At 74.1% G+C, this 46,452-nt stretch carries 37 protein-coding genes and 1 tRNA gene; 10 read left to right on the top strand and 28 right to left on the bottom strand.

Annotated features, from left to right (window positions below):
* A tRNA-Met gene (locus tag IE245_RS11060) sits at positions 1-72 on the bottom strand.
* A 43-nt stretch (positions 73-115) separates the two neighbouring features.
* Positions 116-3,043, bottom strand: coding sequence for a UPF0182 family membrane protein (locus tag IE245_RS11055; protein ID WP_189946613.1), 2,928 nt, complete (start codon positions 3,041-3,043; stop codon positions 116-118).
* Positions 3,044-3,178: 135 nt separating this feature from the next.
* On the opposite strand from IE245_RS11055, the gene IE245_RS11050 reads away from it, so the two are divergent.
* Positions 3,179-3,718, top strand: a complete 540-nt coding sequence (locus tag IE245_RS11050) for a PPA1309 family protein (RefSeq protein WP_189946612.1) — start codon at positions 3,179-3,181, stop codon at positions 3,716-3,718.
* Positions 3,719-3,773: 55 nt separating this feature from the next.
* Here the strand turns inward: IE245_RS11050 and IE245_RS11045 are convergent, their stop codons facing one another.
* The 4 genes from IE245_RS11045 to IE245_RS11035 form a co-directional block, all read right to left on the bottom strand.
* Positions 3,774-4,862 carry a YlbL family protein gene (locus IE245_RS11045; RefSeq protein ID WP_189946611.1) on the bottom strand — a complete coding sequence of 363 codons (1,089 nt, stop codon included), beginning with the start codon at positions 4,860-4,862 and terminating at the stop codon, positions 3,774-3,776.
* Positions 4,863-4,946: 84 nt separating this feature from the next.
* On the bottom strand, positions 4,947-5,159 hold the full coding sequence (locus IE245_RS36855; protein ID WP_229851209.1) for a hypothetical protein: 213 nt from the start codon (positions 5,157-5,159) through the stop codon (positions 4,947-4,949).
* Positions 5,160-5,389: 230 nt separating this feature from the next.
* Positions 5,390-5,851 carry a molybdenum cofactor biosynthesis protein MoaE gene (locus IE245_RS11040; protein WP_189946610.1) on the bottom strand — a complete coding sequence of 154 codons (462 nt, stop codon included), beginning with the start codon at positions 5,849-5,851 and terminating at the stop codon, positions 5,390-5,392.
* 80 nt (positions 5,852-5,931) lie between these two features.
* Positions 5,932-7,041: an SDR family oxidoreductase gene (locus IE245_RS11035; protein WP_189946609.1), complete on the bottom strand. Its 1,110-nt coding sequence runs from the start codon at positions 7,039-7,041 to the stop codon at positions 5,932-5,934.
* A 191-nt stretch (positions 7,042-7,232) separates the two neighbouring features.
* Between IE245_RS11035 and IE245_RS11030 the strand changes: the two genes are divergently transcribed.
* Together IE245_RS11030 and IE245_RS11025 are read left to right on the top strand one after the other, a co-directional pair.
* Positions 7,233-8,696, top strand: coding sequence for a zinc-dependent metalloprotease (locus tag IE245_RS11030; RefSeq protein ID WP_189946608.1), 1,464 nt, complete (start codon positions 7,233-7,235; stop codon positions 8,694-8,696).
* Positions 8,693-9,214, top strand: coding sequence for an NUDIX hydrolase (locus IE245_RS11025; protein WP_189946607.1), 522 nt, complete (start codon positions 8,693-8,695; stop codon positions 9,212-9,214). The genes IE245_RS11030 and IE245_RS11025 overlap by 4 nt, the downstream gene beginning before the upstream one ends.
* A 69-nt stretch (positions 9,215-9,283) precedes the next feature.
* On the opposite strand, the gene IE245_RS11020 is transcribed toward IE245_RS11025, so the two are convergent.
* The 4 genes from IE245_RS11020 to IE245_RS11005 form a co-directional block, all read right to left on the bottom strand.
* Entirely contained in the window at positions 9,284-10,039 is a 756-nt protein-coding gene (locus tag IE245_RS11020; protein WP_189946606.1) for an AIM24 family protein, read from the bottom strand.
* A 16-nt stretch (positions 10,040-10,055) separates the two neighbouring features.
* Positions 10,056-10,736, bottom strand: coding sequence for an AIM24 family protein (locus IE245_RS11015; protein WP_189946605.1), 681 nt, complete (start codon positions 10,734-10,736; stop codon positions 10,056-10,058).
* Between the two features lie 14 nt (positions 10,737-10,750).
* Positions 10,751-12,439, bottom strand: coding sequence for a TerD family protein (locus IE245_RS11010; RefSeq protein WP_189946604.1), 1,689 nt, complete (start codon positions 12,437-12,439; stop codon positions 10,751-10,753).
* Between the two features lie 112 nt (positions 12,440-12,551).
* A complete protein-coding gene (locus IE245_RS11005; protein WP_229851208.1) occupies positions 12,552-13,085 on the bottom strand; it encodes a M48 metallopeptidase family protein in 534 nt (177 codons plus the stop codon).
* A 174-nt stretch (positions 13,086-13,259) separates the two neighbouring features.
* Between IE245_RS11005 and IE245_RS11000 the strand changes: the two genes are divergently transcribed.
* Both IE245_RS11000 and IE245_RS10995 read left to right on the top strand, forming a co-directional pair.
* A complete protein-coding gene (locus tag IE245_RS11000; protein ID WP_189946603.1) occupies positions 13,260-14,468 on the top strand; it encodes a TOMM precursor leader peptide-binding protein in 1,209 nt (402 codons plus the stop codon).
* Positions 14,461-15,807, top strand: a complete 1,347-nt coding sequence (locus IE245_RS10995) for an ABC1 kinase family protein (protein ID WP_189946602.1) — start codon at positions 14,461-14,463, stop codon at positions 15,805-15,807. Before IE245_RS11000 ends, IE245_RS10995 begins: the two co-directional genes overlap by 8 nt.
* A gap of 7 nt (positions 15,808-15,814) precedes the next feature.
* Here the strand turns inward: IE245_RS10995 and IE245_RS10990 are convergent, their stop codons facing one another.
* The 5 genes from IE245_RS10990 to IE245_RS10970 all read right to left on the bottom strand — a co-directional run bounded on the left by IE245_RS10990 (position 15,815) and on the right by IE245_RS10970 (position 19,692).
* On the bottom strand, positions 15,815-15,997 hold the full coding sequence (locus IE245_RS10990) for a hypothetical protein (RefSeq protein ID WP_189946601.1): 183 nt from the start codon (positions 15,995-15,997) through the stop codon (positions 15,815-15,817).
* A 99-nt stretch (positions 15,998-16,096) separates the two neighbouring features.
* Positions 16,097-16,459: a putative WhiB-interacting protein gene (locus tag IE245_RS10985; protein WP_189946600.1), complete on the bottom strand. Its 363-nt coding sequence runs from the start codon at positions 16,457-16,459 to the stop codon at positions 16,097-16,099.
* Positions 16,456-16,824 carry a WhiB family transcriptional regulator gene (locus IE245_RS10980; protein ID WP_031013886.1) on the bottom strand — a complete coding sequence of 123 codons (369 nt, stop codon included), beginning with the start codon at positions 16,822-16,824 and terminating at the stop codon, positions 16,456-16,458. Before IE245_RS10980 ends, IE245_RS10985 begins: the two co-directional genes overlap by 4 nt.
* Before the next feature lie 170 nt (positions 16,825-16,994).
* A complete protein-coding gene (locus IE245_RS10975; protein ID WP_373305306.1) occupies positions 16,995-17,327 on the bottom strand; it encodes a hypothetical protein in 333 nt (110 codons plus the stop codon).
* Between the two features lie 172 nt (positions 17,328-17,499).
* A complete protein-coding gene (locus tag IE245_RS10970) occupies positions 17,500-19,692 on the bottom strand; it encodes an ATP-dependent DNA helicase UvrD2 (protein ID WP_189946599.1) in 2,193 nt (730 codons plus the stop codon).
* Positions 19,693-19,895: 203 nt separating this feature from the next.
* On the opposite strand from IE245_RS10970, the gene IE245_RS10965 reads away from it, so the two are divergent.
* Together IE245_RS10965 and IE245_RS10960 are read left to right on the top strand one after the other, a co-directional pair.
* Positions 19,896-20,153 carry a mycoredoxin gene (locus tag IE245_RS10965; protein ID WP_189946598.1) on the top strand — a complete coding sequence of 86 codons (258 nt, stop codon included), beginning with the start codon at positions 19,896-19,898 and terminating at the stop codon, positions 20,151-20,153.
* Positions 20,154-20,236: 83 nt separating this feature from the next.
* Positions 20,237-20,518, top strand: a complete 282-nt coding sequence (locus IE245_RS10960) for a hypothetical protein (RefSeq protein WP_189946597.1) — start codon at positions 20,237-20,239, stop codon at positions 20,516-20,518.
* Between the two features lie 26 nt (positions 20,519-20,544).
* Here IE245_RS10960 and nudC read toward each other — a convergent pair whose 3' ends face one another.
* From nudC to IE245_RS10925, 7 genes are all read right to left on the bottom strand, one after another.
* On the bottom strand, positions 20,545-21,492 hold the full coding sequence (gene nudC / locus IE245_RS10955; protein WP_189946596.1) for an NAD(+) diphosphatase: 948 nt from the start codon (positions 21,490-21,492) through the stop codon (positions 20,545-20,547).
* 57 nt (positions 21,493-21,549) lie between these two features.
* Positions 21,550-22,968 carry a dipeptidase gene (locus tag IE245_RS10950; RefSeq protein WP_189946595.1) on the bottom strand — a complete coding sequence of 473 codons (1,419 nt, stop codon included), beginning with the start codon at positions 22,966-22,968 and terminating at the stop codon, positions 21,550-21,552.
* Positions 22,969-22,978: 10 nt separating this feature from the next.
* Positions 22,979-26,449 carry an ATP-dependent helicase gene (locus tag IE245_RS10945; RefSeq protein ID WP_189946594.1) on the bottom strand — a complete coding sequence of 1,157 codons (3,471 nt, stop codon included), beginning with the start codon at positions 26,447-26,449 and terminating at the stop codon, positions 22,979-22,981.
* Between the two features lie 60 nt (positions 26,450-26,509).
* Positions 26,510-27,316 (bottom strand): hypothetical protein, encoded by an 807-nt coding sequence (locus IE245_RS10940; protein ID WP_189946593.1) that lies wholly within the window; start codon positions 27,314-27,316, stop codon positions 26,510-26,512.
* Between the two features lie 77 nt (positions 27,317-27,393).
* Positions 27,394-28,170: a hypothetical protein gene (locus IE245_RS10935; protein WP_229851207.1), complete on the bottom strand. Its 777-nt coding sequence runs from the start codon at positions 28,168-28,170 to the stop codon at positions 27,394-27,396.
* Between the two features lie 161 nt (positions 28,171-28,331).
* Positions 28,332-31,817, bottom strand: coding sequence for an ATP-dependent helicase (locus IE245_RS10930; RefSeq protein ID WP_189946592.1), 3,486 nt, complete (start codon positions 31,815-31,817; stop codon positions 28,332-28,334).
* A gap of 365 nt (positions 31,818-32,182) precedes the next feature.
* Complete coding sequence (locus IE245_RS10925) at positions 32,183-32,593, bottom strand: MGMT family protein (protein ID WP_189946591.1); 411 nt, start codon at positions 32,591-32,593, stop codon at positions 32,183-32,185.
* A gap of 159 nt (positions 32,594-32,752) precedes the next feature.
* On the opposite strand from IE245_RS10925, the gene IE245_RS10920 reads away from it, so the two are divergent.
* The 3 genes from IE245_RS10920 to IE245_RS10910 all read left to right on the top strand — a co-directional run bounded on the left by IE245_RS10920 (position 32,753) and on the right by IE245_RS10910 (position 38,753).
* A complete protein-coding gene (locus tag IE245_RS10920) occupies positions 32,753-35,398 on the top strand; it encodes a lysylphosphatidylglycerol synthase domain-containing protein (protein WP_229851206.1) in 2,646 nt (881 codons plus the stop codon).
* A 222-nt stretch (positions 35,399-35,620) separates the two neighbouring features.
* Positions 35,621-37,195 (top strand): alpha/beta hydrolase, encoded by a 1,575-nt coding sequence (locus tag IE245_RS10915; RefSeq protein WP_189946589.1) that lies wholly within the window; start codon positions 35,621-35,623, stop codon positions 37,193-37,195.
* 79 nt (positions 37,196-37,274) lie between these two features.
* The gene (locus tag IE245_RS10910; protein ID WP_189946588.1) at positions 37,275-38,753 is read left to right on the top strand and encodes an alpha/beta hydrolase; all 1,479 of its coding nucleotides are present in this window, start codon (positions 37,275-37,277) and stop codon (positions 38,751-38,753) included.
* A 56-nt stretch (positions 38,754-38,809) separates the two neighbouring features.
* On the opposite strand, the gene moeZ is transcribed toward IE245_RS10910, so the two are convergent.
* From moeZ to IE245_RS10880, 6 genes are all read right to left on the bottom strand, one after another.
* Complete coding sequence (gene moeZ / locus IE245_RS10905; RefSeq protein WP_189946587.1) at positions 38,810-39,988, bottom strand: adenylyltransferase/sulfurtransferase MoeZ; 1,179 nt, start codon at positions 39,986-39,988, stop codon at positions 38,810-38,812.
* Between the two features lie 63 nt (positions 39,989-40,051).
* Entirely contained in the window at positions 40,052-40,852 is an 801-nt protein-coding gene (locus IE245_RS10900) for a spherulation-specific family 4 protein (RefSeq protein WP_189946586.1), read from the bottom strand.
* The gene (locus IE245_RS10895; RefSeq protein ID WP_030747407.1) at positions 40,840-41,811 is read right to left on the bottom strand and encodes an NAD-dependent epimerase/dehydratase family protein; all 972 of its coding nucleotides are present in this window, start codon (positions 41,809-41,811) and stop codon (positions 40,840-40,842) included. Before IE245_RS10895 ends, IE245_RS10900 begins: the two co-directional genes overlap by 13 nt.
* A gap of 121 nt (positions 41,812-41,932) precedes the next feature.
* Positions 41,933-43,423 carry a hypothetical protein gene (locus tag IE245_RS10890; RefSeq protein WP_229851205.1) on the bottom strand — a complete coding sequence of 497 codons (1,491 nt, stop codon included), beginning with the start codon at positions 43,421-43,423 and terminating at the stop codon, positions 41,933-41,935.
* A gap of 13 nt (positions 43,424-43,436) precedes the next feature.
* A complete protein-coding gene (locus tag IE245_RS10885; RefSeq protein WP_189946585.1) occupies positions 43,437-45,077 on the bottom strand; it encodes a glycosyltransferase in 1,641 nt (546 codons plus the stop codon).
* Between the two features lie 306 nt (positions 45,078-45,383).
* On the bottom strand, positions 45,384-46,452 hold a 1,069-nt coding region (locus IE245_RS10880; RefSeq protein ID WP_229851204.1), incomplete at its 5' end, for a DUF3152 domain-containing protein.

The raw sequence follows: 46,452 nt of genomic DNA, 5'->3' as shown, positions 1-46,452 counted from the left end.
GCGGGGACAGGATTTGAACCTGCGACCTCTGGGTTATGAGCCCAGCGAGCTACCGAGCTGCTCCACCCCGCGTCGGTGAAGTAACACTATCACGACGCGGGGTGAATCTCGCAGGTCAGCTGCCCTCGGCCGGCTTCTCGGCGCCACCGGCCCCGGACGGCTGGAGCTTCGCGCCTGCCTCGGCGGCCTTCTCCAGGGCGTCCTGGAGGGCCTCCTGCGCCTTGCCGTAGGCCGCCCAGTCCTGCTTCGCGAGCGCCGCCTCGCCCTCGTCGTACGCCTTCTGGGCGTCGGCGATGGCCTGCTTCAGCGCCGCGTCCGCCGAGGCCGGCGGCTGCGGGGTGGTCGGCGGCTGCTCGGTGCCCGGCGGGGTCGTGGGCGGGGTCGTGCCCTCCACGCCGAAGACCGCGTTGAGCGCCTCCGTGAGGGTGTTCTCGAACACCGTGGTGTCCTTGGTGGTGTCGCCGCCCGGCTGATCGGCGTCCACGTACGACACCGCGACCTTCTTCAGGAGCGGGTAGAGCGCGTTCCGTCCCTGGGCGTAGACCGGCTCCACGTACAGGAACCCGCCGTCGAGCGGCACGGTGAGCAGGTTGCCGTACTGGATGTCCGAGTCGGCGCCCCGCATGTCGCGGACGAAGGTGGCGACGTCGGGGAGGCTGTTGAGCTTGCTCTGGACCTGCGCCGGGCCCGGCACGTCCTCGGTGACCCGCAGCAGCCTCAGCCGGCCGTACTCCTTGCTGGTGGCGTCGGCGTCGACCGCCATGAAGCCGCCCAGGTTGGGCCGCCCGTTGGGGGTGAACGTCGTGGTCAGCGAGAAGCGCTGCTCCGCGTCCCCGGGCATCTTCATGCTCAGGTAGTACGGCGGCACCGCCACGTTGTCCTTGTTGGTCGGGTCGTTCGGCACCTGCCAGGCGTCCGAGCCGCTGTAGAACTGGGCCGGGTCGGTGACGTGGTACCGGGTCAGCAGCTCGCGCTGGACCTTGAACATGTCCTGCGGGTAGCGCAGGTGCTCCAGGAGGTCGCCCTTGACCTCGGACTTGGGCTTCACCGTGCCGGGGAAGGCCTTCATCCAGGTCTTCAGGACCGGGTCCTCGGTGTCCCACTGGTAGAGGGTGACCGTGCCGTCATAGGCGTCGACGGTCGCCTTCACCGAGTTGCGGATGTAGTTGACCTGGTTCTGCTGGGCGACGACCGCGCGCTGCTGGTTGCCGACGGTCAGCGAGTCGGCGGTGGTGTCGCCGAGCGTGGTCCGCGAGGAGTACGGGTAGCCGTTGCTGGTCGTGTACGCGTCGACGATCCACTGGATCTTGCCCTCGACGACCGCCGGGTAGGCGTCGCCGTCGATGGTCAGCCAGGGGGCGACGGCCTCCACGCGCTGCTTGGGCGTGCGGTTGTACAGGACCCGCGATCCGTCGCCGATGGCCCCGGAGTAGAGGATCTGCGGCTCGCTGAAGGCCACCGCGTAGGCCGCGCGGTTGAAGGCGCTCTCCAGGCTGACGCCGCTGTTGCCCTCGTAGCTGGTGGTCTTCTCGCCGTTCTCCTCGTAGTCCAGCTCCTTCTGGGGGCCGCCCACGATCGAGTACTGGTCGGTCTTCTCGCCGTAGTAGATCTTCTGCTGGTACTTCCCGAGCTCACCGGTGGTCGGCAGGCCCGACTCGGTGAAGACCGGGGAGCCGTTGGCGTCGGTCTGGGTGCCGCGGGCCATGATGGCGCCGTAGCCGTGCGTGTAGGTGAAGTGGTCGTTGATCCAGTTCCGCTTCGGGATGCCGCGGATGTTCAGCTCGCGCAGACCGATGACGACGTCCTGGCCCTTGTAGCGGTCCACGTCGAGCGTCGTCGGGAACTGGTAGTACTTCCTCTTCTGCTCCAGCTGCTGGAACGTCGGCGAGACGATGTTCGGGTCGAGGATGCGGTACGCGGCCGCCGTGTCGGCGTCCGTGCGCAGCTTGTCCTTGGCCTTCACCGTCGACTTGCCCGAGTAGTTCTCCAGCTTGGTGTCGTCGATCGCGTACGCCTTGCGGGTCGCGTCGATGTTGTTCTGGATGTACGGGGCTTCCTTGGCCTGCTCGTTCGGCTGGACCTGGAACTTCTGCACGATCGCCGGGTACAGGCCGCCGATGAGGACGGCGGAGAGCACCATCAGGCCGAAGCCGATGACCGGCAGCTGCCAGGTGCGGCGCCACAGGGTGGCGAAGAAGAGCACGGCGCAGATGACGGCGATGCAGAAGAGGATCGTCTTCGCCGGCAGGTAGGCGTTGGCGTCGACGTACCTGAGGCCCGTCCAGTTGCCGGTGGCCTTGAAGTCGCTGGACTTCACCGCCAGGCCGTACCGGTCGAGCCAGTACGCCACGGCCTTCAGCGCGACGAAGACGCCGAGCAGCACCGACAGGTGGCCGGTGGCGGCGGCGGTCGCACGGGCGCCGGGGCTGGTGACCCGCAGCCCGCCGTACAGGTAGTGGGTGATCGCCGCGGCGATCAGCGAGAGCACCACGGCGGCGAAGCCGAAGGCCAGCAGGAAGCGGTACCAGGGCAGGTCGAAGGCGTAGAAGGAGACGTCCTTGCCGAACTGGACGTCCTTCTCGCCGAAGTCCACGCCGTTGACCCACATGAGCCAGGTGCGCCACTGGCCGGAGGCGGAGGCGCCGGCGATCAGCCCCACCAGGGCGGTGACCGCGAGCAGCACCCACTTCTTGAAGGGGGCGACGCCCATCCGGTACCGGTCGAGGCTCTGCTGTTCGAGCGACATCGCGCTCAGCGGCGGGCGGAGCCGGTACGCCAGCCAGATGTTCAGGCCGACGGCGAGGCCCATCAGCAGCCCGAAGACCGCGAACAGGCCGATCTTGGTCCACAGGGTGGTCGTGAAGACGGACGAGTAGTGGACCGAGCGGTACCAGAGCCAGTCCGTCCAGAACCCGGCGAACATCACGAACGCCATGGCCAGGACGGCCAGGACGCCCAGTGTCATCAGCAGGGTGCGGGCCCGCCGGGACGGCCGGCCGACTCTGATCCTTGGCCCGGACGGGCTGCCGCCACGGTCCGGCATCTGGAAAGCCAACGTGCGCCCCTCGGTGTTGATGCGTCGGAAAGCGGGCCCCGCGATCGTAGGGCCCACTGGTGCAACTTACTGACGCTTTACCTAGTTCCCGTTTCCGGGGGAAGAGGAGGCAGGATATTGGTCATGTCCAACCTTTCCCCCTCGGGCCCGCCGATGGCCTCCAGTCCCCTCACCCGTGCGGTGCTCGAGATCGACGAGTACGCCTCGGGCCTCGGCTGGGACCGGCCCGCCCGCCTCTTCGCCCTGGTCGACACCGCCCGGCTGCGCGCCCAGGCGCCCTCGCTGAAGCTCGGCGAGGACGCGACCGCCTACACCCCCATCGAGCAGGAGGAGATCCCCAAGGGCAAGCCGCTCGACGAGTTCCTCGGCACCATCGCGTGGCCGGAGGCGGTGGCCGGCTGCGCCCTCACGGTGGAGCGGCTGATGCTGCCGCCGTCGGCGGAGGCCCAGGTCCCCAAGGACCTGAGCGGCGCCAGGCTGAACAAGTGGGTGGCCGCGCACCCGGACCGCCAGGAGGTCCGGATGACGGTGGCCGTGCTGCGGTCCGGCGCCCGGGAGGCGGCGATCCGGCTGCGCGAGAAGGACTCGCCGACCGAGGTGCTGACCGGCCCGGACCTGGTGCCGGGGCTCGCCGACGCGCTCGCGGCGACCTTCGAGGGCTGAGCGGTGGAGGGCTGAGCGATACGGGTACGGGACCCCGCGCGGGTCCCGTACCGGTTCAGCTCTTCGAGCAGCCGGGGAGGCCCGCCGTGTCGCCCTCGCGGAGCTTCTCCAGCGACTTCGTGGCGTCGTCGATGGTGTCGACCTTGACGAGGGTGAGCCCCTCGGGCGTGTCGTCGGCCGCGGCGGCGCAGTTGTCGGCCGGGGTGAGGAAGTACTCGGCGCCCGCGTTCCGCGCGCCGACCAGCTTCATCTGGATGCCGCCGATCGGGCCGACCTTGCCGTCGTCGTCGATGGTGCCGGTGCCCGCGACGAACTTCCCGCCGGTGATGCTCTCCGGGGTCAGCTTGTCGACGATGCCGAGCGCGAACATCAGGCCCGCGCTGGGGCCGCCGACGTCGGCGAGCTTGATGTCGATGGTGAACGGGAAGACGTGGTCGGTGCCGGCCTGGATGCCGACGATCGCCCGGTCGCCCTCCTCGGACTTCGCGGTGGTGAGGGCCACCTTCCGGGTGACGGTGGCCTCCTTGTGCGCCTTCTCGGCGGCGGCCGCCTCCTTGGCCGGGACGATGGTGAACTCGACCTTCTGGCCCGGCTTCCGCTTGGTCACCTGCGCGGCGACGTCGGCCGGCCCGGTCACCTTCACGCCGTCGACGGCCCTGATCACGTCACCGGCGTGCAGGGTGCCCTCCGCCGGCGAGTCCTTCACCACGGAGGCGACGACGACCCGGGTGGTGAAGGGGATGCCCAGCTCGTCGAGGGCGGCGACCTTGGCGCTCTCCTGCGACTGGGAGAACTCCTCCGCGTTCTCCTGGCTCGACTCCTCCTCCGTCTTCCCGTCCGGGTAGAGGGTGTCGTGCGGCACCACCACGTTGTCGTGCGCCAGCCAGCCGTAGACCGCCTCGACGGCGTTCATCTTGTAGTCCGCGCTGGTGACCCTGACCGTGGTCATGTTGAGGTGGCCGTCGGTCGGGTAGGTCTTGCGACCGGAGATCTGGAGGACCGGCTCGCCGCGCGCCTCGCCGAGCGTGTTGACCGTGGGGCCGGGGCTCATCTCCGAGTACGGCACCGGGATCAGGACGCCGGCGATCAGCAGGCAGATCAGGACCAGGGTGGAGGCGAGCATCGTCGCGGTGCGGCGTGGCATGGAACGACAGTACGGGACTCGCCTGTGCGCGCACCCCTGGGGCGGTCCGTACGGGACGCCGCCGGCCCTCGCTCGGGGGGACGGTCAGGACTCCGCGGAAACCGGCTCGGCCGCGTGCCGGAACGGGGCGGAATCGGGCGCGGTGGGGTGGGAACGCTCCATGGCGTCCCGGAAGCGGGCGTAGCCGGCGAGCTCGGCCACGTCACCTATCGTCTTGTTCCTCTGGACCCAGCTTCCCCATATCGCCGCGCCGACGACTGCGAAAAGCGGAATCAGCAACCAGGCCAGCACTGCCATCCCGACCTCCCATCCCCAGTGAGTTGATCAGCAGATTATTCATCTGTGCCACCAACGCTCGGGCCTGGGGGGCGGTTACGCAAATCGGGCGTTCGACTACCCCGCGTCGGCGCGCCTGCTTGCACGACCTCTCGGGCTCGGCGGGCGCCGACCCTCCGCCCGCTGACGGGACGAGAACCCGGCAGGCCCCCGGACTCCGTCCGGGGGACCCCCATCCTCGGGGCGAGAGCTCAGCAGGCTCCCACCCACTCCTCGGTGCCGTCGGAGAAGGTCTGGTGCTTCCAGATCGGGACCTCGTGCTTGAGGTCGTCGATCAGCTTGCGGCAGGCCTCGAAGGCCTCTCCGCGGTGGGGGCAGGAGACGGCGACGACGACCGCCAGGTCGCCGACCTTCAGGTCGCCCACGCGGTGGACCGCGGCCAGGGCGCGCACCGGGTAGTTCGCGACGACCTTCTCGGCGACCCGGCGCAGCTCGGCCTCGGCGCTCGGGTGGCAGGAGTAGCCCAGCGCGTCCACGTCGGCGCCGCCGTCGTGGTTGCGCACGGTGCCGACGAAGAGGGTCGTGCCGCCCGCCGCTTCGTCGCCGACGGCCCGGAAGACCTCGTCGACCGAGAGCGGGACGTCGCGGATCGCGAGCAGCTTGATCGGGTCGTCCGCGGCCTGCTCACCGGGGTGGTCGTGCGTGGTCGTCATGCCGTCCATGGTGCCGCACGCCTCCGACATCCCGGAATAGCGTTTTCGACCGGTGGACCGGGACCCTCCGTAGGAGGGTCCTACAGGCCGCGCCGCTTCCTCATCTGCCGCACCAGGGCCGCGGTGCCCAGGAGGGCCACCGTGGCGCCCGCCGCGCCCGCCGCCGTGGCGTCCTTGCGGCCGAGGCGGCGGCCCGCGACCGTGTGCCGGCCCTGGACCTCCTCCAGGAGCGCCGCGAGGACCTCCTCGTTGGTCCACCGGGGGCGCCAGCCCGCGTCGTGGAGCCGGCCGACGCTCACCACCCAGGGGTGCATGGTGTAGGCGAGGTCGCCGGCCGGGGACGGGGTGAGGCCGATCCGGTGCAGCCGGGCCGCGGCGCCCAGGGCGACCGCCGAGGGCAGCTCCATGCGGCGGATCCCGGACAGCTCCTCGACCTCCTCCTGTTCCAGCCAGCCCTCGCAGCCGACCGCGAACTCGCCGTCGACCTTCTCCAGGGCCGCGTACTCCAGGGCGCTGACCAGGTCCTCCACGTGGCAGAACTGCCAGGTGGGGCGGGAGCCGGCGACGACGAGCAGCCGGGGCGACTCGAAGTAGCGGGTCAGCGCCGTGTCCGTACCGCCGACGAGGACGGCCGGGCGGACCACGGTCACGTTGAGGCCGGGGTGGGCGCGGGAGCCGCGGCGGCCGAGCCGTTCGATCTCCAGGAGGTCGCCGACGCCGGTGGCCTCGGCGGTGGCCCGCAGCTCGGCGTCCTCGGAGAGCGGGATGTCGTTGTCGGGGAGGGCGCCGTAGACCATGGTCGAGGTGCACAGGACGACCCGGTGGACGCCGGCCGCCGCCGCGGCCGTGAGGACCGTCTGGGTGCCGCGCACGTTGTACGCCGACCGGGCGGCGGGGTCGGTCTCCAGGTCGAGGTCGACGGCGAGGTGCACGACGACGTCGGCGCCGCGGAGCTTCTCCGCGATGGCCGGATCCCGCACGTCGAGGACGTGCCAGGTCGCCTCGGCCACCTCGCCGCGCCGTTCGTCGACGGCGATGACCCGCCGGACCTCCTCCGAATCGGCGAGACGCCTGGTCAGGAGGGCGCCGACGCCGGTGGCGGCGCCGGTGACCGCGACGACGGGACCGCGCGCGGCGGACCGGGTTGAGTGGTTTCGCGCTCCGCGAACCTGCGGATCTGGGGAACTCACCGACCGACTCCAGTGGTTGTCTTCAGTACGTACGGGGATGACGCGTACGTACCAGGTGGCGTCCATCCTGCCGCAGGGCACGGCCCGGCGGAGACTTGAGCCCATATCCGACCCGGATGTCTACGCTGGTGTTGTGCAGCGGGCAGTCGCCGCCGGCGGAGAGCCGGCGGCCCGAGGAGCCGAGGAAACCTGTGAGTGACACCCCATTCGGATTCGGCCTTCCGCCGGAGGAGCCGGAGGACGGCGACGAAGGCAAGAAGAAGGACCCCGCCGGAGGTGGCCAGGGGTCCGGCGGCCAGGGCGGCGGCAATCCGTTCGGGGCGAACCCGTTCGGGGCGAACCCGTTCGGGTTCGGCGGCATCCCCGGCATGGGCGGCGGCCAGGGCGGCGCGGACAACCCGTTCGCCGCGATGTTCGGGTCGATGAACCCGACGGACCTGGGCGCGGCCTTCCAGCAGCTCGGCCAGATGCTGAGCTACGAGGGCGGTCCCGTGAACTGGGACATGGCCAAGCAGATCGCCCGCCAGGCGGTCGCCCAGGGCACCGCCGACGGCGTCAAGGACGCCAGCGTGGGCCCGGCCGAGAAGTCCGCGGTCGAGGAGGCGGTCCGCCTCGCCGACCTGTGGCTGGACCAGGTCACCTCGCTGCCCTCCGGGGCGAACACGGCGGTGGCGTGGAGCCGCGCCGAGTGGGTCGAGGCGACCCTCCCGGCGTGGAAGGCGCTGGTGGATCCGGTCGCCGAGCGGGTCGGCACCGCCATGGGCGACGTGCTGCCGCAGGAGATGCAGGCCATGGCGGGTCCGCTGATCGGCATGATGCGGTCGATGGGTGGCGCCATGTTCGGCCAGCAGATCGGGCAGGCCATCGGCGCGCTCGCGGGCGAGGTCGTCGGCTCGACCGACGTCGGCCTGCCGCTCGGTCCGGCCGGCCGGGCCGCGCTGCTCCCGCTGAACGTGGCGTCGTTCGGCAAGGACCTGAGCGTGCCCTCCGACGAGGTGCGGCTCTACCTGGCCCTGCGCGAGGCCGCCCACCAGCGGCTCTTCGCGCACGTGCCGTGGCTGCGGGCGCACCTCTTCGGCGCGGTCGAGTCGTACGCGCGCGGCATCAAGGTCGACACCTCGAAGCTGGAGGAGGCCGTCTCCCAGCTCGACCCGACCCACCCGGAGCAGCTCCAGGAGGCGCTCCAGTCCGGCATGTTCCAGCCGCAGGACACGCCCGAGCAGAAGGCGGCCCTGGCCCGGCTGGAGACGGCGCTCGCGCTGGTCGAGGGCTGGGTGGACGCGGTGGTCCACGAGGCCGCCAAGACCCGGCTGACCTCGGCCGACGCGCTCCGCGAGACGCTGCGCCGGCGCCGGGCCACGGGCGGTCCGGCCGAGCAGACCTTCGCCACGCTGATCGGTCTGGAGCTGCGGCCGCGGCGGCTGCGGGACGCCTCCCGGCTGTGGGCCTCGCTCACCGACGCGCGCGGTGTCGACGGCCGCGACGGGCTGTGGGAGCACCCCGACATGCTGCCGACGGCGACCGACCTCGACGACCCGGACGGCTTCGTCCACCGCGAGCACCTGGACTTCTCCGAGCTGGACAAGCTGCTCGGAGAGGCCGCCAAGGGCGACGCGCCCGAGGACGGGGACGGGGACGGGGACGGCACGAAGTGACGCTGCACGACGACGCGGTCCTCGTCCTCAAGGGGTACGAGGACCAGCCGGAGCTGCGCGAGCTCTACCTGGAGCACCTGGCCGCGCATCCGGACGGCATGTACAAGCCCTGCTCGGCCGGTCACCTCACCGGCAGCGCGCTGGTGATCGACCCCGCGCGCGGGCGGGTGCTGCTGACCCTGCACAAGAAGCTCGGCCTGTGGCTCCAGATGGGCGGCCACTGCGAGGAGGGCGACCCGACCATGGAGGCGGTGGCGCTGCGGGAGGCCGCCGAGGAGTCGGGGATCCCGGGGCTCACGCTGCTGCCCGGCGGTCCGGTGCGGCTGGACCGGCATCCGATCCCGGCGCCCTGCAACTGGCACCTCGACGTGCAGTACGCGGCGCTGGCCCCGGCCGAGGCGGTGGCCCGGATCAGCGAGGAGTCGCTGGACCTGAAGTGGTTCGCGTACGACGAGGTGGCCGCCGTCGCGGACACCTCGGTGGTGCGGCTGACGGAGGCGACGCTGGCCCGCCTGTGAAGGCGGACGGCGGTACGGCGAAGGGCCCCCGGTCTCCGGGGGCCCTTCGCCGTACCGCCGTCCGCGCGCTCAGTTCCAGGCGTTGTTCTGGTTCTGGCCGTGGGCGCCCTGCTGGCCGACGCCGAACTGGGCGGCGACGCCCTGTCCGATGGCGGCGTTCTGCGGGGGCATGACCTCGCTGGGCTGGACGAGGGCGAAGCCCTGGCCGAGGAAGCTGAGCTCCCAGCCCTCGCCGGTGTTGCCGCGGCGGCTGCGGACGCTGCTGTTGTGCGTCTGCGCCTGCATCTGGACCCGCAGCGAGGTGGACCAGGCGACGATGGCGTCCGCGTCGGCGCTCACGTACTTGTCCGGGGTGACCTGGAGCATCAGCGGCTGGCCGGACGTCATGAGGGCGACCTTGCCGCGACCGGTGATGTTGAGCTGGTACTTGCCGGTGCCGGAGACGCCGTACTGGCTGTCCACGGCGATGACCTCGGTGTGCAGGCTGGTGTCGAGCGCCAGCACGTAGGCGCTGTCGACGGTGAGGCCCTCCTGCTCGACCTCGACGACGTGGATGTACTGCGCCAGGTTGGCGAAGTAGACCGTGCCCTGGCCGGAGCAGCGCATCAGGTCGAGGCCCTCGCCGGTGCGGGCGCGGGCCCGCCGCTGGTTGGCGCTCTGGTACTCGCCGTCGAAGTCGACGAGGCCCTGGTAGGCGACCATGGCGCCCTTGCGGGCGAGGATGTCGTCGTGGCCGGTGAGGCTGACCCGCAGCAGCTGCGGGTTCTGGATGACGTACCGCTCCTGGCTCTGCTGCTCGGCGTGGTTGAAAAGCGGGCTCTGCATGTGTTCTCGCTCCCCCTCAGCCCCGGATCCGAAGCCGGTCGCTGCTGTCCTCGCTGGGCTGTACGACGACGATGCCCTGGCCCGAGAAGGCCATCTGGTATGCCTCGCCGCTGCCCCGCCCGATGAGGGAGGACGCCTTGAAGCTGCGCTTGCCCTTGACCTTGAGCTGCGGCGACCAGGCGACGAGCGCGTCGGGGTCGACGTACGTCTCGTCCTCGCCACGGCCGCAGTCGACGACGATCGGGGTGCCGCGCGAGGTGAGCGCGACCCAGCCGGTGCCGGCGATGCCCACGTTGAACAGACCCTGCCCGGCGAACTTGGCGAGGCCCTTGACCCGCTCGACGCCCCACTGGAGGTGGGCGTCGAAGGCGAGGAGGTTGGTGCCGTTGACGGAGATCGCGTCGTTCTGGAGGTTGATCACGACGACGTCGGCGCCGTAGTCGGCGAGGTAGAGCAGGCCGTCGCCGGCGCACTTCATGATCGGCGCGCCTTCGCCGGTGGCCCACTCCTTGGCGACCTGGCGGACGGCCGGCGGGTTGGGCTCGTAGCTGATGAAGCCCTCGTAGGCGACCATCGAGCCGGCCCGGGCGTAGAGGTCCTGGCCACTGGCCATGGCGACCTTGAGCATGGTGCGGCCGTGGTTCTCCATGCGGGCCGCGATGGGGGTCGGGGCGTAGCCCGCGAGCTGCTGGTTCATGGTGTCGGGCTCCCTCAGACCTCGTACGGCTGGACGACGATGAAGTTTCCGGGGGCGCCCCGGAACTGCAGGTTCACCGTCTCCCCGCTGTGGCCGGGGTAGGCGTTGCGCCGGAGCCGGACCTGGCTGGAGAGGATGACCTGCGAGGCGGCCGACCAGGCGACGACCGCGTTGCAGTCCGCGAAGGTCGTCGGGGTGACGGGCAGGACCACGGGGACGCCGTGGGTCTTGACGATCACGGTGCCGGTGCCCTGGAACTGCATGGTGAACAGGGCGCCGCCGGGGATGCCGTGGCCCTCGATGCGGCGTACCTCGTACTGGAGGGACTCGTCGAAGGCGAGCACGTTCTCCGCGGAGACGCAGATGGCGTCGCCCTGGAGCTCGATCGGGTGCAGGTGGGTGCCGTTCTCGGCGAGGAAGACCTGGCCGCGTCCGGTGCAGCGCATCAGCTGCATCTCCTGGCCGGTGGCGTTGCCGACGATCCGGCCCGCGAAGCCCGCGCCCTTGTAGGAGAAGTCGACCTTGCCCTGGTACATGACCATGGAGCCCTGGCGGGCGAGGACGGGGGTGCCGCCCATGCTGAGGTCGACCCGCATGAGCTGCTGGTTCTGCGGGGTCCAGCGGGCGCCGGTGGCGGTCTCCTTGAACGGGGCGAGCGCGGCGGCGAGCCCGGCGCCGGTCGCCGGCGCGCCCTGCGGGACGCCCTGGGGCATGCCCTGCGGCGGCATGCCGGGCTGCTGGCCGTACGGAGCGGGCTGGCCGTAGCCGGGCTGCTGGCCGTAGGGCGCCTGCTGCGGCTGCCCGTAGGGGGCGCCGTGCGGCGGGGTCTGGTCGGGGACCTGCCCGTAAGGGGCCTGCCCGTAGGGGGCCTGCGGCGGCTGCTGACCGTACGGGCCGGGGGCCGGGGGCGGCGGCGGTACGGGCGCGGGGGCGAGCGGCGCGACCATCGTGGGCTGGGTGTGCACCGGCTGCGGGGCCGGCGGCGGGGTGGGCGGCTGCGCGCCGTAGCCGGGCTGCGGGGCGCCGAAGGCCGGGGCGGGCGCGGGGGCCGGGGCGGGCGCGGGGGCCGGGGCGGCGGGGGCGCCGAAGGCGGGCGGGGCCGCGGCCTGCGCGGGGGCGGCGAAACCGGGGGCGGCCTGCTGGGGGGCGGCGGGCTGCTGGGGGGCGGGCTCCTCCTCCAGGACCTCTCCGCCGAAGTTCCGCAGCAGCGCTTCCAGGCCGCCGTCGAAGCCCTGGCCGACGGCGGCGAAGCGCCACACGTCCTTGAGGTAGAAGTCGCCGAGCATGACCGCGCGCTCGGTGGAGAACTCCGCTCCGGTGAAGGCGTAGCGGGCGACCTCCTCGCCGCCGGCGACGATCCGGATCCAGCCGGGGCCGACCTGCGACATCTGGCCGTCGCCGTCGATGGTGGCGGTGAAGGCGAGCTTGTGGATCTGCGGGGGGATCCGGTCGAGGGTGACGCGGAAGGACTCGGTGTCCCCGGCCTGCGCCCCGAGCTGCTGGATGGACTCCTCGGGCGACTTCGGCTGGTTGAAGAAGACGAAGTACCGGTCGTCCGACAGCCGCTCGTCGGCGTCGAGGCCGAAGCAGCTGATGTCGAAGGTGAGCCCGGGAGCGGAGATCTGCACGCCCACGTACAGATCGGTGCCCGCGGTCAGATCACTGATCTTGGCCTTGTGGCCGCGTTGGAATTCCCTGGCCATGCGTAACGACCGTCCCCCATCCCGATGGCGAATGACTCGCGTCAGGCTAACCGCTGGGGACGACATTGAGACAGGGGAGGTCCGATCCGGTACCGAATCGGGAAAAAGGGCCTCAGGGTGCGGGCTCCGCGTCCGGCGGCCCGGGGGGACGGTCCGCCGCGACCACCCCTTCGAGGTACCCGCGGGCCCGCTCGGTACGGGGGTACGCCTCCAGGAGCCGCCAGAAGTCGGGGCCGTGGCCGGGCACGAGGAGGTGTGCGAGCTCGTGCAGGAGGACGTAGTCGACGACGTACTCGGGCATCGGCTGGAGGCGGTGGGAGAGCCGGATGGTGCCCTCGGCGGGGGTGCAGGAGCCCCAACGGCCGTTCTGGTTGGTGACCCAGCGGACCGAGGCGGGCCGCGCCCTGCCGTCGAGGTAGCGCTGCGAGAGGCGGGCCGCCCGCTCGGCGAGCTCGGCGTCGCCGCGGGTGGCGCGGCGCTCCTTGTCCCGGTCCTTGGCGTCGAGCTTCTCCAGCATCACGCCGACCCAGCGGCGCTCCTCGGCCTCCGACATCCGGGCCGGGATGAGGACGATCGTCCGGTCCCCCTCGCGGTAGGCGGAGACGGAACGGGTGCGGCGGGCGCTCCTGCGGATCTCGACTGACACGCCCTCGACGGTACCCGGCGGGCCCGGAGGAATCCCCACCACACGGCCTGTGTGACGTTCCGCCCATATGACTTTCCGGCGGGCCTGTGGACGACTTTCGGCGCGGTGCGACGGCGGTGGGCAGTCTGGTCACGGATCGCGGAGGGGCCGCGGAGGCGGAGGACGGGGGCGGGGATGCATCCGATGGTGAAGCCGGCACTGCGGCGGGCGTGGCGGAGCCTCACCTGTGTGCAGTACGGGGTGGCGCCGGCGCACGCGGTGGTGCTGGATCCGGTGGACGCGGCGACGGGCCGGCTGCTCGGGCTGATGGACGGGACGCGCGGGACGGCGCTGCTGCGGGCGGAGGCGGCGGCGCTCGGACTGCCGGAGGGGCGGCTCGACGCGCTGCTCGCGCGGCTCGCGGCGGTGGGACTGCTCGTGGAGGCCGCCGCCGGACGGCCGGGGCGGGCGGGGCCGGCGGCCGGGGCGGTGGACACGGCGCTCGATCCGCTGCGGGCGGACCTGGCCGCGCTGTCGGTGGTGTGCCCGGAGCCGGAGCGCGCCCTGGGGAGGCTCGCGGCCCGGCGGGAGCGGCGGGTGCGGGTGCGGGGTGCCGGACGGGTGGGCTCGATGGTGGCGGCGCTGCTCGCGGCGGCCGGGGTCGGCGGGGTCGAGGTGGTGGACGGCGGCCGGGTCGAGCCGTGGGAGACGGCGCCGGGCGGGCTGCCCGCCGAGGCGGTCGGCGAGCGGCGGGTGGCGGCGGCCCGGCGCCTCGTGGGGCGCTGGTCGCGCGGTCCGGTGGCGGTGCGGCGGACGGGCCGGCGGGCAGCGCCGGGTGACGGGGACGCCCGGGCCGCGGTGTCACTCGTGGTGGTGACGGACCGGGACGGCCTCGGGGTGCGGGTGCCGGACCCGGTGCCGGCGGAGCCGTGGATGGCGGCGGGGGTCCCCCATCTGTACGCGGGGGTGCTGGAGGCGACCGGGGTGGTGGGGCCGCTGGTGCTCCCGGGCGGGACGGCGTGCGCCCGGTGCCTCCAGGAGGAGGCGACGGACCGGGACCCGGCGTGGCCGCGGCTGCTCGCGCAGTGGCGTTCGGGGGCGCCGCATCCGCTGCCGGCCTGTGAGGTGGCGCTGGCGACGGCGGTGGCGGGGCTGGCCGCCGGGCACGCGCTGGCCTTCCTGGACGGGGAGTTGCCGGCGAGCACCGGGACCCGGTGGGAGGCGGCCATGCCCTCGCTGGGGTGGCGGCCCGAGCGACTGGTACCGCACCCGGCCTGTCCCTGCGGGGCCGCCCGGGGCAGGGTGGGGGTGGGCGCCTCGGGCGCCGGGGAGGCTGGGTCCACAATGGCGGGGCACAGCCCTGCGCGGCACGGCAGTCTGGGAATTGGAGGGGCGCATGTCTGATCTTCCCCGGAAGGCGGTCACCCGGACCGCCAAGTTGGCCGCGTTGCCACTGGGCTTCGCGGGCCGGGCGACGTGGGGGCTCGGCAAGCGGATCGGTGGCAAGTCCGCGGAGTTCGTGGCCCGGGAGCTCCAGGAGCGCACGGCGGAGCAGCTGTTCAGGGTGCTCGGCGAACTCAAGGGCGGGGCCATGAAACTCGGCCAGGCGCTGTCGGTCTTCGAGTCGGCGCTGCCGGAGGAGGTCGCCGGGCCCTACCGGGCTGCGCTGACGAAGCTTCAGGAGGCGGCGCCCCCGATGCCGGTGAAGACCGTGCACGGGGTTCTGGCGGAGCGGCTCGGGGACGGATGGCGGGAGCTGTTCCTGGAGTTCGAGGACAAGCCGGCGGCGGCCGCGTCGATCGGGCAGGTGCACCGGGCGGTCTGGCACGACGGCCGCGAGGTCGCCGTCAAGGTGCAGTACCCGGGCGCCGGTGAGGCGCTGCTGTCGGACCTGGCGCAACTGGGGATGTTCGCCCGGCTGCTCGGGCCGCTGGTGCCGGGGATCGAGGTGAAGCCGCTCATCGCGGAGTTGCGCGAGCGGGTCTCCGAGGAGCTGGACTACGCCCTGGAGGCGCGGGCGCAGCGGGAGCACGCCGAGGTCTTCGCGGACGATCCGGACGTGGTGGTGCCCGAGGTGGTGCACCAGGCGGAACAGGTCCTCGTGACCGAGTGGATGGACGGGATCCCGCTCGCGGAGGTGATCGCGGAGGGCGGTCAGGAGCAGCGGGACCGGGCCGGGCAGCTGCTCGCCCGGTTCCTCTTCTCGGGTCCGGCGCGGACGGGGCTGCTGCACGCCGATCCGCATCCGGGGAACTTCCGGCTGCTGCCGGCCGCGGGCGGCGGCGCGGACGGTCCTGCCGGGTGGCGGCTCGGGGTGCTGGACTTCGGCACGGTGGACCGGCTGCCGGGCGGGCTGCCGGAGACGATCGGCACGTGTCTGCGGATGACGCTGGCCGGCGAGGCCGAGACGGTGTACGAGCTGCTGCGGGCGGAGGGCTTCGTGAAGGAGTCGGTGGCGCTCGATCCGGAGGAGGTCCTGGAGTACCTGCTGCCGATCATCGAGCCGGCCCAGGCGGAGTCCTTCGTCTTCACCCGGGGCTGGCTGCGGACGCAGGCGGCCCGGATCGCCGACCCGCGCTCCCCCGCGCACCAGCTGGGGCGGCAGTTGAACCTGCCGCCCTCGTACCTGCTGATCCACCGGGTGACGCTGTCGACGATCGGGGTGCTCTGCCAGCTGAACGCGACGGTGCGGCTGCGGGACGAGCTGAACGCCTGGCTGCCCGGTTTCGACCCGGCGGCCTGAGCCGGCCTCACCACCAGGAGGAGTCGAGACGGCCCTCGATGGCCCGGATGTTGGCGCGGGCGCACTCCTCGCAGAAGTACTGGCGGCGGCCGTTCTCGACGGAGCAGGTCCAGGTGATCGGGAGGGGGTCGGCGGTCCTGCCGCAGCGGGCGCAGGCGACGGGCTCCTCCGCGGCGCGGGGCTCGTTCATCCTCATGACGATAGCCCGGCGGGGCGGCCGCGGCGGTGCAACGCACCGCGGGGGCCGGTCCGTTCGGACCGGCCCCCGCGGGGACGCCTGGTGGGGCGCTCAGTTCATGACGGCCATGGCCAGGGCGCGGCGGGCGCGCAGCGAGACGCGCTCGGCGCGGCGCTGCATGCGCCGGGCGGCGATCAGGCGCACGGCCTGACGTTCCGCCTCGGCCTCACGCCGGCGCTCGCGCATATGGGCACGGGCCAGGGCTTCTGGGATGAGTTGCATGTCACGGGTCCTGTTCTGACGCGACGCGGGGGCGCCGGCGGTGGAGAAGTCGGGGGTAGCGGAGCGGGTGGGCTCGAAGGCGGACGTGGTCATCGGGGCCTGCTTCTGGGGATCGTGCGTGAGGGGGTGGTCGATCGTTCCGGTGCGCCTGGGGGCCTTGTGGGGTACTGCCTCCCAGGTCAGGGCGGTCATGCCGCGACCGGGTTCTTGCGCGGGCGGCCACGGGGCCGCTTGCGGGCGACGACCACGCCCTGGACGAAGAGCTCGCCGCCCCAGACACCCCAGGGCTCGCGGCGCTCCTTGGCGCCGGCGAGGCAGGCCGCGACCAGCGGGCAGGTCTTGCAGAGGGACTTGGCGTACTCGACGTCGGCCGGGGACTCGGCGAAGAAGACCTCCGGGTCGTAGGCCCGGCAGGGAACCGGGACGCCGAGGTTCTCGATGGCGTCGTCGAGCGCGGTGAGCGATGTCAGGGGGGTCAAGGCGTGGTCCTCCGTGAGGCCGGACGGGGGGATCGTTTCGGAAGGCGGTACGGACGGGGCGTGCGCTTCGAGTTGCACGGGTGTCTTTCCTCGTCTGGTCGTTTCCGGCCGGTCGGCCGGGTCTTCGGCTGGTACCGGGTGTGTCGTCCCGAGGCCCCTTCGCTCCGTCGTCCCCGTTCGGGGACAAACAGAAGGGCCGCGGATCCCGGGTGGGGTTCCGCGGCCCTGAAGGCGCCGGCCTGATCGGGTCAGGCTGGATCACTCCAGGGTTCGAGCCCACGGAAGGCCCACATCGTGTGGTGCGTCGTCGTCTGCTGCTTGCCGGCACCGGCCGCCGCGAAGCCATAGGCCGCGAATCCGGCCTTGGTCTCTTCAGCCACCCGTGCCTTGGTCGGTCGCTCGTCGCGCTCGATGACGGACATGCCGCGGCCGGACAGACCGGTGACGGGCAGACCGCTGCCAAGGAGCGCGAAGGCGGAGAGGCCGAGCGAGCAGGCGGAGGCGACCGAGCGATCGGTCATTTTGGCGGTGCTGACGACGGTGTCGTTGATGACGGTGGTGCTCTTGATGTTGCTGATCACTGGAATCGCCTCCTCTCGGCGTCTCGGAGAGCTCGGGGGTGAGCCGGGCTCTCGATGTTCATTTGGACAAGTACAGCACGAGACAGGGCTTCATATGAAGCCGCTGTTGCGTGGTTAAGAACCTATGGGGCTTGACGGGGCGGGCGCAAACTATTTTTCCCACGAGTTTCGATCAGTCTTCCGTCGGCTCCGCCGCACCCTCTTCACCTGCGCAGATGGCCAGGACATCGGCTCCGAAGCGGTCCAGCTTGCGGGTGCCGACCCCGGCGATCATGGCGAGCTCGCCGCCGGAGGACGGGACGCGCTCGGCGATCGCCATGAGCGTCTTGTCGGTGAAGACGCAATAGGCGGGCTGGCCGAGCTGCCGGGCCCGCTCGCCCCGCCAGGCGTGCAGCCGCTCGTACAGGCCCTCGTCCATGTCCGACGGGCAGTCCTCGCAGCGGAGGAGCTTCATGGCGCCGGCCTCGGTGAGGGTGGCGCCGCAGACCCGGCAGCGGACGGGGCCGCGCGGGCGGCGGCGGACGCCCGCGCCGGCCCGGCCGCCGGAGTCGCCCCGCTCGATGCCGCCGGCCGCGCCGTACCCGCCGGCCCGGCTGCCGGAGCCGGGCCGCAGTCCCTTGAGGAAGCGGCTGGGGACGCGGGAGGCGCGACCGCCCGGCGAGCGGGAGAGCGCCCAGGAGAGCGTGAGGTGGACCCGGGCGCGGGTGACGCCCACGTACAGCAGCCGGCGCTCCTCCTCGATCTGCTCGTCCGTCTTGGCGTAGGTGATCGGCAGCATGCCGTCGGTGAGGCCGACGAGGAAGACCGCGTCCCACTCCAGGCCCTTGGCGGCGTGCAGCGAGGCGAGGGTGACGCCCTGGACGGTGGGGGCGTGCTGGGCGGCGGCCCGCTCGTCCAGTTCGGCGACGAGGTCGGAGAGGGTGGCGCCGGGGCGGGCGGCGGCGAAGTCGTCGGCGAGCCGGGCGAGCGCGGCGAGCGACTCCCAGCGGTCGCGGACGGCGCCGGAGCCGGCCGGCGGTTCGCTGGACCAGCCTTGGCCGGAAAGCACCGCTCGCACCTGGGCGGGGAGGTCGTCGGCGCCGTCGAGGAGCGAGTCGTTCGCCCCGAAGCGGGCCGCGCCGCGCAGGGCCGCGCCCGCCTCCCGTACCTCCTGGCGCTCGAAGAAGCGCTCGGCGCCGCGCAGCTGGTAGGGGACGCCGGCGTCGGCGAGGGCCTGCTCGTAGACCTCCGACTGGGCGTTGATCCGGTAGAGGACGGCGATCTCGCCGGCGGGGACGCCGGCGGCGATCAGGTCGCGGACCCGGCGGGCGGTGCCCTCGGCCTCGGCGGGCTCGTCGCCGTACTCGGCGTAGACCGGATCGGGACCGGCCTCGCGCTGCGAGACCAGTTCCAGGCGGTGGTCGGCGGCCCGGCCGCTCGCCTGGTCGAGCAGGCCGTTGGCGAGGTGGACGACCTGGGGGGTGGAGCGGTAGTCGCGGACCAGCTTGACCACGGTCGCGCGGGGGTGGCGGAGGCGGAAGTCCAGCAGGTGGTCGGGGGTGGCGCCGGTGAAGGAGTAGATGGTCTGGCTGGCGTCGCCGACCACGCAGAGGCTGTCCCGCTCCCCCAGCCACAGCTCCAGGAGGCGCTGCTGGAGCGGGGAGACGTCCTGGTACTCGTCGACGACGAAGTGCTGGTACTGGCCGCGGATCTGCTCGGCGATGTCGTGGCGGTCCTGCAGGATGCCGACGGTGAGCAGCAGCACGTCCTCGAAGTCGATCACCGAGCGCTCGCCCTTGAGCTGCTCGTACATCGCGTAGAGCTGGCCGATCTCGGCCGGGTCGCGCGGGGCGTCGCGCCGGGCGCGGACGACGGCCGCCGGGTAGTCGGCGGGCACGGTCTGGGTGACCTTGGCCCACTCGATCTCCGCCGTGACGTCCCGCAGCTCGCTGCGGTCGAGCCGGACCCGGCAGCGGGCCGCGGCCTCGGCGACGAGCTGGGCCTTCCGCTCGACGAGCCGGGGCAGCGGGCCACCGATCGCTTTCGGCCAGAAGAACTGGAGCTGTCGGAGGGCCGCCGAGTGGAAGGTGCGGGCCTGCACCCCGCCCGCGCCGAGCTGACGGAGCCGGCCGCGCATCTCGCCCGCGGCGCGGTTGGTGAAGGTGACGGCGAGCACGCTCGCGGGGGCCAGCACGCCGGCCCGCACCCCGTAGGCGATCCGGTGGGTGATCGCCCGCGTCTTGCCCGTGCCGGCGCCCGCGAGGACGCAGACCGGTCCGTGCAGCGCCAGGGCGACCTCGCGCTGCTCCGGGTCGAGTCCGTCGAGCACCGCGTCGGCGGTCTCCGGGACCCGTGGGAAGAGAGGGGAGTGCGTTGCTGCTGTCACTCCGCCATGCTGCCAGGTCGGGCGGCCCGGTGCGGCGCGTCGTCCACAGGCTCTCGGGTGCGGTCGTACCGTCGCATGATCGCCCCGGCCGGGCGTGCGGGAAGCGGCGCGCGTCACCCGGCGTACGGGAATGGCCGGCCCGGTGGCGTACGTTCTTCCTTCGGCACCGACCGCCGACCCCGACCCCAGAGGAGCGCCTGGCCATGCAGGGCACCGTGACGATGTACAGCACCGAGTGGTGCGGCTACTGCCGCCGGCTGAAGGGCCAGCTGGACCGCGAGGGCATCGCCTACACCGAGATCAACATCGAGCTGGACCCGGCGTCGGCCGCCTTCGTCGAGCAGGCCAACGGCGGCAACCAGACCGTCCCGACCGTCCGCGTGGTGCCCTCCTCCGGCGCCGCCGAGGTCGTCATGACGAACCCGAGCCTGGCCCAGGTCAAGCAGGCGCTCGGCGCCTGACCGCGCCTCCTCCGCACGCGCGAAGGGCCCCCGGCCGCACCGGCCGGGGGCCCTTTGTCAGTGGCCGGCGCTAGCGTTCCCGCATGGACGGCAGCGATCCGCAGGACGTGGGGGCGGCGTTCTGGGCGCAGGTCCAGGGCTTCACGATCGTCGAGGGGCCCGCGCCGCCGGACACCCCGCTCGGCCGGCTCCAGGCGTTCGCCGCCGTGCACAGGAGCGACCGCCTGACCGAGGACCACGTGAGGGCCGCGATCGAGGGCCTGCCCCTCCTGCCCGGAAGCGTGGACGAGAACGCGGACGGAGGCGGTGGCGGAAGCACCGGCGGCGGTGGCGGCGGCTCGGCCCCGTCGCCCGGGGCGGGCTGACGGGACCGGGCGGGGCCGGGGACGGCTCAGATGACGTCGCCGGGCTTCGGCAGGGGCTTGCCGTACCAGAGCTCGATGAGGCGGGAGGCGATCGAGATGCCGTACGGCGGGAGGATCTCGCCCGAGGCGAAGCCGGCCTCCAGGTCCTCGCGGGAGAACCAGCGGGCCTCGTGGATCTCCTCCCCGTCGACCTCGATCTCCGGGGAGGTAGCCCGGGCGAAGAAGCCGAGCATCAGGCTGGACGGGAAGGGCCACGGCTGGCTGGCCACGTAGGAGACCTCGCCGACGGTGACGCCGGCCTCCTCGAAGACCTCCCGGACCACCGCCGCCTCGATCGCCTCGCCCGGCTCGACGAAGCCGGCGAGCGTGGAGAAGCGGCCCTCCGGCCAGTGCACCTGGCGGCCGAGGAGCGCCCGGTCCTGGTCGTCGGTGACCAGCATGATCACGGCCGGGTCGGTCCGCGGGTAGTGCTCGGCGCCACAGGTCTGGCAGCGGCGGATGTGCCCCGCGGCCGCGATCACCGTGCGGTCGCCGCAGCGGGAGCAGAAGCGGTGCAGGCGCTGCCAGTTCTCCAGGGCCACCGCGTGGGTCATCAGACCCGCGTCGCGCGGCGAGAGCAGCAGACCGGCCTCGCGCAGGCCCGCCGGGCGCGCCGACTGGTCCATGCGGCCGGGCAGCGAGTCCTTCTGGAGCGCGAAGTAGGAGACCCCGTCGGCGTCGGTGCCGAGGAAGTAGCGGTGCGTCTCGGTCATCGGCGCCTCGAACGCCGGGGTCATCACCAGCTCGGTGGTGCCGTCGGGCCGGTCGTCGATCAGCACCTGGCCGCCGGAGACCACGAAGACACGGGTGGTCGGGTGGCTCCAGGCGGCCGCCAGCCACGCCTCGTCGAGGCGGTGGTGGGCGGCGCGGTCGATCCCGCTCGGGGCGGTGAGCGAGATCGGGTGGTCCGCGAACGCGTTGCTGAGGGTGCTCACAGGTGTTTTCCTACTCCCCCGGATCGGTGTCGGTCATTACGGCTGCGGCCCCGCGCCTCAGCGGCCGCCGGCCCGCAGGGCGGCCGGGAGGCCGCCCCACAGGTAGGCGGTCGTCTCGACGCCCTTCAGGAGGAGGTCGAGCTCGATCTTCTCGTTGGGCGCGTGCCAGCCGTCGGACGGGACCGAGATGCCCAGGAAGAGCACGGGCGCGTCCAGGACGTCCTGGAGGTCGGCGGCCGGTCCCGAGCCGCCCTCGCGCGTGTAGCGGACGGTGGCTCCGTCGAAGGCCCTGCTCATCGCCCCGGCCACCGCCGTGAGGGCCGGGTGGCCGAGCGGGGTGAGGCAGGGGCGGGTGGGGGCGCCGAAGACGACGTCGTACCGGATCCCGGCGGGCACGAGTCCGGCCAGCCACTCCCGCACCAGCGTCTCGACGCGGTCCGGGTCCTGTCCGGCGACCAGCCGGAACGACAGCTTGAGGTGGGCGGAGGCGGGCACGATCGTCTTGCCGCCGGGGCCCTGGTAGCCGCCGCCGATGCCGTTGACCTCGGCCGTCGGGCGGGCCCAGACCCGCTCCAGGGTCGAGTACCCGGCCTCGCCGAGGGTGGCGGCCGACTTGGCGGTGCGCAGCCAGGCCGCCTCGTCGAAGGGCAGCTCGGCGACGAGCCGCCGCTCGGCCTCGGTGAGCTCGGCCACCCCGTCGTAGAAGCCGGGGATCGCGACCCGCTCGTCGGCGTCGTGGAGGGCGGCGACGATCCGGCCGGCGACGGTCGCCGGGTTGGGCACGGCGCCGCCGAAGGAACCGGAGTGGATGTCCTGGCCGGGGCCGTACAGGTCGATCTCGCAGTCGGCGACCCCGCGCATGCCGGTGCAGACGGTGGGGGTGGTCTCGGACCACATGCCGGTGTCGGAGACGATCACGGCGTCGGCGGCGAGCCGGTCCGCGTGCTGCTCGACGAGCGCGCGGAAGTGCGGCGAACCCGACTCCTCCTCGCCCTCCACCAGCAGCTTCAGATGGACGGCCGGCGTCGTGCGGCCGGTGGCGGCGAGGTGGGCGCGGACGCCGAGCGTGTGGAAGAACACCTGGCCCTTGTCGTCGGCCGCCCCGCGCGCGTACATCCGCCCGCCGACGACGGTCGGCTCGAACGGGTCGGTGTCCCAGCCGTCCTCGCGGGCCGCCGGCTGCACGTCGTGGTGGCCGTAGACCAGGACCGTCGGCGCGTCCGGGTCGGCGGACGGCCACTCGGCGAACACCGCCGGGGCCCCGTCCGTCTCCCACACCTCGACCGTGGTGAACCCCGTGTCCTTCAGGGCGCCGGCGAGCCAGTCGGCGCTGCGCCGCACGTCCCCGGCGCGCTCCGGCTGCGCCGACACGGACGGGATCCGCAGCCACTCGGCGAGGTCGCCGAGGAAGGCGGCGCGGTGCTGCTCGATGTACGCGCGTACGGGGTGGACGGCGCTGTCCGGGGTCTCGCTCATGGTCCCGAGCCTATCCGGCGCCGGAGGGTGCCCCGCCCAGCAGGATCGCCTCCAGCTCGGCCCGCCCGGGCAGCCGGGCCGGCCGGGCCACCTCGCCCGTCCGTACGTAGACGAAGGCGGCGGCCACCTCCTCCGGGTCCAGGCCGTGCCGCTCGGCCCAGGCGAGCCGGTACAGCGCCAGCTGGAGGGGGTCGGCGGTGCGGTGCCGGCTGGTCTTCCAGTCGACGATCTCGTACGCCCCCGAGTCCGGGTCCCGGTAGACGGCGTCGATCCGGCCGCGGACCACCCGGCCCGCCAGCGTGAGGTGGACGGGGACCTCCACGCGGTACGGGGTGCGGTGGGCGTACGGGGTGCGGGCGAAGGCCTCCTTGAGGGACTCCAGGTCCCGCTCGTCGACGATCTCCGGCTCGCCCGCGAAGTCCTCGCCGCCGGGGAGCTCGTCCGGGGCGAGGAACGGCAGCGGCAGCTCCTCGAAGCGGGACTCCACCCAGGCGTGGAAGCGGGTGCCGCGGCGGGCCGCGGGCTGCGGGCGCTTGGGCATGGGCCTGACCAGCTCCTGCGCGAAGGCGTCCGGGTCCTCGGCGAGGCGGATCACCTGGGAGGCGGAGAGGTAGGCGGGGAGGAGGACGTCCCGGGTGGTGGCGCGCGTGCGGTGCAGCTCGGCGACGAGGGCGGTGAGGTCCTTGTCCCAGGAGGCGATGGTGCGGGCCTCCTCCGGGGTGAGCTCGTGCTCCCGGGGGTGCGGGATCGCGTCGGCCGGGACGGCGCCGTGCGGGGGCTCGCCGTGCGGGGCCGGCGTGCCCGGGGACTCGTCGGACGGAGCCTCCTCCGGCTCGTACGGGGGCTCGTCGTCCGGGGCGTCCCCGGGATCGTACGGGGGCTCCTCCTCGAGATCGCCGGGGAGCCAGAGTCCCTCGGCCGGCCGCTCCGGGGCGGGCCGGTCCGGAAGGGCCGGGGCGGCGCTCGGCCGGGCGGCACGTCCGGCCTGCGGGGGGAGGGCCCGGAGGGCGGCCCGGACGTGCTCCGCCGCCTCCCGGCGGCGCTTCAGGGCCTCCTCGTCGAGCGGCAGCGGCCAGGGGAGGTCCTGGGTCTCCTCGGCCAGGAGGGGGTTCTCGGCGTCCTTCTCGGGTTCTTCCGCCCAGGCCTCGATGTCGCCGTGGCCCTGTTCGCAGTGGGCGCGGAGGGCCTCCATGAAGGCCGAGGGGCCCCGAGGCTTCTTCTGGGAGGGTCCCCACCAGTGGGCGGAGGCGAGGAGGAGGCTGCGGGGGCGGGTGAAGGTGACGTAGCCGAGGCGGAGTTCCTCGGTGTGCTGGTGGTCCGTCATCGCCGCCTTGAAGGACTTCATGCCGGCGGCGTCCCGGGCGTCGAGCTCCGGGAGGGTCGCCGCGTCGCCGCGCAGGGCGTGCGGGAGGACCTGGGGCTGGGAGGTCCAGGACTCACGCGCGCGTGCGGACGGGAACTGGCCGGCGACCAGGCCGGGGACGGCGACGACGTCCCACTCAAGGCCCTTGGACTTGTGGGCGGTGAGGACCTTGACGGTGTTCTCGCCGCCCGGCAGGGCGTTGTCGAGGCCCTTCTCGAACTGGACGGCGGTGCGCAGGAAGCCGAGGAAGGCGAGGAGGCTGGCCTCGCCGTCGAGGGAGGCGAAGCCGGCGGCCACGTCCAGGAAGTTGCCGAGGGTCTCGCGGCGGCGGGCGGCGAGGGCGTGCGGGGAGGCGGAGAGTTCGACCTCCAGGCCGGTGACGGTCAGGATCCGGTGGAGGACGTCCATGAGGGGGTCGGCGAGGGAGGCGCGGAGCGAGCGCAGCTCGGCGGCGAGGCGCGCGAAGCGGACCCGGGCCTCGGCGGAGAACGGCAGGCCGTCGTCGGGGTGGCCGCCGGAGTCGAGGAAGGTGTCGAGGGCGTCGGCGAGCGACGTCACCTCGGCGGGGTCGACGCCCTCGACGGCGGCGGCGAGCCGCTGCCCCGGGTCGGGGTCGGTGCCGCCGTGGTGGACGAGGAGGCGGGCGCGGCGGCCGAGGAGGGCGAGGTCGCGGGGGCCGATGCGCCAGCGGGGGCCGGTGAGGAGACGGACCAGGGAGGCGTTGGCCCCCGGGTCCTGCAGGACCTCGCAGACGGCGACGAGGTCGGCGACCTCGGGGAGGTGGAGGAGGCCGGAGAGACCGACGACCTCGACGGGGACGCCGCGGGCGACGAGCGCGGCCTGGATCGCGGGGAAGTCGCCGGCGGTGCGGCACAGGACGGCCATGGAGCCGGGCTCGCGGCCGGTGCGGACGAGGTGGGCGAGGGAGTCGGCGAGCCAGTCGAGCTCCTCCGCGTGGGTGGGGAGGAGGGCGACGCGGACGGTGCCGTCGGCCTCGGCGCCCGGCGCGGGGCGCAGCGCCTCCACGCCCGCGTGCATCGCGCGCAGCGGGGTCGCGAGGCCGTTGGCGAGGTCGAGCAGGCGGCCGCCGCTGCGCCGGTTCTCGGAGAGCGACCGGCGGCTCGCGGGGGTTCCGTCGGCGTGCGGGAAGTGGGCGGGGAAGTCGTCGAGGTTGGCGACGGAGGCGCCGCGCCAGCCGTAGATGGCCTGGCAGGGGTCGCCGACGGCGGTGACGGGGTGGCCGGTGCCCTGGCCGAAGAGGCCGGAGAGGAGGAGTCGCTGGGCGACGGAGGTGTCCTGGTACTCGTCGAGGAGGACGACCCGGTACTCGTCGCGGAGGATCGCGCCGACCTCGGGGCGGGTGGTGGCGAGGCGCGCGGAGAGGGCGATCTGGTCGCCGAAGTCGAGGAGGTCGCGGGAGCGCTTGGCGGCGCGGTAGCGGGTGACGAGTCCGGTGAGCTCCCGGCGGGCGGTGGCCGTCTCGGGGAGCTTGCGCAGGTCGTCGTTGGTGAGCCTGGCCCCGGCGAGGGCGGTGAGGAGCTCGGCGTCGTACGCGAGGAGCTCCTCGGGCTCGACGAGGTGCTCGGCCAGTTCGGCGTCGAGCGCGAGCAGGTTCTCGACGAGGGTCGGGAAGGACTTGGTGAGCGCGGGGTACGGGCCGGGGGCCTCGCGGAGCACGCGCGCGGCGAGCTGGTAGCGGGTGGCGTCGGCGAGGAGCCGGGAGGTCGGTTCGAGGCCGATGCGCAGGCCGTGGTCGGTGAGGAGCTGCCCGGCGAAGGCGTGGTACGTGGAGATGCGCGGCTCGCCCGGGGGGTCGTCCGGGTCGACCGGGTCGGGGTCGGTGACGCCGGCGCGGACGAGGGCGGTGCGGACGCGCTCGGCGAGTTCGCCGGCGGCCTTGTTGGTGAAGGTGAGGCCGAGGACCTGCTCGGGGGCGACCTGCCCGGTGCCGACCAGCCACACGACGCGGGCCGCCATCACCGTGGTCTTGCCGGAGCCGGCTCCGGCCACGATGACCTGCGGGGCGGGCGGCGCGGTGATGCAGGCCGTCTGCTCCGGCGTGAAGGGGATGCCGAGGAGCTCCTTGAGCTGCTCGGGGTCGGTGATGCGTGCGGTCACCGGAAGAGGCTAACGGGGATGTCGGACATTCCCGCCCGGTACGGCCCTCGCCTGCGGTTCTCAGGCGGGGGTGCCGGGGTCGAGCCGGGAGAGGTCGACGGTCTCGTCGGCGGGCGGGGCGGTGACCTCCACCGGGCGGTCGAACGCGGAGAGGGTCATCGAACCGGGTTCGTCGCCGCCGGTCCTGACGACCTGGCGGATGTACGGCTTGCCCTCCTGGGCGACGGAGACGGTGGTGGTCGCGTCGGACTCCTTCTCCACGAGGGTCGCGACGGGGGTGCCGTCGACCTCGCGGTCGGGGCCGCGGGTGAGTCCCGCGCGGCCGTCCCGGTCCTTGCCGAGGTCGTCGAGGAGGGAGTCGAGGTCGCAGATCTCGCCGAGGTCGGCGCTGCCGCCCTGACCGGGGCCGATCTTGAGCCAGCGGCCCTGGACGAGCTCGACGACCGGGGCGATCCGGTTCTCGGGGACTCCCTGGGCGGTCATGGAGATCCGCCAGAAGTCCGCGTCGCCCTTCATGTAGGTGACGCCGTCGAGGCGGCGGAGTTCGGCGTCGCCCTCGTCGACGCCGATGCGGCCCTGGCAGGAGCCCTGGTCGTCGACGGAGAAGTCGACGTCGAGGTCCTGGCCTTCGGACACGACCTTTCCGGTCATGCGCAGGGAGTCGGCGGAGCGGGTGGCGTCGACGGCCCGGTCGGCGATCTCGGCGGGGCCGAGCCCGTCGAAGGGATCCGGGGTCGGGGCGGCGACGGCGGGGGCCTGCGCCGCCGTCGCCGCCCGGGCCGCCGCCGGGGCGGGGACCGCGACGGCGGCGACGGCGCAGGCGACGGCCGCGGCGCGGAGCTTCCGGTGGGTGGGCCGGTACCGCATACGAGCCTCCTCGTCCCCCCGGACCCTGTCACCAGGGTCGCCCCGCGCGCGCGTGGCCGCTACTCGGTGCCGGAGGGTCAGCTGCCGGCGCCGGCCTTCATGAGCGCCTCCATGTCCATGACCTGGTCGGCCGGCGGGGCGGTGACGTTCAGCGGCTTGTCGAAGTCGCTGAGGGTGACCGTGCCGGGCTCGTCGCCGCCGGCGGTGACGGAGCGGAGGATGTACGGCTTGGCGGAGTCCTTGGCCACGTACAGCGTGGTGGTCTCGCCCTTCTTGTCGGCCTTGCTCTTGAGGACGACGGCGGCGGCGCCGTCGACGTCGGCGTCGGCCTCGCGGGTGAGACCGGTGGTCTCGGTGTCCTTGTCCATGTCGGCGAAGAGCGCCTTCAGGTCGCAGAACTCGCCGAGGTCGTTGGAGTCGGCGTCGTCGGCGGGGAGCTTCATCCAGCGGCCGTTGAGCAGGGTGGCGATGGCGCCGGCCTCCTCGGCCGAGGAGCCGTCCTCGCCCGCGGTGCCCTTGTAGAAGGCGTCGTCGCCCTTCATGTAGGTGAAGCCGCCGGTGCGCATGACCTCGGCCTTGCCGCCCTCGGCCATGGACATGGAGCCCTGGCAGGTGCCCTTGTCGTCGACGGAGAAGTCGAGCTTCATGTCCTTGCCGTCGTCCTTGCCCTCGCCCTTCATGTGGACGGAGGTGGCGCCCTTGGTCGTCTCGACGGCCTTCTTGGCGATGTCGTCGGCGGAGAGGCCCGCGAAGGGGTCGGCGGCCTTGTCGTCGCCCTTGCCGCAGCCGGTGACACCGGCGACGACGGTCAGACAGATCGCCGCGGCGGCCCAGAGCTTCCGGTTGGCCCTCATGCGCGTACTCCTCAGCGTGCTTGATGGTGCTTTCGGCGTGTTCGAAAGCGAAGATTCACAGCTTTTCTTGACGGCGACCTTATGCGGTGCCGCCCACACAGTGACGAGCCGGGGTCGCGAAAGGATGCACGGACGGGAACGTGACTCCGGTCACTCGGCCCTCAGTCGACGACCTGGCGGCCCTCCGGTCGGGCGCTGCAGGCGGCGCGGAAGGAGCAGTTCGCGCAGTGCTGTCCGGCGGTCGGGGTGAAGCGCTCGTCGAGGACCCGGCCGGCGGCGGTGGCGAGCAGCTCGCCGACCCACTCGCCGTCCGGCGGCCGCTGGGCCTGCACCTTGGGCAGGGCGTCGCCGCCCTCCTTCTTGGGGGCGGCCTGGCGCAGCTGGACGAGTTCGGCGCCGCCGGGCTCGGGGCGGCGGCCGTCGAGGACCTCGTCCAGGGCGCCCTCGCGGACGGCGAGCTGGTAGACGGCGAGCTGCGGGTGGTGGGCGACCTCGTCCCGGGTGGGCGCGGACTTGCCGGTCTTGAAGTCGACGACGTACGCCCGGCCCTCCGCGTCCGTCTCGACGCGGTCCATGGAGCCGCGGATGCGGACCTGGTACTCCCCCGCCTCCAGGGTGACGTCGAAGCCGTGCTCGGAGGCGGCGGGGGTGCGGCCGCCGCGGTCCATCACGTGCCAGCGCAGGAAGCGTTCGAGGGCCACGCGCGCGTGCTCCTTCTCCTGCGCGGACTTCCAGGGGGCGTCGAAGGCGAGGGCGTCCCACACGGTGTCGAGGCGGGCCATGAGGACGTCCAGGTCGGCGGGGGTGCGGCCGGAGGCGACCTCGTCGGCGAGGACGTGGACGACGTTGCCGAAGCCCTGCGCGGCGGAGGCCGGTTCGGCGGCCCTCACCTCGCGGCCCAGGAACCACTGGAGGGAGCAGGTGGCGGCGAGGTTCTCCAGGGCGCTCGGGGAGAGCGCGACGGGCCGGTCCCGGTCGCGCAGCGGCACCTCGCTGCGGGTGGGCTCGTGCAGCCCCCACCAGCGGTCCGGGTGGGCGGCCGGGACCATCGGCTGCCCGTCCTCGTCGGTGAGGGCGGCGAGGGAGGCGAGGCGGCGGGCGGCGGCGGCGCGGAGCGCGGGCGAGGCGTCCGGGTCGACGGTGGTGGCGCGCAGTTCGGCGACGAGCGCGGAGACGGCGAGCGGGCGGCGGGGCCGGCCGGGGACGTCCTTCGGTTCGGTGCCGAGCTCGGCGAGGAAGCGGGAGGGCTGGTCGCCGTCCTCCGCGGGGGCCTTGACGGCGGTGACGACGAGCCGTTCGCGGGCGCGGGTGGCGGCCACGTAGAAGAGGCGGCGCTCCTCGGCGAGGAGGGCGCCCGCGGTGAGGGGTTCGGCGAGGCCGTCGCGGCCGATGCGGTCGGCTTCGAGGAGGGAGCCGCGGCGGCGCAGGTCGGGCCAGAGGCCCTCCTGGACGCAGGCGACGACGACGAGGCCCCACTCCAGGCCCTTGGAGCGGTGGGCGGTCATCAGCCGGACGGCGTCCGGGCGGGTGTGACGGCGGGTCAGGGTGTCGGCGGCGATGTCCTGGGCGTCGAGCTCCTCCAGGAAGTTGAGGACGCCGCGGCCGCCGAGCCGTTCCTCGGCGCGGGCGGCGGTCTCGAAGAGGGCGCAGACGGCGTCGAGGTCGCGGTCGGCGTTGCGGCCGGCCGGGCCGCCGCGGAGGGCGGCGCGCTCCAGGCGGCCGGGCCAGGGGGTGCCGTTCCAGAACAGCCAGAGGACCTCCTCGGCGGTGCCGCCGCCGGCGAGGAGGGCACGGGCCTCCTGGAGGAGGCGGCCGAGGCGCTGGGCGCCGCGGGCGTAGGCGGGGTCGTGGGCGGCGAGGCGCTCGGGTTCGGCGAGGGCGCGGGCGAGGAGGACGTCGGAGGGGGGCGGGAGCCGGTCGCCCGCGGCGCGGTGCTCCTCGCGGAGGGCACGGCCGAGTGTGCGCAGGTCGGCCGGGTCCACGCCGCCGAGGGGCGAGGCCAGGAGTTCGAGAGCCGTCTCCACGGGGAGCCAGGGCTCGGACCCGGGCTCGGTCCCGGACCCGGGCTCGGCGGGTTCGGGCTCGGCGGGCGCGGATTCGGACTCGGGCTCGGCGGGCGCGGATTCGGCGGGCTCGGGCTCGGGCTCGGGCGCGGACTCGGGCTCGGGCTCGGCGAACTCGGGTTCGGGCTCGGCGGGTGCGGGTTCGGACGCCGGCGCGGCGCCGTTGCCGGTTGCGCCCGCCCCCTCGGCACGCCGGCCCGCGACCGGGGCGGCCACCGCCCTGAGCGCCAGCAGCAGGGGCGCCACCGCGGGTTCGTGGCGGAGGGGGGTGTCGGCCGTGTCCGTCTCCACGGGGACGCCGGCCGAGGTGAGGGCGCGGCGGAGGGAGGCGAGGGGGGCGGCGGAGCGGGTGAGGACGGCCATGTCGTGCCAGGGGACGCCGTCCTCCAGGTGGGCGCGGCGCAGCAGGTCGGCGATGTGCTCGGACTCGGCGGAGACGGTGGGGTACGTGTACGCCTCGGCCCGTCCTCCGTCGCGTACCGGCGACAGCTCGCGGTGGGCGCGGACGGCGGCGGCGGGCAGCCGGGTCAGTGGCATGCGCGCGGTGAGCCGGCGGGTGGCGGCGAGGAGGTCGGCGCCGGCCCGGCGGGAGGTGCCGAGGACACGGACGGGGGCTCCGCCGAAGGCGGCGGGGAAGTCGAGGATGCCGTTCACGTCGGCGCCGCGGAAGGCGTAGATGGACTGGTCGGGGTCGCCGAAGGCGACGACCGTGGTCCGGCCGCCGCCGGTGAGCGCGGTGAGGAGCCGGACCTGGGCGGGGTCGGTGTCCTGGTACTCGTCGACGTACACGGCGTCGTAGCCGGGGAGGGCGATCTCTTCGGCGAGCAGCACGGCCCGGTGGACGAGCTCGGTGTAGTCGAGGACGCCCTGGAGGTCGAGGACGTCGAGGTACTCGGCGAGGAAGCCGGCGGCGGCCTTCCAGTCGGGGCGGCCGACGCGTTCGGCGAAGCGGCGCAGCGCGTCGGGGCCGAGGCCGAGTTCGCGGGAGCGGGCGAGGACGGCGCGGACCTCGTCGGCGAAGCCGCGGGTGGTGAGGCAGGCGCGGAGTTCGTCGGGCCAGCGGACGCCGCCGGTGCCGGTCCGTTCGAGGTCGATCTGGCCGGCGAGGAGTTCGCGGACGGCGAGGTCCTGCTCGGGTCCCGAGAGGAGCCGGAGCGGTTCGGCGAAGAGCTCGGCGTCCTGGTGGGCGCGGATGAGGGCGTAGCAGTACGAGTGGAAGGTGGTGGCCTGGGGCGGGCGGCGGCCGCCGAGCCGGGTGGCCATCCGGTCACGGAGTTCGACGGCGGCCTTGCGGCTGAAGGTGAGGACGAGGATCCGCTCGGGGTCGGCGCCGCGTTCCATGCGGGCCGCGACGGCCTCCACCAGCGTCGTCGTCTTCCCGGTGCCGGGTCCGGCGAGGACGAGGAGAGGTCCCCGGTCGTGCTCAACCACCGCCCGCTGGGCTGCGTCCAGCTGAGGGGGATCCACCGGGGCCGGCGCCGTGCGCACCAGCCGGTACGCGCCGGGGGTCCGCTGCCTGCCCGCGCCCGGGTACGGCTGTCCCTGGTGCGGCGGCGTCGGCCGGGTGGTGGAGGAGGAACTCACGTGGTGGGCCGGTCCTGGTCGGTGATGAGGTGGCGCGGGCGGTACGGGTGGTGCGGGCGGTGCCGGTGACGACGGCGGAGGCGCGGGGAGCGGTACGCGGACGGGTACCGGTCCGGGTGCGCGCACGCGCGCGTCCCGGGGCCCGTACCGCTCTCCGTACCGCTCCCCGCGCCTCCGCCGCGTCCGGCGGCGGATCCGTCGTCGGGTCCCGCGCCGTCGGCGGCGTGCCCGACGACGTTACGCGAAACCGGGCGCTCGCGGGCCCGTGTCTCCGGGACCGGACGGGCGGGGGCCCGGGCGCCACGGGGGTGCCGCGGACACGTGTGAGATCCCGCACGCGCGGGTGGCGCCGCACGCCGCTCCGGTCATTCCGCTTCGCCGGCGGGTTCCGCTTCGACGCCGTCCCAGCGGGCCCGGCGCATGTCGATCCGCGGCACGTGCCCCTCGGCCGCCGGGCCGCGCTCGCGGAGCGGGGTGCCCTCCTCGCGGTAGTGGCCGAGGGCGCGCAGCTCGTGGCCGGGGAGCAGGGTGCCGTCGGCGCGGACGACCCGCCACCACGGGGCGCCGCCGCCGTAGAGGGCCATGACGCGGCCGACTTGGCGGGGGCCGCCCTCGCCGAGCCACTCGGCGACGTCCCCGTAGGTCATCACCCGGCCCGGCGGGATCCGGTCGGCGGCGTCGAGCACCGCCTCGGCGTACGGGGGCAGCTCGCCCGCCGCTCCGGAGTCTTCCGCTCCGCTCGCTCCGGTCCGTCCCACGGGTCCCTCCAGGCTCATCCGTGCCATCCTGCCTCACCCCACCGACATGGCCCTGATGCCTCCGCCGGACTGCTCTTCGTGCCACCATCGTCCGGGCGGTGACCGGTGATACGAGATCGACTCCGAGATCGACAGCGACAGACGCAAGCAGCAGTACACGCAGAGACGGACATGGTGATGGGTCAGGACACACAGCCTCCCGGGGAGGCTCGGCCCGACATGCCCGAACGGGTCTCCGGCGACGAGCCGCTGCTCGCCGCGCGTGTCCACCGGCCCTCCGACCTGATGCGCCTGCTCGCCGGGACGCTCGCCATCGCCGTCGTCCTCGCCATCGCCGCCGTCGCCCACGGCACCACGTCCGGCCTGGAGCAGGACATCAACAAGGGGGCCGTCGGCGCCTCCGACGTCTTCGTCAAGATCGCCGGTCTGGTCTCGTCGATCGCGATCCTCGTGCTGCCGGTGGCGTTCGCCATCGAGCGGCTGGTGAAACGGGACGGGCTGCGGATCGCGGACGGCGTGCTCGCGGCGGTGCTCGCGCACGGCGTCACCCTGGCGATCGACCTGTGGGTGGCGAAGGCCGCGCCGGACACCATCCAGGACGCGCTGACCCAGCCGGCGAGCGGCGGCGGGCTGACCGACCCGGTGCACAACTACCTGGCGCCGGTGATCGCCTACATGACGGCCGTCGGGATGGCCCGAAGACCGCGCTGGCGGTTCTCGCTCTGGTCGGTGCTGCTGCTCGACGCCTTCACCATGCTGGTGGCCGGCTACACCACCGCCTTCTCGATCATCCTCACCGTCCTCATCGGCTGGACGGTGGCGTACGGCACCCTGTACGCGGTCGGCTCGCCGAACGTCCGGCCGACCGGCCAGACCCTCCTCGCGGGCCTGCGCCGGGTCGGCTTCCGGCCGGTGACCGCGCTGCGCGCGGAGGAGGTGCCGGAGACCGCGGAGAGCGGGGACCGGGGCCGCCGGTACCTCGTGACCCTGGAGGACGGGCCGCCGCTGGACGTCACGGTCGTCGACCGGGAGCAGCAGGCGCACGGCTTCTTCTACCGGCTGTGGCGGCGGATCACCCTGCGGACGGTGACGACCCGCCGTTCGATCGTCTCCCTCCGGCAGGCCCTGGAGCAGGAGGCGCTCCTCGCGTACGCGGCGATCGCGGCCGGCGCGAACGCGCCGAAGCTGATCGCGACCTCCGAACTGGGCCCGGACGCGGTGATGCTCGTGTACGAGCACATCGGCGGACGGAGCCTGGACTCGCTCGACGACGACGAGATCACCGACGCGCTGGTGCGCAGCGCCTGGCGGCAGGTGAGGGCGCTCCAGTCGCGCCGGATCGCGCACCGCAGGCTGTCGGGGGACGCGATCCTGGTGGATCGTTCCGGCAGGGTCTTCCTGACGGACCTGCGCGGCGGCGAGATCGCGGCCGGCGATCTGGTGCTGCGGATGGACATCGCCCAGTTCCTGACGACCCTGGGCCTGCGGGTCGGGGCGGAGCGGGCGGTCGCGGCGGCCGTGGACGTGCTGGGCCCGGACGCGGTGGCGGACTGTCTGCCGCTGCTCCAGCCGATCGCGCTGAGCCGCTCGACCCGCGCGACCCTGCGGAAGCTGGCGCGGGAGCGCTCGCAGCGGGAGCGGGACGCGGTCCTGGCCGCCTCGGAGGAGGCCAAGAGGGAGCGGGAGCGGGCCAAGGCGGCGGCCCACGAGGGGCTGCCGGCGCCGGACGCCGACCCCAAGGCCGAGAAGGCCGAGAAACGGGCGGACAAGAAGGCGGAGAAGCGGGCGCTCGACGAGGCCCTGGACGAGGCCCGCGAGGAGGACCTGCTCGCGCAGATCCGCCGGCAGGTGCTGCTGATCCGGCCGCAGGCGCCGGTGGAGCCGGTCCGGCTGGAGCGGATCAAGCCGCGGACGCTGATCTCGCTGATCGCGGGCGCGGTCGCCGCCTACTTCCTGCTGTCGCAGATCACCCGGACCCCGCTGTCCACGGTGAGCGAGGCGGACTGGCGGTGGGTGGCGGCGGCCGTGCTCTTCTCCGCGCTCAGCTACGTGGCGGCGGCGATGAGCCTGCTCGGTTTCGTGCCGGAGCGGGTGGGCTTCTGGCGGACGGTGGTGGCCCAGGTCGCCGGCTCGTTCGTGAAGATCGTCGCCCCGGCGGCGGTCGGCGGTGTCGCCCTCAACACCCGCTTCCTCCAGCGCGCGGGCGTGCGCCCGGGGCTCGCGGTGGCGAGCGTCGGCGCCTCGCAGCTCTTCGGGCTCGGGGCGCACATCCTGCTGCTGCTCTCCTTCGGCTATCTGACGGGCACCGAGAAGTCGCAGTCCTTCACGCCGTCGAGGACGGTCATCGCGGGTCTGCTGACGGTCGCGGTGCTGGTCCTGGTGGTGACGGCGATCCCGTTCATGCGGAAGTTCGTCTCGACGCGGCTGCGCTCGCTCTTCGCGGGCGTGGTGCCGCGCATGCTGGACGTGCTCCAGCGACCGCTGAAGCTGGCGACGGGCATCGGCGGGATGCTGCTGATCACCGGCACCTTCGTCCTCTGCCTGGACGCCTCGATCCGCGCCTTCGGACACGGGAACGCGTCGATCAGCTACGCGAGCGTGGCCGTGGTCTTCCTCGCGGGCAACGCGATCGGCTCGGCGGCCCCGACGCCCGGCGGTGTCGGCGCGGTCGAGGGCGCCCTCATCGGCGGCCTGGTCGCGGTGGGCCTGCCCGTCGAGGTCGCCACCCCCGCGGTCCTCCTCTACCGTCTGCTGACCCTGTGGCTTCCGGTCCTGCCGGGCTGGCTCTGCTTCAACTGGCTGACGAAACGGGAAGCGCTGTAGCCGCCGTCCCTGTGGGGGGCGTCCCACCAGGGGCCGCGCCCCCTCGCCGGGCCGAGGCTTTCCGCGCCTGAACCCGCGCCCCGTGTGCGGCGCGCGGTCGGCGCGGGTCCAGGCGCGGGTGCGGAGGCACCCGCGAGGGTACCCACGACGAAACGGCGGCGGGTGCACCCGCTTGGGGGTGTGTCGCGGGCGGGGGGCGGCGGGGGCGACGAGCATGGGGACATGCCCTTCTCCGCCGGCCGGCGCGCCGCCGCCCTCCTCACCGCCACCACCCTCCTCTGCCTGACCGGCTGCTCGGACGACGGCGACGAGGCCACCCGGGCCCGCCCCACCGGCACCGACGGCCTCTCCTCCCTCACGAGCCAGCAGCTCGAATGGGACACCTGCCCGCCGCCGTCCCCGGCGGAGGGCGGCGGTTCGGCCCCGACCCCGCTCCCCGGCGGCACCCCGTGGGAGTGCGCGTTCCTGCGCACCCCGCTGGACTGGTCCCAGCCGGAGGGCGAGACGATCGAGCTGGCCCTGATCCGCGCGCGGGCCAGGGACAACGCCCGCCGCATCGGCTCCCTCGTCTTCAACTTCGGCGGTCCCGGCGGCTCCGGCGTCACCGGCCTGCCGGGCTTCGCGAACGACTACGAGACCCTGCGCTCCCGCTACGACCTGGTCTCCTTCGACCCGCGCGGCGTCGGCCGCAGCGAGCCGGTGGAGTGCGCCACGGACAAGGAGCTGGACGCGTACTACGCCCTCGACTTCACCCCGGACGACCAGGCCGAGGAGCGGACCCTGTCCGACGCGCAGAAGAAGTACGCCGCGGGCTGCGAAGCCGACGCCGGCCCGGTCCTCCCGCACGTCGGCACGGAGAGCGCGGCCCGCGACATGGACCTCCTGCGCCAGGTCCTCGGCGACGACAAGCTGCACTACTTCGGCATCTCGTACGGCACGGAGCTCGGCGGCGTCTACGCCCACCTCTTCCCCGAGCGCGTCGGCCGGGCCGTCTTCGACGCGGTCGTGGACCCGGACGCGGGCGTCGAGGAGGGCGCCCTCGGCCAGGCGAAGGGCTTCCAGCTGGCGCTGGACAACTTCGCGCAGGACTGCGTGGACCGGGGCGACGAGTGCGCCCTGCCGGGCTCGACGGTCGCCGAGATCGAGAAGGGCGTCACCGATCTCCTCACCGCGCTCGACAAGAAGCCGATCGCCGGCATCGGCAGCCGGAAGCTGACGCAGACCCAGGCCACCAACGGCATCGCCCAGTCGCTGTACTCGAAGGAGTTCTGGCCGTACCTGGAGCAGGGCCTGGAGGCCGCGGACGGCGGCGACGGCGCCCTCCTCCTCGCCCTCTCCGACTCGATGAACGGCCGGGGCGAGAACGGCAGCTACAGCAACATCCAGGCCGCGAACGCCGCCATCAACTGCGTGGACTTCAAGGAGCGCTACACCCTCGGCCAGGCCAGGGAACGCCTGCCGCAGTTCCGTGAGGCCTCCCCCGTCTTCGGCGACTTCATGGGCTGGGCCCTCTCCTCCTGCTCGCAGTGGCCGGTGCCGGGCACCTGGGAGCACCCGGACGTCTCCGCGCCCGGCTCCGCGCCGATCCTGGTGGTCGGCAACACCGGCGACCCCGCGACCCCGTACGAGGGCGCCCGCGCCATGGTCCAGGCCCTCGGCAAGGGCGTCGGTGTGGAGCTGACGTACGAGGGCGAGGGCCACGGCGCGTACAACGGCGGCAGCGCCTGCGTGAAGAAGGCCGTCGACGGCTACCTCCTCGACGGCAAGGTCCCCGCCTCGGGCACCGTCTGCAGGTAGCCGCCCACGAGGAGCCGCCCCGGGCCCCCTAGGATGACGAGCCGGTCTCGGCCCGAACCCGGGGGGTCCTCCCTTGTCCATGCGGTCCATACGGTCCCTGCGCAGGCGTCTGACGGTGCTCGCCGTCGCGGGCGGGCTGCTGGCCGCCGGCTGTACGGGCGCGGGCCCCGCCGGCTCCGGCACCAAGCCCGCCGCCTCCCCGCGCCTCGACTGGAAGCGCTGCGACGACGCCGGCGCCGAGTGGCGCTGCGCCACCGTGAAGGTCCCGCTGGACCACGCGAAGCCGGCCGGGGCCACCCTGGGCGTGGCCCTGATCCGCAAGGAGGCGACCGACCGGAAGCGGCGGATCGGGTCGCTGCTCTTCAACTTCGGCGGGCCGGGGGCCTCCGGGGTGGAGATGCTGCCGCAGCTGTCCGGGGAGTACGCCTCGTTGGGCGAACGGTACGACCTGGTGGGCTTCGACCCGCGCGGGGTGGGCCGCAGCTCCGGGGTCGTCTGCCGTGACGACGCCGAGCAGGCCGCCGCCGAGGCCGCGGTCGACTCCACCCCGGACACGCCCGCCGAGGAGGCCGCCTACCTGAAGGACGCCGCCGGCTTCGGGGCCGGCTGCGCCCGCCGCTCGGGCACGGTGATCCCGTACACCACCACCTCGGCCACCGCCCGCGACCTGGACGTGATCCGGCAGGCCCTCGGCGACGAGAAGCTGCACTACTTCGGCATCTCGTACGGCACCCAGCTCGGCGGCACCTACGCCCACCTCTTCCCCCGCCGGGTGGGCCGGCTCGTCCTGGACGCGGTGGTCGACCCGACGGCCGACGCCGCGGGCCACGCCCGGCACCAGACGGTCGGCTTCCAGCGGGCCCTGGACAACTACCTGAGGTCCACCGGGCAGACCCCGCGGGCCGGCACCGCGCGGATCACCACGCTGCTCGCCGCGCTCGACCGGCGGCCCCTGGAGGTCGGCGACCGGCTGCTCACCGAAGGCCTGGCGACCACCGGCATCGCGGTCACCCTCTACGCGGAGTCGAGTTGGCCGCTGCTCACCGAGGCCCTGGAGGCGGCCGAGGCCGGTGACGGCAGCGGGCTGCTGCGGCTCGCGGACGCCTACAACGACCGCGACGAGCAGGGACGTTACGCCACCCGGTCGCACTCCCAGCGGGCGATCTCCTGCGCCGACTCCAGCGAGCGCCCGACGGCCGCGCGGGCGAAGGCGCTGCTGCCGGAGTTCCGCCGGCTCTCCCCCGTCTTCGGCGCCTTCCTCGCCTGGGACACGGCCGGCTGGTGCGCCGGCTGGCCGGTGAAGGGCGAGGCGAGGACCCCGGCGGCGTCCGCCCCGGGCGCGGCCCCGGTGCTCGTGGTGGGCACGACGGGCGACCCGGCGACCCCGTACGAGGGCGCGGAGCGGATGGCGGAGGAACTGGGCGAGGGCGTCGGGATCCTGGTCACCAACAAGGGCGAGGGGCACGGCGCGTACGGCACCTCCCCGTGCGTGACGCGGACGGTCGACGCGTACCTGCTCGACGGGAAGGTGCCCGCGTACGGCACGACCTGCGGGTAGCGGGGACGCGCGAAGGCCCCGGACCGTCCTGGTCCGGGGCCTTCGCGCACCACGTCCTAGTAGACCGGCTTCTCGGGCTCGATCTGGTGGACCCAGCCGATCACGCCGCCGCCGACGTGCACCGCGTCCGCGAAGCCCGCGGACTTGAGCACGGCGAGGACTTCCGCACTGCGGACACCCGTCTTGCAGTGCAGGACGATCTTCTTGTCCTGCGGGAGGTCCTGGAGGGCGTTGCCCATCAGGAACTCGTTCTTCGGGATCAGACGGGCGCCCGGGATCGAGACGATCTCGTACTCGTTGATCTCACGGACGTCGATGATGTCGATGTTCTCGCCCTCGTCGATCCACTCCTTGAGCTGCTTCGGAGTGATCGTGGAGCCGAGCGCCGCCTCCTGGGCCTCCTCGGACACGACGCCGCAGAAGGCCTCGTAGTCGATGAGCTCGGTGACGGTCGGGTTCTCGCCGCAGACCGCGCAGTTCGGGTCCTTGCGGACCTTCACCTGGCGGTACTGCATCTCCAGGGCGTCGTAGATCATCAGGCGGCCGACCAGCGGCTCGCCGATGCCGGCGAGGAGCTTGATGGCCTCGTTGACCTGGATGGAGCCGATGGACGCGCAGAGCACACCCAGGACGCCGCCCTCGGCGCAGGAGGGGACCATGCCCGGCGGCGGGGGCTCCGGGTAGAGGCAGCGGTAGCAGGGACCGTGCTCGGACCAGAAGACGGAGGCCTGGCCGTCGAAGCGGTAGATCGAGCCCCAGACGTACGGCTTGTTCAGCAGCACGCAGGCGTCGTTCACCAGGTAGCGGGTGGCGAAGTTGTCGGTGCCGTCGACGATCAGGTCGTACTGGCTGAAGATGTCCATCACGTTGTCGGCTTCGAGCCGCTCCTCGTGCAGGACCACGTTCACGTACGGGTTGATGCCGAGCACGCTGTCGCGCGCCGACTCCGCCTTGGAGCGGCCGATGTCGGCCTGGCTGTGGATGATCTGGCGCTGCAGGTTCGACTCGTCGACCTCGTCGAACTCCACGATGCCGAGCGTGCCGACACCGGCCGCGGCCAGGTACATGAGGGCCGGCGAGCCGAGGCCGCCGGCGCCCACGGCCAGCACCTTGGCGTTCTTCAGCCGCTTCTGCCCGTCCATCCCCACGTCGGGGATGATCAGGTGGCGGGAGTACCTGCGGACCTCGTCTACGGTGAGCTCGGCAGCCGGCTCGACCAGGGGTGGCAGCGACACGGGGACTCCGTTGGTCGGTATGTCAGTACGGTTGTTCTCCCCGTAACACTGCCACGCCCCTCCTCATTCCGAGACACCCGGTCCGATACGCGAGACGATTTCGTCCCAGTAGCCGGGCAGCGAGTGAAATGGGCTGTTCTGTCCCGGGGCCGCCGTGCGGTCGGTGAAGAAGATCGTGCCGGCGCCCTGCCAGCGGGCGATCCGCAGCGCCTCGTCGAGGTGGGTGCGCGGCACCCCGTGGACGAAGTGGGCGAACGTGCCCTCCGGGTAGTCCGCGGTCCACTCGGCCACCTGCGACCAGCGGTAGTCCACCCAGGAACCGGAGAAGGTGACCAGCTGGTCCGCCGTCTCCGCGTAGCCGGGGTAGGGGTGGCGGCCCTGGCCGAGGACGAGGTGGGCGTCGCCGCCGAGGAGGGCCGACAGCGCCGCGGTGACCCTCCTCACTCCTGGCAGGTCCGTCCGGTCCGTGGGACAGCGGTCCAGGTAGAAGCCGCCGACGCGGTACCAGTCGAGGTAGCGCTGGGCCTGCGAGACCAGCTCCCCGAAGGGCCGCGAGCCGTGCGCCAGGTCCAGGTGTCCGAGCACCCTCCCGCCCGTCGTCCGGCCACCGCCCCTCGGCGACGCGCCGCGCGCGGCCTCCTCGAACGCGTGCCGCAGCCGTCCGGCGGTCTCCAGGCAGTGCGGGTCGGGGCGGGAGCCGGGGCCGTCGGCGACGTTGAGCACCGCCCAGTGCACGGGTGTGCCGGGGCGGGTCAGTTCGGCCCATTCGACCGGCGCGAGCAGCGGGTGGGCGTAGCCGGGGGCGCCGACGCCGAGCGTCCGGACGGTGCCGGTCGCGGTGCCGGTGCGCGTCAGATGCGACACGCCGCCTCCATCCAGATGTCGGCGAGCGACTCCTCCAGGTTGATGCGGGGGCGCCAGCCGAGCCGGTCGCGGGCGGTGCGGACGTCGGCCTGCTGCCAGGGCCCGCAGCCGTCGGGGTACGGGAAGGGGGCGGCGGCCAGCTGCTCGGCGATGGTCGCCTCGGTGCGCGGGGCGCCGATGACGGGCCGCTGCGGGACGCCGTGCGGGGCGTCGACCTCGTGGAGGTTGCCCGCGTAGCCGGCGACGCGGGCGAGGACGGCGGCGGCGTCCCGGAGCCGGACGGCCCGGCCGGTGCCGATGTTGACGACGCCCTGGGCGGCGGAGAGGGAGGCCGCGTGGACGGCCCGGGCCACGTCCCGGACGTCGACGAAGTCCCGCTGCACGCCGAGGCCGCTGAGCTTGAGCTCGCCGTCGCCGGCCTGCATGGCGCGGCGCATGGCCTCGGCGAGCCGGCCGAGCGGGGAGCCGGCCGGGGTGCCGGGGCCGACGGGCGAGAAGACCCGCAGGACGACGGCGTCGAGGCCGGAGCCGAGGACGAGTTCGGTGGCGGCGAGCTTGGAGACGCCGTACGGGCCTCCCGGGCGCGGCACGGCGTCCTCGGCGGTGGAGGAACCGGGCTGGCTGGGCCCGTACTCGGAGGCGCAGCCGACCTGGACGAGCCGGGCGCCGCAGCCGCTGCGGCGCAGGGCCTCGCAGACGGTGGCGACGGCGACGGTGTTGTGCCGGGTGAGGTCGCGGGCGCCGCCGCGGGTGGCGCCCGCGCAGTTGACGACCACGCCGGGGTGGACGGCGTCCAGGAAGCGGGTGAGCGCGCCGGGGCTGCCGGTGGCGAGGTCGAAGCGGACGTCGGCGTCGTCGCCGCGGCCGAGGGCGGTGAGGTGGACCGCCGGGTCGGCGAGCAGCCGGTCGGCGACGAAGCGGCCGATGAAGCCGTTGGCTCCGAGCAGTAGCACCCTCATCGTGCGGCCCCTTCGTGCCGACCGGCCGGTGCTGGGGAGTGAGGGGTCATGGTCTGGGTTCTCCTTGCGGGTGGTGAGTCGGGCCGGGCGCCCGCGGCGTCGGCTCCGCGGGTGCGACGGGTCAGGGGGTGGTGTGGGCGGAGGCCCGGGTGAGGGCGCCGGTCGCGTGGGCCAGCAGGCCGAGCGCGGCGGCACCGCAGACGAGCGCGGGGAGGGCGCCGGCGCCCCAGGCGTCGACGGTGGTCCGTACGGGGACGGCGAGCGCGTCGAAGCCGGGGAGCGGGAGCCGGGCGGCCAGCACGCTCGCGAGGCCGAGGGCTTCGGCGGCGCAGGCGGCGGCGAGTGCGGCGGCGGCGGTCTCGCCGTGTCCGTGGACGGCGAGCAGCCGGGCGGTCAGGAGCAGGGCGCCGAGGGCGAGCGCCCCGGCGGTGAGGCCGGTGAGCGCGAGCAGGGCGGTGAGGGCGGCGAGGTGCAGGAGCACGGCGGCCAGCAGCCACGCGCGCGTGGCGGTGGCGAAGTCGGCGAGGCCCCGGCTTTCGGCGATGTGCCGCCGGGCCCGGCCCGCGAAGAGGTGGGCGCACCAGGCGGCGGGCGCGACGGCGAGCGCGAGCCCGAGGAGCGGCGCGGGGTCGATGCGCCAGGCGCCGTCGGGTCCGCCGCGGAGCACCTCCTCCAGGAGCCCGTCGCCGGCGACGGCGTACGCGAGCAGCCAGAGCGTCCAGACCGGGGTGGCGGGTGCGGCGGCGGGCGCGTGCAGGGGCCCGCGCCGGACGGCGAGGGCGAGCGCGGCGGCGAGCCCGGCCGCCCCGGCGGCCGCGGTGACGAGGCGGGCGGCGCCGTCGAGGTGGAGCAGCGCGGGCACGAGCAGCGCGGCGGCGGCCCCGGGCGCGCACGCGGCGAGCGCCCAGGGCGCGCGGGGTGCCTCGGCGTCCTCGTCGGGCGCGGCCTCCCGGTGGGCGCGCGGCACGCGCGCGTACAGCTCCTCGGCGAGCGAGAAGACGTCCCGGTGCCGGTAGCGGGCGGCGGTCCGGTCGGTGAAGCCCTGCGCCTCGAGTCCGGCGGCGACCTCCAGCGGGTCGACGGCCCGCTCGCACAGCTCCCGGTGCCGGTGCAGGAGCACCTTGACGGGATCGCCACCGCTGCGGCGCGCCTTCCCGGGCGCGGGCGCGGGGGCGGACACGGCGGCGGGGGCGGGCGGCTCGCCCCAGGCGGCCCCGGGCCCGGGCGCGACGGCCCCGCCCGGGGCGGGGACGGACTCCGGCTCCGGCTCCGGCTCGGGATCCGGCTCCGGTACGGGAGCGGGCTCGGGCGCGTCCTCCGCGGCACCGGTCGCGGCCTCCGGCTCGGGCGCGTCCTCCGGCTCCTCCCCGGGCACGCGCGCGTGCGGGGTCGGGCGGGGCGGGCCGAAGGCGGAGAGGAGGTCGTCGAGGGCGGTCTCCCCGCCGGGGAGGGGGGCGGGGTCCGCGTGGAGGTCGAGGGTGGGGAGCGTGCCGGTGGCCCCCGGGGCTATGCCGGACGGCGTGGGTTCCGCGTCCACCGCGGGGGCGCCGAGGAGTGCCTCGGAGCGGGCGTCCCAGGCTCCGGGGCTCGTCGGGGCGGCGGGGCCGCGCATGGGGGTGCCTCCTTCAGGCATCGGGGGCTCCTGTGCCCGCGGGGACGGCCTTCGGCGCCCAGCTGCCGGGGAGGTGGGCCTCGGCGGGGTGGGCGAAGGGCACGTCGGACCCGGCGCGGTGGCGTGCCGGCGCGTGGGAGAGGAGTTCCAGGTAGATGCCGCGGAACGCGGCGAGGTTCTGGTCGACGGTGAAGAGTTCGAGCGCGCGGGCCCGGGCGGCGGCGCCGAGCCGGTGCCTGCGTCCGGGGTCGCGCAGCAGCGCGAGGCAGGCGTCGGCGAGCGCCCGGGGGTTGCGCGGGGGCACGACGAGCCCGGTGCCGCCGATGATCTCGACGACCGCGCCGACATCGGTGGAGACGGTGGCGCGGGCGCAGAACATGGCCTCGACCAGGCTCGCGGGGAAGCCCTCGACGGTGCTGGAGAGGATGACGACGGCGGCGGAGGCGTAGACGTCCTCCAGGGTGGGCGCCTCGGGTCCGCCGAGCTCCTCGAAGGAGACGGGGTTCTCGCCGACGGCGTGGGCACCGGCCGCCTCGTCGGGGAAGAGCTGCGCGGCGAGCGCGGCGCACTGCGCGAGGTAGCCGCAGTGGTCGGCCTCGCCCTGCTCGGCGGGGACGGAGACGATCCGCAGCCGGGTGCCGGGCCGCCGGGCGCGGAGCTCGGCGAAGGCGTGGAGGAGGGAGACGAGGTCCTTGGCGGGCTCGACCCGCCCGATCCAGACGAGGGTGCCGGGCTCGCCGCTCTCCTCGTCCTCGCCGACCTCGGCGAAGCGCTCGGCGGGCATGCCGGGGTGGACGGTGCGGACCCGGTCCCGGGCGGCGCCGAGGCGCTCCTGCCAGCGGCGTGCGTGCGCGTTGCCGGGGGTGAGGAGGGCGGCCTCGCGGTACGTCTCCCCGGCGAGGCGGCCGTGGAGGGCGGCGAGCAGGGTGCGCAGGGGGGTGGAGCGGTCGGCGGTGCCCGCGTCGAGGTAGTGGGAGCGCAGGCCGACGCCGTACTCGGTGACGAGGAGCGGGGTGCCGAAGAAGCGTTTGGCCAGGAGGCCGGGGAGGGCGACGGGCCCGCCGGCGGTGGCGTGGCAGAGGTCGGCGGCGCCGAGGGCGGTCTCGTCGTACCAGTCGAGGGAGAGGGGGCGCAGGACCCGCTCCAGGTGGTCGGCGAAGGCGAGGTGGTCGCGGAGTCCGGCCGCGGCGGCGGCGCGACGGGCGCCGGGGGCGCGGCACGCGGCCTCCAGGAGGCGGACGGCCTCGTCGGAGCGGAGCGCGCCGGGCAGTCCGCCGCTGTCGCGGGCGAGGTCGGCGAGGGCGCCGAGGCCGTCGGCGAAGGCCCGCGCGGGCTCGTCCTCCCCGGTGCCGGGGGTGGTCTCGGCGGTGAGGCCGGCGGCGAGGGAGCGGAAGCCCTCGGCGAAGCGGCGGCGGTCACGCCGGCCGTAGGCCCGGCGGCCCGCGCGCTCGGGCGGGGCGGCCGCGGGGGCGCCTTCGCCGACGGCCGGGACGAGCCGGGTGTTGGGGGGCAGCGGGAGGGCGGGGAGGGGGCCGCCGACGGCGTACAGGTCGAAGTCGTGGGGGGCGAGGCCGCGGACGAGCCGCTGCCACCACGCTCCGGTGTCACCGGTGGCGCACGGTGCGCCACCCTCCGTGAGCAGTCCGATCCGCACGAGTCCACACCCCCGGTCGTCGTCGACGGGGATTCCCGGGCCGGGAATCCCACAGCGGGATGAACGTAAGCGCAGCGGCCGGTGGTGCGACGGACGGTTGTCCGCCACACCACCGGAAGGGGTGAATGCGCGTGACTTTCCCGGCCCGGCCGCGTTCGTCCGGAGTACGTCACCGGGCGGGAAACCCGACGGGAAACCGGACGGGAAAGCCGAATTCCGGGGCGCGCGCGAGAAAGCCGGAAAGGCGAAACGCCGACGGCCGGAGGCGGTGAATGCGCCTCCGGCCGGAATCGCCGAACGACGGGATCAACTCCCGGGGTGCACCCAGGGGTTGGGCTTGCAGCTGATTCCGTCGACGTTCAGGGACTTCGTCTGCTGCTGCATCACGGGCGCCAGCGCGCCGGGCGTCCGGCACGACACGTGGTTGTGCCCGAGCCGGTGCCCGACCTCGTGGTTGATCAGCATCTGCCGGTACGCGTGCATCGCCTTCGGGCCGAAGGTCTCCGAACCCTGCGCCCAGCGGAAGGCGTTGATCATCACGCGCTCGGTGGAGGCGGAGTCGCAGGAGACGTTGTCGACGGTGGTGTCGAGTCCCGACTTGGCGCACCAGGTGCCGGTGGTGCCGGGGCTGGCGAGGGTGATGACGAAGTCGGGCTGCCCGCTGGAGATCCGCTCGAAGGTCATGGCGCCCCGGCCGGCCCAGCTGCGCTTGTCGTTGAGGGTCTGCTGGACGGCCCGCGCGAAGAGCTTGGCGTCGAGGCCGAGCCCCTTCTCGACGTCCACCCGGTAGCGGTACTTCCGCCCCGGGCCCGGCGCCTTGTCGAGCCCGGCCACGGCCTCGAACTCGCCGGAGCCGGTGAGCTGGGGGTCGATCGGGAACTGACGGGTCATCAACTGCTCGTACGTGGGCGCGGGCTGCGTCTTCGCGGGGACCGGGCTCGACGGGGCGACGCGCTCGTCGGAGCGCGAGGCCGAACCGTCCGAGGCCCGCTCGGCGGGCTTCTGCGCGGCGTGCGCGGACGGCGCGTCGCCCTCGCCGTCGGCGACCTGGCCCGCGACGACGAGGGCGAGGCAGGTGGTGACGGCCGCGGCGGCGATCCCGGTGAACGCCCACCCCTTGCCGCCGCGGGCCGCGGCGGCCTCGACCTCGGTCCCGGCCTCGGGCGGCGGGGGCGCGGCGGCCCTGCGGGGCCCGGGGATCACCGGCACGGCGCCGGTGGCGGGCCCGTACCGCTCGGGCGCCGGCCGCCCGCCCTCCTCGTCCGCGGGATGCCCCCCGCGCACCGGGATGCCGTACGCGGGCGTGTCCGGAGCCCCGTGCGCGGCCCCGTCGCGCCCACCCGCGCCGCGCGCCTGCGTCCCGTGCGCCTGCGTC

Origin of the sequence: Streptomyces roseolus, assembly GCF_014649855.1 — a bacterium.
Classification (GTDB): Bacteria; Actinomycetota; Actinomycetes; order Streptomycetales; family Streptomycetaceae; genus Streptomyces; species Streptomyces roseolus.
The sequence above is the reverse complement of the archived record's forward strand: the minus strand, read 5'-3'. Positions and strand labels throughout refer to the sequence as shown.

Bases quoted from the DNA above. Each gene is read 5' to 3' on its own strand.
- IE245_RS11055 (WP_189946613.1), bottom strand. From the start codon at position 3,043: ATGCCGGACCGTGGCGGCAGCCCGTCCGGGCCAAGGATCAGAGTCGGC.
- IE245_RS11050 (WP_189946612.1), top strand. From the start codon at position 3,179: ATGTCCAACCTTTCCCCCTCGGGCCCGCCGATGGCCTCCAGTCCCCTC.
- IE245_RS11045 (WP_189946611.1), bottom strand. From the start codon at position 4,862: ATGCCACGCCGCACCGCGACGATGCTCGCCTCCACCCTGGTCCTGATC.
- IE245_RS36855 (WP_229851209.1), bottom strand. From the start codon at position 5,159: ATGGCAGTGCTGGCCTGGTTGCTGATTCCGCTTTTCGCAGTCGTCGGC.
- IE245_RS11040 (WP_189946610.1), bottom strand. From the start codon at position 5,851: ATGACGACCACGCACGACCACCCCGGTGAGCAGGCCGCGGACGACCCG.
- IE245_RS11020 (WP_189946606.1), bottom strand. From the start codon at position 10,039: ATGCAGAGCCCGCTTTTCAACCACGCCGAGCAGCAGAGCCAGGAGCGG.
- IE245_RS11015 (WP_189946605.1), bottom strand. From the start codon at position 10,736: ATGAACCAGCAGCTCGCGGGCTACGCCCCGACCCCCATCGCGGCCCGC.
- IE245_RS11010 (WP_189946604.1), bottom strand. From the start codon at position 12,439: ATGGCCAGGGAATTCCAACGCGGCCACAAGGCCAAGATCAGTGATCTG.
- IE245_RS11000 (WP_189946603.1), top strand. From the start codon at position 13,260: ATGCATCCGATGGTGAAGCCGGCACTGCGGCGGGCGTGGCGGAGCCTC.
- IE245_RS10995 (WP_189946602.1), top strand. From the start codon at position 14,461: ATGTCTGATCTTCCCCGGAAGGCGGTCACCCGGACCGCCAAGTTGGCC.
- IE245_RS10990 (WP_189946601.1), bottom strand. From the start codon at position 15,997: ATGAACGAGCCCCGCGCCGCGGAGGAGCCCGTCGCCTGCGCCCGCTGC.
- IE245_RS10985 (WP_189946600.1), bottom strand. From the start codon at position 16,459: ATGACCGCCCTGACCTGGGAGGCAGTACCCCACAAGGCCCCCAGGCGC.
- IE245_RS10965 (WP_189946598.1), top strand. From the start codon at position 19,896: ATGCAGGGCACCGTGACGATGTACAGCACCGAGTGGTGCGGCTACTGC.
- IE245_RS10960 (WP_189946597.1), top strand. From the start codon at position 20,237: ATGGACGGCAGCGATCCGCAGGACGTGGGGGCGGCGTTCTGGGCGCAG.
- IE245_RS10950 (WP_189946595.1), bottom strand. From the start codon at position 22,968: ATGAGCGAGACCCCGGACAGCGCCGTCCACCCCGTACGCGCGTACATC.
- IE245_RS10940 (WP_189946593.1), bottom strand. From the start codon at position 27,316: ATGCGGTACCGGCCCACCCACCGGAAGCTCCGCGCCGCGGCCGTCGCC.
- IE245_RS10935 (WP_229851207.1), bottom strand. From the start codon at position 28,170: ATGAGGGCCAACCGGAAGCTCTGGGCCGCCGCGGCGATCTGTCTGACC.
- IE245_RS10925 (WP_189946591.1), bottom strand. From the start codon at position 32,593: ATGAGCCTGGAGGGACCCGTGGGACGGACCGGAGCGAGCGGAGCGGAA.
- IE245_RS10920 (WP_229851206.1), top strand. From the start codon at position 32,753: ATGGGTCAGGACACACAGCCTCCCGGGGAGGCTCGGCCCGACATGCCC.
- IE245_RS10915 (WP_189946589.1), top strand. From the start codon at position 35,621: ATGCCCTTCTCCGCCGGCCGGCGCGCCGCCGCCCTCCTCACCGCCACC.
- IE245_RS10910 (WP_189946588.1), top strand. From the start codon at position 37,275: ATGCGGTCCATACGGTCCCTGCGCAGGCGTCTGACGGTGCTCGCCGTC.
- IE245_RS10895 (WP_030747407.1), bottom strand. From the start codon at position 41,811: ATGAGGGTGCTACTGCTCGGAGCCAACGGCTTCATCGGCCGCTTCGTC.
- IE245_RS10890 (WP_229851205.1), bottom strand. From the start codon at position 43,423: ATGCGCGGCCCCGCCGCCCCGACGAGCCCCGGAGCCTGGGACGCCCGC.